The 56,244-nt window shown below is 63.4% G+C and carries 55 protein-coding genes and 1 tRNA gene (2 of these 56 running past the window's edge); 26 read left to right on the top strand and 30 right to left on the bottom strand.

All coding sequences use genetic code 11. The annotated features are described in order from the left end of the window. Both PSV33_RS13080 and PSV33_RS13075 read left to right on the top strand, forming a co-directional pair. A protein-coding gene (locus PSV33_RS13080; RefSeq protein ID WP_300562480.1) for a tellurite resistance/C4-dicarboxylate transporter family protein crosses the window boundary here: on the top strand, positions 1-926 show its 3' portion. 199 nt of this gene lie to the left of the window's left edge; the window shows 926 of its 1,125 coding nt (coding positions 200-1,125); the start codon falls outside the window, past its left edge; its stop codon occupies positions 924-926. Between the two features lie 16 nt (positions 927-942). Continuing rightward, complete coding sequence (locus PSV33_RS13075) at positions 943-2,121, top strand: PLP-dependent aspartate aminotransferase family protein (protein WP_300562478.1); 1,179 nt, start codon at positions 943-945, stop codon at positions 2,119-2,121. A 103-nt stretch (positions 2,122-2,224) separates the two neighbouring features. On the opposite strand, the gene PSV33_RS13070 is transcribed toward PSV33_RS13075, so the two are convergent. Beyond that, positions 2,225-2,659 (bottom strand): MarR family transcriptional regulator, encoded by a 435-nt coding sequence (locus PSV33_RS13070; RefSeq protein ID WP_300562476.1) that lies wholly within the window; start codon positions 2,657-2,659, stop codon positions 2,225-2,227. A 98-nt stretch (positions 2,660-2,757) separates the two neighbouring features. Further along, positions 2,758-3,318 carry a Yip1 family protein gene (locus PSV33_RS13065; protein ID WP_300562474.1) on the bottom strand — a complete coding sequence of 187 codons (561 nt, stop codon included), beginning with the start codon at positions 3,316-3,318 and terminating at the stop codon, positions 2,758-2,760. A 155-nt stretch (positions 3,319-3,473) separates the two neighbouring features. On the opposite strand from PSV33_RS13065, the gene PSV33_RS13060 reads away from it, so the two are divergent. Together PSV33_RS13060 and PSV33_RS13055 are read left to right on the top strand one after the other, a co-directional pair. Continuing rightward, positions 3,474-3,596 (top strand): hypothetical protein, encoded by a 123-nt coding sequence (locus tag PSV33_RS13060; RefSeq protein ID WP_300562472.1) that lies wholly within the window; start codon positions 3,474-3,476, stop codon positions 3,594-3,596. A 165-nt stretch (positions 3,597-3,761) separates the two neighbouring features. After that, positions 3,762-4,334 (top strand): LuxR C-terminal-related transcriptional regulator, encoded by a 573-nt coding sequence (locus PSV33_RS13055; RefSeq protein ID WP_300562471.1) that lies wholly within the window; start codon positions 3,762-3,764, stop codon positions 4,332-4,334. Between the two features lie 9 nt (positions 4,335-4,343). Here PSV33_RS13055 and PSV33_RS13050 read toward each other — a convergent pair whose 3' ends face one another. Further along, a complete protein-coding gene (locus tag PSV33_RS13050) occupies positions 4,344-5,486 on the bottom strand; it encodes an ABC transporter substrate-binding protein (RefSeq protein WP_300562469.1) in 1,143 nt (380 codons plus the stop codon). Positions 5,487-5,705: 219 nt separating this feature from the next. On the opposite strand from PSV33_RS13050, the gene PSV33_RS13045 reads away from it, so the two are divergent. After that, on the top strand, positions 5,706-7,217 hold the full coding sequence (locus tag PSV33_RS13045) for an AMP-binding protein (RefSeq protein WP_300562468.1): 1,512 nt from the start codon (positions 5,706-5,708) through the stop codon (positions 7,215-7,217). Further along, entirely contained in the window at positions 7,214-8,023 is an 810-nt protein-coding gene (locus PSV33_RS13040; RefSeq protein WP_300562466.1) for a 3-hydroxybutyrate dehydrogenase, read from the top strand. Before PSV33_RS13045 ends, PSV33_RS13040 begins: the two co-directional genes overlap by 4 nt. Positions 8,024-8,167: 144 nt before the next feature. On the opposite strand, the gene clpB is transcribed toward PSV33_RS13040, so the two are convergent. Then, the gene (gene clpB / locus PSV33_RS13035; protein WP_300562465.1) at positions 8,168-10,768 is read right to left on the bottom strand and encodes an ATP-dependent chaperone ClpB; all 2,601 of its coding nucleotides are present in this window, start codon (positions 10,766-10,768) and stop codon (positions 8,168-8,170) included. A gap of 184 nt (positions 10,769-10,952) precedes the next feature. Here clpB and PSV33_RS13030 point away from each other — a divergent pair, with 184 nt between their 5' ends. Beyond that, entirely contained in the window at positions 10,953-11,576 is a 624-nt protein-coding gene (locus PSV33_RS13030; RefSeq protein ID WP_300562463.1) for a hypothetical protein, read from the top strand. A 60-nt stretch (positions 11,577-11,636) separates the two neighbouring features. Here PSV33_RS13030 and PSV33_RS13025 read toward each other — a convergent pair whose 3' ends face one another. Further along, a complete protein-coding gene (locus tag PSV33_RS13025) occupies positions 11,637-12,875 on the bottom strand; it encodes a flavin-dependent oxidoreductase (protein ID WP_300562461.1) in 1,239 nt (412 codons plus the stop codon). 90 nt (positions 12,876-12,965) lie between these two features. Further along, positions 12,966-13,970: a tripartite tricarboxylate transporter substrate binding protein gene (locus PSV33_RS13020; RefSeq protein ID WP_300562459.1), complete on the bottom strand. Its 1,005-nt coding sequence runs from the start codon at positions 13,968-13,970 to the stop codon at positions 12,966-12,968. A gap of 106 nt (positions 13,971-14,076) precedes the next feature. Between PSV33_RS13020 and PSV33_RS13015 the strand changes: the two genes are divergently transcribed. After that, positions 14,077-14,571: a MarR family transcriptional regulator gene (locus PSV33_RS13015; RefSeq protein WP_300562457.1), complete on the top strand. Its 495-nt coding sequence runs from the start codon at positions 14,077-14,079 to the stop codon at positions 14,569-14,571. 98 nt (positions 14,572-14,669) lie between these two features. On the opposite strand, the gene PSV33_RS13010 is transcribed toward PSV33_RS13015, so the two are convergent. The 7 genes from PSV33_RS13010 to PSV33_RS12980 all read right to left on the bottom strand — a co-directional run bounded on the left by PSV33_RS13010 (position 14,670) and on the right by PSV33_RS12980 (position 21,704). Next, on the bottom strand, positions 14,670-15,230 hold the full coding sequence (locus PSV33_RS13010) for a molybdenum cofactor biosynthesis protein MoaE (protein WP_300562455.1): 561 nt from the start codon (positions 15,228-15,230) through the stop codon (positions 14,670-14,672). A gap of 1 nt (position 15,231) precedes the next feature. Further along, positions 15,232-15,483 carry a molybdopterin converting factor subunit 1 gene (gene moaD / locus PSV33_RS13005; protein ID WP_300562454.1) on the bottom strand — a complete coding sequence of 84 codons (252 nt, stop codon included), beginning with the start codon at positions 15,481-15,483 and terminating at the stop codon, positions 15,232-15,234. A 235-nt stretch (positions 15,484-15,718) separates the two neighbouring features. Then, positions 15,719-16,981, bottom strand: coding sequence for a gephyrin-like molybdotransferase Glp (glp, locus tag PSV33_RS13000; RefSeq protein ID WP_300562452.1), 1,263 nt, complete (start codon positions 16,979-16,981; stop codon positions 15,719-15,721). Beyond that, the gene (mobB, locus tag PSV33_RS12995; protein ID WP_300562450.1) at positions 16,978-17,511 is read right to left on the bottom strand and encodes a molybdopterin-guanine dinucleotide biosynthesis protein B; all 534 of its coding nucleotides are present in this window, start codon (positions 17,509-17,511) and stop codon (positions 16,978-16,980) included. The genes glp and mobB overlap by 4 nt, the downstream gene beginning before the upstream one ends. A gap of 78 nt (positions 17,512-17,589) precedes the next feature. Next, on the bottom strand, positions 17,590-19,017 hold the full coding sequence (gene thrC, locus PSV33_RS12990) for a threonine synthase (protein WP_300562448.1): 1,428 nt from the start codon (positions 19,015-19,017) through the stop codon (positions 17,590-17,592). Positions 19,018-19,096: 79 nt separating this feature from the next. Continuing rightward, positions 19,097-20,419 carry a homoserine dehydrogenase gene (locus tag PSV33_RS12985; protein WP_300562561.1) on the bottom strand — a complete coding sequence of 441 codons (1,323 nt, stop codon included), beginning with the start codon at positions 20,417-20,419 and terminating at the stop codon, positions 19,097-19,099. Positions 20,420-20,444: 25 nt separating this feature from the next. Next, positions 20,445-21,704 (bottom strand): pyridoxal phosphate-dependent aminotransferase, encoded by a 1,260-nt coding sequence (locus tag PSV33_RS12980; RefSeq protein WP_300562446.1) that lies wholly within the window; start codon positions 21,702-21,704, stop codon positions 20,445-20,447. Positions 21,705-21,853: 149 nt separating this feature from the next. Here PSV33_RS12980 and PSV33_RS12975 point away from each other — a divergent pair, with 149 nt between their 5' ends. From PSV33_RS12975 to PSV33_RS12965, 3 genes are all read left to right on the top strand, one after another. After that, the gene (locus PSV33_RS12975; RefSeq protein WP_300562444.1) at positions 21,854-22,255 is read left to right on the top strand and encodes an Mth938-like domain-containing protein; all 402 of its coding nucleotides are present in this window, start codon (positions 21,854-21,856) and stop codon (positions 22,253-22,255) included. 119 nt (positions 22,256-22,374) lie between these two features. Beyond that, positions 22,375-22,851 (top strand): peroxiredoxin, encoded by a 477-nt coding sequence (locus PSV33_RS12970; RefSeq protein WP_096668322.1) that lies wholly within the window; start codon positions 22,375-22,377, stop codon positions 22,849-22,851. Between the two features lie 310 nt (positions 22,852-23,161). Next, positions 23,162-24,850 (top strand): PhoH family protein, encoded by a 1,689-nt coding sequence (locus tag PSV33_RS12965; RefSeq protein ID WP_300562442.1) that lies wholly within the window; start codon positions 23,162-23,164, stop codon positions 24,848-24,850. A 38-nt stretch (positions 24,851-24,888) separates the two neighbouring features. Here the strand turns inward: PSV33_RS12965 and PSV33_RS12960 are convergent, their stop codons facing one another. The 5 genes from PSV33_RS12960 to phaC all read right to left on the bottom strand — a co-directional run bounded on the left by PSV33_RS12960 (position 24,889) and on the right by phaC (position 31,128). Then, positions 24,889-25,332 carry a ribonuclease HI family protein gene (locus tag PSV33_RS12960; protein WP_300562440.1) on the bottom strand — a complete coding sequence of 148 codons (444 nt, stop codon included), beginning with the start codon at positions 25,330-25,332 and terminating at the stop codon, positions 24,889-24,891. Next, positions 25,329-27,029, bottom strand: coding sequence for a YbaL family putative K(+) efflux transporter (gene ybaL, locus PSV33_RS12955; RefSeq protein ID WP_300562439.1), 1,701 nt, complete (start codon positions 27,027-27,029; stop codon positions 25,329-25,331). Before ybaL ends, PSV33_RS12960 begins: the two co-directional genes overlap by 4 nt. A 179-nt stretch (positions 27,030-27,208) precedes the next feature. Further along, positions 27,209-27,946, bottom strand: a complete 738-nt coding sequence (phbB, locus tag PSV33_RS12950) for an acetoacetyl-CoA reductase (RefSeq protein WP_300512573.1) — start codon at positions 27,944-27,946, stop codon at positions 27,209-27,211. A 137-nt stretch (positions 27,947-28,083) separates the two neighbouring features. After that, positions 28,084-29,262, bottom strand: coding sequence for an acetyl-CoA C-acetyltransferase (locus tag PSV33_RS12945; protein WP_300562438.1), 1,179 nt, complete (start codon positions 29,260-29,262; stop codon positions 28,084-28,086). 123 nt (positions 29,263-29,385) lie between these two features. Then, positions 29,386-31,128: a class I poly(R)-hydroxyalkanoic acid synthase gene (gene phaC / locus PSV33_RS12940; RefSeq protein WP_300562437.1), complete on the bottom strand. Its 1,743-nt coding sequence runs from the start codon at positions 31,126-31,128 to the stop codon at positions 29,386-29,388. A 125-nt stretch (positions 31,129-31,253) separates the two neighbouring features. Here phaC and PSV33_RS12935 point away from each other — a divergent pair, with 125 nt between their 5' ends. Next, positions 31,254-31,577: a hypothetical protein gene (locus PSV33_RS12935; protein WP_300562435.1), complete on the top strand. Its 324-nt coding sequence runs from the start codon at positions 31,254-31,256 to the stop codon at positions 31,575-31,577. Here PSV33_RS12935 and pgeF read toward each other — a convergent pair. Further along, the gene (pgeF, locus tag PSV33_RS12930) at positions 31,485-32,288 is read right to left on the bottom strand and encodes a peptidoglycan editing factor PgeF (RefSeq protein ID WP_300562433.1); all 804 of its coding nucleotides are present in this window, start codon (positions 32,286-32,288) and stop codon (positions 31,485-31,487) included. The genes PSV33_RS12935 and pgeF overlap by 93 nt on opposite strands. Before the next feature lie 107 nt (positions 32,289-32,395). After that, entirely contained in the window at positions 32,396-33,034 is a 639-nt protein-coding gene (maiA, locus tag PSV33_RS12925) for a maleylacetoacetate isomerase (RefSeq protein WP_300562431.1), read from the bottom strand. A 272-nt stretch (positions 33,035-33,306) separates the two neighbouring features. Between maiA and PSV33_RS12920 the strand changes: the two genes are divergently transcribed. After that, a complete protein-coding gene (locus PSV33_RS12920; RefSeq protein WP_300562429.1) occupies positions 33,307-34,341 on the top strand; it encodes an NADP-dependent oxidoreductase in 1,035 nt (344 codons plus the stop codon). A gap of 6 nt (positions 34,342-34,347) precedes the next feature. Here the strand turns inward: PSV33_RS12920 and PSV33_RS12915 are convergent, their stop codons facing one another. Genes PSV33_RS12915 through PSV33_RS12905 form a run of 3 tightly spaced genes read right to left on the bottom strand, consistent with a single transcriptional unit; the run spans position 34,348 to position 36,057 of the window. After that, complete coding sequence (locus PSV33_RS12915; protein ID WP_300562428.1) at positions 34,348-34,653, bottom strand: AzlD domain-containing protein; 306 nt, start codon at positions 34,651-34,653, stop codon at positions 34,348-34,350. Further along, positions 34,643-35,338 (bottom strand): AzlC family ABC transporter permease, encoded by a 696-nt coding sequence (locus PSV33_RS12910; RefSeq protein ID WP_300562426.1) that lies wholly within the window; start codon positions 35,336-35,338, stop codon positions 34,643-34,645. Before PSV33_RS12910 ends, PSV33_RS12915 begins: the two co-directional genes overlap by 11 nt. Next, positions 35,335-36,057 carry a GntR family transcriptional regulator gene (locus tag PSV33_RS12905; protein WP_300562424.1) on the bottom strand — a complete coding sequence of 241 codons (723 nt, stop codon included), beginning with the start codon at positions 36,055-36,057 and terminating at the stop codon, positions 35,335-35,337. The genes PSV33_RS12910 and PSV33_RS12905 overlap by 4 nt, the downstream gene beginning before the upstream one ends. A gap of 58 nt (positions 36,058-36,115) precedes the next feature. On the opposite strand from PSV33_RS12905, the gene PSV33_RS12900 reads away from it, so the two are divergent. The 4 genes from PSV33_RS12900 to PSV33_RS12885 are packed head-to-tail and all read left to right on the top strand — an operon-like array spanning position 36,116 to position 39,656. Further along, on the top strand, positions 36,116-37,501 hold the full coding sequence (locus tag PSV33_RS12900) for a Rieske 2Fe-2S domain-containing protein (RefSeq protein ID WP_300562423.1): 1,386 nt from the start codon (positions 36,116-36,118) through the stop codon (positions 37,499-37,501). Next, entirely contained in the window at positions 37,498-38,982 is a 1,485-nt protein-coding gene (locus PSV33_RS12895; RefSeq protein ID WP_300562421.1) for a glutamine synthetase family protein, read from the top strand. The genes PSV33_RS12900 and PSV33_RS12895 overlap by 4 nt, the downstream gene beginning before the upstream one ends. 15 nt (positions 38,983-38,997) lie before the next feature. Then, the gene (locus PSV33_RS12890) at positions 38,998-39,321 is read left to right on the top strand and encodes a 2Fe-2S iron-sulfur cluster-binding protein (RefSeq protein ID WP_300562419.1); all 324 of its coding nucleotides are present in this window, start codon (positions 38,998-39,000) and stop codon (positions 39,319-39,321) included. Positions 39,322-39,350: 29 nt separating this feature from the next. Continuing rightward, positions 39,351-39,656 (top strand): antibiotic biosynthesis monooxygenase, encoded by a 306-nt coding sequence (locus PSV33_RS12885; protein ID WP_300562417.1) that lies wholly within the window; start codon positions 39,351-39,353, stop codon positions 39,654-39,656. 16 nt (positions 39,657-39,672) lie between these two features. Here the strand turns inward: PSV33_RS12885 and PSV33_RS12880 are convergent, their stop codons facing one another. After that, positions 39,673-40,113, bottom strand: a complete 441-nt coding sequence (locus tag PSV33_RS12880; RefSeq protein WP_300562415.1) for a MarR family winged helix-turn-helix transcriptional regulator — start codon at positions 40,111-40,113, stop codon at positions 39,673-39,675. Between the two features lie 125 nt (positions 40,114-40,238). On the opposite strand from PSV33_RS12880, the gene PSV33_RS12875 reads away from it, so the two are divergent. From PSV33_RS12875 to PSV33_RS12835, 9 genes are all read left to right on the top strand, one after another. Continuing rightward, complete coding sequence (locus PSV33_RS12875; RefSeq protein WP_300562413.1) at positions 40,239-41,432, top strand: 3-hydroxybenzoate 6-monooxygenase; 1,194 nt, start codon at positions 40,239-40,241, stop codon at positions 41,430-41,432. A gap of 179 nt (positions 41,433-41,611) precedes the next feature. After that, the gene (locus PSV33_RS12870) at positions 41,612-42,967 is read left to right on the top strand and encodes an FAD-dependent oxidoreductase (RefSeq protein ID WP_300562411.1); all 1,356 of its coding nucleotides are present in this window, start codon (positions 41,612-41,614) and stop codon (positions 42,965-42,967) included. Between the two features lie 37 nt (positions 42,968-43,004). Next, positions 43,005-44,066 (top strand): gentisate 1,2-dioxygenase, encoded by a 1,062-nt coding sequence (gtdA, locus tag PSV33_RS12865; RefSeq protein ID WP_300562559.1) that lies wholly within the window; start codon positions 43,005-43,007, stop codon positions 44,064-44,066. Further along, positions 44,063-44,758, top strand: coding sequence for a fumarylacetoacetate hydrolase family protein (locus tag PSV33_RS12860; protein ID WP_300562409.1), 696 nt, complete (start codon positions 44,063-44,065; stop codon positions 44,756-44,758). The genes gtdA and PSV33_RS12860 overlap by 4 nt, the downstream gene beginning before the upstream one ends. A gap of 178 nt (positions 44,759-44,936) precedes the next feature. Next, complete coding sequence (locus PSV33_RS12855; protein WP_300562407.1) at positions 44,937-45,419, top strand: TRAP transporter small permease; 483 nt, start codon at positions 44,937-44,939, stop codon at positions 45,417-45,419. Beyond that, the gene (locus PSV33_RS12850; RefSeq protein WP_300562405.1) at positions 45,416-46,735 is read left to right on the top strand and encodes a TRAP transporter large permease; all 1,320 of its coding nucleotides are present in this window, start codon (positions 45,416-45,418) and stop codon (positions 46,733-46,735) included. Before PSV33_RS12855 ends, PSV33_RS12850 begins: the two co-directional genes overlap by 4 nt. A 79-nt stretch (positions 46,736-46,814) precedes the next feature. Next, positions 46,815-47,867 carry a TRAP transporter substrate-binding protein gene (locus tag PSV33_RS12845; protein ID WP_300562404.1) on the top strand — a complete coding sequence of 351 codons (1,053 nt, stop codon included), beginning with the start codon at positions 46,815-46,817 and terminating at the stop codon, positions 47,865-47,867. Positions 47,868-47,933: 66 nt separating this feature from the next. Further along, positions 47,934-48,479 (top strand): NUDIX hydrolase, encoded by a 546-nt coding sequence (locus PSV33_RS12840; RefSeq protein WP_300562402.1) that lies wholly within the window; start codon positions 47,934-47,936, stop codon positions 48,477-48,479. Positions 48,480-48,634: 155 nt separating this feature from the next. Beyond that, positions 48,635-49,627, top strand: a complete 993-nt coding sequence (locus tag PSV33_RS12835) for a recombination-associated protein RdgC (protein WP_300562401.1) — start codon at positions 48,635-48,637, stop codon at positions 49,625-49,627. 76 nt (positions 49,628-49,703) lie between these two features. Here PSV33_RS12835 and PSV33_RS12830 read toward each other — a convergent pair whose 3' ends face one another. The 6 genes from PSV33_RS12830 to pheS all read right to left on the bottom strand — a co-directional run. Further along, positions 49,704-51,935 (bottom strand): PAS domain S-box protein, encoded by a 2,232-nt coding sequence (locus tag PSV33_RS12830; protein WP_300562400.1) that lies wholly within the window; start codon positions 51,933-51,935, stop codon positions 49,704-49,706. A 402-nt stretch (positions 51,936-52,337) separates the two neighbouring features. After that, positions 52,338-52,414 (bottom strand) — tRNA-Pro (locus PSV33_RS12825). Between the two features lie 37 nt (positions 52,415-52,451). Beyond that, complete coding sequence (locus tag PSV33_RS12820; protein WP_300562398.1) at positions 52,452-52,931, bottom strand: MerR family transcriptional regulator; 480 nt, start codon at positions 52,929-52,931, stop codon at positions 52,452-52,454. Positions 52,932-53,153: 222 nt separating this feature from the next. Continuing rightward, entirely contained in the window at positions 53,154-53,480 is a 327-nt protein-coding gene (locus PSV33_RS12815) for an integration host factor subunit alpha (protein ID WP_300512613.1), read from the bottom strand. A gap of 40 nt (positions 53,481-53,520) precedes the next feature. After that, entirely contained in the window at positions 53,521-55,947 is a 2,427-nt protein-coding gene (gene pheT, locus PSV33_RS12810) for a phenylalanine--tRNA ligase subunit beta (protein WP_300562396.1), read from the bottom strand. Between the two features lie 19 nt (positions 55,948-55,966). Beyond that, positions 55,967-56,244 carry the 3' portion of a phenylalanine--tRNA ligase subunit alpha gene (gene pheS, locus PSV33_RS12805; RefSeq protein WP_300562394.1) on the bottom strand. Its footprint extends 775 nt past the window's final position, so only the last 278 of its 1,053 coding nucleotides appear in the window; the start codon falls outside the window, past its right edge; its stop codon occupies positions 55,967-55,969.

Raw genomic sequence — 56,244 nt, 5'->3', positions numbered from 1 at the left:
TGTATGTGGTCTTGTGGCTGTTGACGCTGGGACGCCTGCTGTGGTTTCCCCGGCGCTTTTTCAGTGACCTGATCGATCATTTGCGCGGCCCCGGATTTTTTACCATGGTGGCCGGTACCGGTGTCCTCGGAGCGCAGCATGTGTTGTTGCTTGCCGACTACCGCATCGGGCTGCTGCTGTGGATGGTGGCGCTGGTGTTGTGGCTGGGGCTGACCTATGCGATCTTTACGGCCCTCACCGTCAAGGAACACAAGCCGGCACTGGACAAAGGCATCAGCGGCGCCTGGCTGCTGGCGGTGGTGGCGACACAATCGGTTGCCGTGCTGGCTGCCATGCTGGCAGCGCATGTGGCTCAGCCCTATCGGCTGGAGATGAACTTTCTGGCGCTGTCGATGTGGCTGTGGGGCGGCATGCTGTACATCTGGATGATGTCGCTGATTTTCTATCGCTACACCTTCTTCCAGTTCGCACCGGGGGATCTGTCGCCGCCCTACTGGATCAACATGGGCGCCATGGCAATCTCGACGCTTGCCGGGTCGCTGCTGATCATCAATGCGCCCGATGCGCCCTTCCTGCTGTCCCTGCTGCCCTTTCTCAAAGGATTTACCGTGTTCTATTGGGCCACCGGCACCTGGTGGATTCCGATGCTGCTATTGCTGAGCATCTGGCGCCACGTTTACAAGCGGTTTCCGGTGCGCTACGACCCACTGTACTGGGGTGCGGTGTTCCCACTCGGCATGTACGCAACCGGCACCCACCAGATGTTGCACGCGATGGAATTTGAATTTCTGGAATTTTTACCCCCACTCTTTTTGGTCGTGGCGCTGGTGGCCTGGAGCCTTGCGTTCATGGGCCTGCTGCTCGATCTGCTGCGGCGTTTTGACTTGCTGCGTTCGCTTGCCCCTGTTGCCGAAGAACATTCATGAATCCAGGCACTAGCTGATGACCCACCTTCGCACTCGCGCCGTCCATGCCGGGCAGCACCCTGACCCGGGCAGCGGCGCCATTGCCACACCCATCAGCCAGACGACCGCATTTGGCTACCGCACGCTGGAGCGGGGCGCGGCCATCTTCGCGGGCGAGGCGCCGGGCTACCGTTACAGCCGCTTTGCCAACCCCACCGTGGCAGCGCTGGAAATCAAGATGGCCGACCTGGAAGGCGCGCAGGCGGCAGTGGCTTTTGCCAGCGGCACCGCGGCCACATCTTCAGTGGTGCTGGGACTGCTCAACCCGGGGGATGAAATAGCGTTCCTCGGGCCGCTGTATGGCGGCACTGAGGGGCTTTTTCGCTCGTTGGGCGAGCGCTTCGGCATCCGGGTTGTAGACGCCACGCAGCAAGGCCTGGCGGCCAGCCTGACTCCAGCCACGCGCATGGTGTGGGTGGAGACACTGACCAACCCCAGCCTGCACCTGCATGATCTGGCCGAAGTGGCCGCCATAGCCAGGGAGCGCGGCGTGCTCACGGTGGCCGACAACACTTTCTGCACGCCGTGCCTGGCGCGGCCCTTGGAGCACGGCATTGACCTGGTGATGCATTCCATGACCAAGTACCTGGGCGGGCATGGCGACGCGACCGGTGGCATCGTGGCGGGCCCGACGGCCTTGATCGCATCGGTGCGCCAGACCGGTCTGGGCCATGTGGGGGGCAACCTGTCGCCACAGGAGGCGTTTCTATTCCTGCGCGGCATCAAGACGCTGCCGTTGCGCATGGCGGCGCACTGCCAGGGCGCGGCGGCGGTGGCCCATTTCCTTGCGGGCCACCCCGCGGTGGGGGTGGTGCACTATCCGGGTCTTGCCAGTCACCCGCAGCATGCGCTGGCGCGGCGCCTGTTGCAGGGCGGCTTTGGCGGCATGGTGGCTTTCGAGCTGGTGCGCAACGAGCGCTCTGCGGCTGCGGCCGTATTGAACCGGCTGGCGCTATTCACCCAGGCGGTCTCGTTGGGTGACGTGGACAGTCTGGCCTGCCATCCAGCGAGCACCACGCACAGCTTTGTCACAGCCGAGGTGCGGGCGCAAAACGGTATTACCGAAGGACTGATCCGGCTCAGCGTGGGTATAGAGCATCCAGACGACCTGATTGCTGATCTGGAAAATGCATTGAAAGCAGGTGATGCTGGCTAAACGCCAACGGTGAAACGGCGTTGTGGGCCAGGTCGCATGCGGGCCAGGGTGGTCCGGTCGATGAGGATATTCCTGGTTTTTCTGTGGCTGGTTTCAGCGTGATTTATCCGCGGTCAAAAGCCCTTACGTCGGGTACGACGAAACGGCCACGCAAGGAAAGCAACTCGGCCCGGTGCAAACCCGCAAGCTTGTTGATCGCTTTTTCGCCTTCCCTCAGAAGATGAATTTCAATCCGTCGCCGGTCGTCAGAGGAACGACGGCGTTCGACAAAACCCAGCTTCTCGCAGCGTGAGATCAGCGCGACCACGCCGTGCTGTTGCGCCTGCAGGCGATCCGCCAGCTCACCGACGGTGGCCCAGTCGCGACCAGGATAACCTTTGACATGCAGCAACAGCAGATACTGCAAAGGCGTCAGGCCGTGCTGGCGGGTAACCTCCTCGCTGAAACGTTCAAACTTCCGAATCTCGTAACGAAAATCAGACAGTATTTGAAAATCATGTTTATCGAGCGGCGGTGTGTTGAGCTTCGGTTCGGCCATTTCCATCCTAAATCGCTATGAGCTGGCATTTTCCCATCCCCCACCCGATCGATGCGCCGCAGCAGGAATCGCGCGCGGTACTTCGCAGTGCCGGATCGTCAGCGGATCAGGACAATTTGCATCAGTATCAGCCACATGAACAGCCCGGCACCGGCAATCACCGTCGCCATCTGGAACGCTTTGACATCTTCGCGCATGGAGAACAATGCGAACACACCGCGATAGATCAACCCGACTGAACAGAGCAGACCCAGAGCCCCAACGACAACTCCGACCGCCAGACTCGGCACGAACAGGGTCAGCGAAGAGATCCACAGGGGAACAGGCGCAATCGCTGCCAGGGTGAAACATGCGTGGTAGTCGGTCGTCATATTGTTGGCTCTGGCAACCAGGTGAATCAACCACGCCATGATGGGAACAGTAAGCAACTCGGCAAGAAAGAATATCCCGGCCGCCACATGCCATTGTTCAGGTGTCACGCCCCGAACAAAAACCTCGCCGTAGCTCCCTCCGGCGTAATAGATCATCGCTGGGGGCAACAAGGACAGAGGCAAAACGACCAACGCGAACAGGCGCGCAATGGATGGATGAAACCGGATCAGATCATCCCAACCCTCGGAGAAGGAAAAAATCATCCTGGGTATCTGCAGGACATTCATGGCGAGCTCCCTTGCCGGGTAGGGGTCCCGACCTTGTCGACGGATTAATAAACAAGCCGCTGAGATGGATTGGCAATCAGCTCCACAAATATATCATGTTGTGATGTATTTGCAAGAGTGACCCCATCAAGCCGGCCCTCCTGTGAAACGGATTTTTGGACGCGCACAAGCTGACCGGCGTGTCGCTGCCGGTCGATGGCGGCTGGACAGCGGCAGTAGCGGCGCCGCCGGGCACACAGGGCCTGGACGGACTTGCGCATCTGCCAAAAATGAAATGAAAAACCTCTGTAGCCCAACAAGGGCGGGCGCAGGCAGCTACTTATCCGATAGCAGCTGAAGGCGGCGTCCGGGTTCACCGAGGCAGGCGGACTCATCTGCGGCAGGGCCTCACTACACGTATTCGCTAATGGCTGGCGTCGAACCTTCCTCCACAATCGGTCCGCATGAGCAGCCCCGACGATCATCTGGAAACATTGCACACGCTGCAGCTGGCCTTCAACCTGGCCCCGGTCGGTATGTGCGTTTCGCGCCAGCGGATCGTGGAGCTCTGCAACGAGACCTTCGCGCGCCAGTTCGGCTACGAGGTCGAGGAGCTGCTGGGAAAACCACTGGCGCTGCTGTACCCGTCGATGGACGAGTTCACGCATGTCGGCAACCTGGGGCTGCCCGTCATGCGGGAAAAAGGCACTTACAACGACGAGCGCATCATGCGGCGCCGCGACGGATCGCTGTTCTGGTGCCATGTGGCCGGCCGCGCGCTGGACCGCTCGGACCCCTTCGCCTGCGCGGTGTGGATGTTTGAGGATATTTCGGAGCGCCGCCCGGTGACCACCAGCCTGACCCTGCGCGAACGTGAGATCGCCCAGCACCTGGTGACCGGCTCGACCAGCAAGCAGATCGCGCGGGTGCTGGGCATCAGCCCGCGCACGATTGAAGCCCATCGCGGCCGGTTGATGAAGAAATACGAAGCGGCCACCCATGGCGAACTGGTGGCACGCCTGGTCGGTGGCGCCTGAGAGGCTGCCCTATTTCAGCAGCTTGCCGCTGCTGCCGATCACGGTGACCTCCACATAACGCGAGCCCACCCGGTTGTCTGCGGAGTAAGCGACCGAGGTGCCTCCCAGGTCGAAGTTGTTCATGCTTTCGAGCGCCTTCACCACTTTCGCGCGGGTCGGTTTCGGGCCGGCGCGCCGCAGGCCTTCCACCAGCACCTTGGCGCCCAGGAACTGCTCGAAGCTGGTGTAGTTGACCAGTTCATTCGGCGCATACTTCTTGAGCAGGGCCTGGTATTCGCGAACCACCGGCAGGCTGGGCATGAAGGGATAAGGCACCACCTGGCTGACACCGAGTCCGTGCGCGTTCTTCAGCCCGGCCAGCCTGACGATTTCAGCCGGGTCCACCACCGAGATGTTGTAAAGCTGGGCACCACCGCCCGCTTCCCGGTAACGCTTGACGAAGGCCGATGTGGGCCGGTTCACCGAAATCATGATCACCGCCTGGGCATCCGAGGCCTTCACCTGCCTCACGGCCTCGTCCACCTTGTCGGTGTTGCGTTCATAAGGCGCGGCAACCGACAGCGTGAGCTTGCGTTTGGCCAGCGCCTTCTGCACCCCCTCGAGCCCGGCCTTGCCAAAACCGTCGTCCTGGTACATGACGGCAATACGCGTCATGCCCAGGGTGGTGACCTGCTGCACCATGTGTTCGGTCTCGTCGGCATAACCGGCACGCACATGGAAAATCCAGGGGTTGAACGGACTGCGCAGCGGCTCACCGCCGGTGTATGGCGCCACCAGGGCTGCACCACCCTGCTCGAGCACGCCGTCGGCCAGCAGCTTGCCGACATTCGATGTCCCGGCAAAACCATAAAGCGCCACCACCTCGGGGTTGGCCAGTGCCTCCCGGGTCAGGCGCACGGTTTCCTCCACCTTGTAGCCGTCATCGGCGACGAGTACCCGGATTTTCTGGCCGTGCACGCCGCCGGTGGCGTTGATGTGGCTGAAGTAGATCTGGCCACCCAGCACCATCTGCTTGCCGGTGCTGGCCAGCACTCCGGTCAGCGGCGCCAGCTGGCTGATGACGATGTCGGCCGCCATGGCCGCGGTTTGCAGCAGCGCCAGTGCCAGCGCGCAGGCCGTTCGGCCAAGGGCCTGTGTCAATGCCTTGTTCATGCTTGTCTCCATTGTTTTCGTCCGATATCCAGGAGGGCAAGCGTAGGGCTGAGGTACCCCGTGCGCCAGACGTAGTGTTACTCCATGGGGCATACCATGAGGTGTTTCTACGCTATGGCCGCCGCCCACGGCACGGCCTATCCTTGCGGCTTTGCACAGAATTCCGGAGCAGTTTTTGCCACACCTCACCCTCACCGGCTGGCGCCGCCAGTTGCTGTCATGAACCTCGCCCTCACCCTGCGGCGCATCGCCGTGGCCGATCCGCAGCGCCCCGCCCTGTTCGAAGGCAGCCGTCAAGTGCGCACCTACGGCGGCCTGGCCGACCGGGCGGCCCGCCTGGCCTCGGCCTTCGCCGCCGCCGGGCTGGCACCGGGCGAGCGTATTGCGCTCTTCATGCACAACCACCCCGCCTACCTGGAGGTGCTCTACGGTGCGTGGTGGGCCGGCCTGGTGGTGGTGCCCATGAATGCGAAGCTGCACCTGCGCGAGGCGCAGTGGATCGTTGAGCACGCCCAGGCCAGCTGGGCCTTCATCACACCCGACGTGGGCGCCGGTCTGCAGGCGCCTGGCCGCACCGTGGACGTCACCGCTGCCGACTACGAAGACCTCTTCGCCGGGCCACCTTCGCCCGTGACAGAGCGCACTGCCGCAGACCTGGCCTGGCTGTTCTACACCAGCGGCACCACCGGCAAACCCAAGGGCGTGATGCTGACCCACCGCAACCTGCTGACCATGGGCATGGCCTATTTTGTCGATGTGGACCCGATCGACCCGCGGGACGCGATTGTGTATGCCGCGCCCATGTCGCACGGCGCCGGGATCTACGCCATCCCTCATGTGATCGCCGGCGCGCGCCATGTGGTGCCGGCCTCCGGCAGCTTCGATCCGGCCGAGATTTTCGGACTGGCGGATTCGGTCGGCCGCCTGTCCCTGTTCGCGGCGCCCACCATTGTCAAGCGGCTGGTGGACCATGCCAGCGCCACCGGCGCCGACAGCAGCGGCTTCAAGACCATCGTCTATGGCGGCGCGCCCATGTACGCGGCCGACATCGAACGTGCCATCAGGATCATGGGACCACGCTTTGTCCAGATCTACGGCCAGGGCGAAAGCCCGATGGTGATCACCGCCCTCTCACGCGCCCAGCTGGCAGACACCGGGCATCCCCGGCACACGCAGCGCCTGGCCTCGGTCGGCATGGCGCAGACGCCGGTCGAGGTGCGCGTGGCCGATCCGTCCGGCCAGACCCTGCCGCTCGGTGAAGTGGGCGAGGTGCTGGTACGCGGAGACACTGTCATGAGCGGCTACTGGCGTGATACCGACGCCACCGCCGCCGCCCTGCAGGACGGCTGGCTTTTCACCGGTGACATGGGGGCCATGGACGCAGACGGTTTTCTGACACTCAAGGATCGCAGCAAGGATGTGCTCATCAGCGGCGGCTCCAACATCTACCCGCGCGAAGTCGAAGAGGTGCTGCTGCTGGCACCCGGCGTGGCCGAAGTCGCAGTGGTCGGCGCACCGGATCCGGAATGGGGCGAGGTGGTGGTGGCCTTTGTCGTGCCCCAGCCTGGCGTCAGGATCAACACAGAAGCGCTGGACGCCGTGTGCCTGACGCACATCGCCCGCTTCAAGCGCCCCAAACGTTATGAAATCGTCAGCAGCCTGCCCAAAAACAACTACGGCAAGGTTCTGAAAACAGCGCTGCGCGAGCAGCTGAAGGAGAAAACCGCGTGAGTGAGAAAAACCTGACGGGCCGCCGCGCCCTGGTCACCGGCTCGCTCCAGGGCATCGGTCTGGCCATCGCCCGTGAGTTGGCCCGTCAGGGCTGCACGCTGGTGATACATGGCCTGGCCACCGACACGCTGGAGCGCGAGGCACGCGCTGCCGTGCTGGAAGCAGGCGCACCCGCAGTGGAGGTGCTGACACACAACCTGCGCGACGCGAGCCAGGTGCAGCTGATGATGGAGACCGTGCTGGCCTCGGGCCCGCTCGACATCCTGGTCAACAACGCCGGCATCCAGCACACGGCCCCTCTGGCCGACATGCCGCGCGCCACCTGGGACGACATCATCGCCATCAACCTGTCGGCCGCGTTCGACACCATGCGTCTGGCGCTGCCGCAGATGGCCAGCCGCGGCTACGGCCGGGTGATCAACATCGCCTCGGTGCACGGCCTGGTGGCGTCCGTCCACAAGGCGCCCTATGTGGCTGCCAAGTTCGGCATGGTCGGCATGAGCCGTGTGGCTGCGCTGGAATACGCCAGCGCCGGCAGCCGCGAAAGCGGCGGCGTCACGGTCAACTGCATCTGTCCCGGCTGGACCGAAACCGCCATCATCCAGCCGCAAATCGACGCTCGGGCCGGGCAACTGGGTACCGGCCGCGAAGCCGCCATCCGCGACCTACTCAAGGAAAAACAGCCCAGCCAGCGCACCTCGCTGCCGGACGAGATTGCGCGGGTCGTCAGCTGGCTGTGCGAACCCGCCGCGCACAACCTGACGGGCGTGTCACTGCCTGTCGATGGCGGCTGGACGGCGCAGTAGGGTCGTTGTCAGGCACACGGGGCCCGGTCGGCCTGCGTCTCTACCGGAAAATTGAATGAAAAGTGCCTGTAGCCCTAGAGGGACGGGCGCAAGCAGCTACTGATTCAATAGCAACCTGCGCCACCTCCAGGGCTCATCGATGGCTCAACCCGTGGCGCGGTCGAACTTGAACACGCCGGGCTCGCGCACCGGGTCCACATCGACCGGAATCGTGCTCTTGGGCAGGAAACGCCCTTCGAGCAGCAACTTCGACAGCGGGTTTTCAATCCGCTGCTGGATCGCACGCTTGAGCGGCCGGGCGCCGAACACCGGGTCGAAGCCGACCTTGGCAAGTTCGGCAATCGCCGCTTCCGACACCTCCATCGTGAGGTCCATCTTCTGCAGGCGCTCCATGAGCACCTTGAGCTGGATGCGCGCGATGGACTCGATGTTTTTCGCGTCCAGCGAATGGAACACCACGGTCTCGTCGATGCGGTTCAGGAACTCGGGGCGGAAGTAGTTCTTCAGCTCGCCCTCCACCGCTTCCTTGACGTCTTCATACGGCTGGCCGACCATGGACTGGATGATGGGTGAGCCGATGTTGCTGGTCATCACGATCACGGTGTTCTTGAAGTCCACGGTGCGGCCCTGGCCGTCGGTCAGGCGGCCGTCGTCCAGCACCTGCAACAGCACGTTGAAGACATCGGGGTGGGCTTTTTCGACCTCGTCGAGCAGCAGCACGCTGTAGGGCTTGCGGCGCACGGCTTCGGTCAGGTAACCGCCTTCCTCGTACCCCACATACCCCGGAGGCGCGCCGATCAGGCGGGCCACCGAGTGTTTTTCCATGAACTCGCTCATGTCGACGCGGATCAGGTGGTCTTCGCTGTCGAACAGAAAGCCGGCCAGCGCCTTGCACAGTTCGGTCTTGCCGACGCCGGTGGGGCCGAGGAACAGGAAAGAACCGGTCGGGCGGTTCGGGTCACTCAGGCCCGAGCGCGAGCGGCGGATCGCGTTGGCGACCGCACCAATGGCCTCGTCCTGGCCCACCACCCGCTCATGCAGTTTGCCTTCCATCATCAAGAGCTTGTCGCGTTCGCCCTGCATCAGTTTGCTGACCGGGATGCCGGTGGCGCGCGCCACGACCTCGGCAATCTCTTCGGCGCCGACCTGGGTACGCAGCAGTGTGGGCGCATTGGTTTTGCCTTTGCTGGCCTCGGCGTCCTGTGCTTCCTTCAGGCGTTTTTCCAGGGCCGGCAACTGGCCGTACTGCAGCTCGGCCACCTTGTTGAAGTCACCCTTGCGCGTGAACTCCTCGATCTGGAAACGGATGCGGTCGATCTCTTCCATGACGTCCTTGGAGCCGAGCGCCTGGGCTTTTTCGGCCTGCCAGATTTCGTCAAGGTCGGAGATTTCCTTTTGCAGCTTGGTAATTTCTTCCTCAATCAGGCCGAAGCGTTTCTGCGAGGACTCGTCTTTTTCGCGGCGCACGGCTTCGCGCTCGATCTGCAGCTGGATCAACCGGCGATCGAGTTTGTCCATGACCTCGGGCTTGGAGTCCATCTCGATCTTGATCTTGGCCGCCGCCTCGTCGATCAAGTCGATCGCCTTGTCGGGCAGGAAGCGGTCGGTGATGTAGCGGTGGCTCAGCTCGGCCGCGGCGACGATGGCCGGGTCGGTGATCTGCACGCCGTGGTGCACTTCGTACTTTTCCTGCAGGCCGCGCAGGATGGCAATGGTCGCTTCCACCGTCGGCTCACCGACCAGGATTTTCTGAAAGCGGCGCTCGAGGGCGGCGTCTTTTTCGATGTACTTGCGGTATTCGTCGAGCGTGGTGGCGCCCACACAATGCAGCTCGCCACGCGCCAGCGCGGGCTTGAGCATGTTGCCCGCATCCATCGCGCCTTCGGCCTTGCCGGCGCCGACCATGGTGTGCAGCTCGTCGATGAACACAATGGTCTGGCCTTCATCCTTGGCCAGTTCCTTGAGCACGGTTTTCAGGCGCTCCTCGAACTCGCCACGGAACTTGGCACCGGCCAGAAGCGCGGCCATGTCCAGGCTCAGCACACGTTTGCCCTTGAGGGAGTCGGGCACCTCCCCGGCCACGATGCGCTGGGCCAGGCCTTCAACGATGGCAGTCTTGCCGACGCCGGGCTCGCCGATCAGCACCGGGTTGTTCTTGGTGCGGCGCTGCAACACCTGAATGGCGCGGCGGATCTCGTCGTCGCGGCCGATCACCGGGTCGAGCTTGCCCATGCGGGCGCGCTCGGTCAGGTCCAGGGTGTATTTCTTGAGCGCTTCGCGCTGGCCTTCGCCTTCGGGGCTGTCCATCTTCTCGCCGCCGCGCACGGTATCAATCGCCGACTCCAGCGCCTTGCGGGTCAGGCCAGCCTCCTTGGCCAGCTTGCCGACTTCGGCCTTGCTGTCGGCCACCGCCAGCAAAAACAGTTCACCGGCAATGAACTGGTCACCGCGCTTGATGGATTCCTTTTCAGTGGCCTGCAGCAGCTTGCCAAGCTCGGGGCCGACCTGGATCTGCTCCTGGCCCGACACCGACGGCAGTTTTTTAACAGCGGCGTCCGTAGCGGCCTGCAAGGCCGACACGTTGACACCGGCGCGCTGCAGCAGCGCCTTCGGGCCGTCTTCCTGGCCCAGCATGGCGGCCAGCAGGTGCACCGGCTCGATATAGGCGTTGTCATTGCCCAGTGCGAGCGACTGTGCGTCACTGAGCGCTTCCTGGAATTTGGTGGTGAGTTTGTCCTGGCGCATGGCGTCCCTTGGTGAATTTGATTGTTGAAGATCTGGGGCTGAACCCGGGGCTTTTCAATAGCCCCTGCTCACAACCGGGTTGATGCATCCTGTGGAGGTCCTTCCCTTTATGCACAGCCCGGCCCGGGTGCGGCTTGACGGAGATCAAGCACCCCGACAACAGGCAGCGGACTAAAATAGCGTCATGAACATTCACCAGGTGTCGGTCAGTTACGTCCAGGAGCAGGACCGCCTGATGATCCGCATCAACGGCAAGGAAGGCGGCGAGTTGCGCGCCTGGCTCACCCGGCGCCTGGCGCTGGCCTTGCTGCCCGTGCTCGACAAAACCGCGGCCGACCAGACCCGCAAGGCGGCCACCCCCGAAGGGGCCGCCACCAGCCTGGACGAGCAGCGTGGCCAGCTGCTGACGAGCTTCCAGAAGGAAGCGGCCCTGCGCAGCGGAGACTTTGAAACCCCTTACTTCGACCAGCCCGGCCCGCCCGCCGACGTGGCGGTGGGCCCCGAGCCCTTGCTGCTGACCGAGGTCAAGGTCACCCCGGTGGGCAATGGCCAGCTGCGCCTGCAGCTGTTTGAAAAATTGCCCGGGCAAGCCACGGTGCGGGACTTCCAGGTGATGATGGATGCGCAACTGAGCAACGGCCTGCTGCACCTGCTGCACCAGGGCGTTAAGCGCTCGCAGTGGCTCGCGGTGCCGACAGCCGCAGCACCGCCGTCTGATGATGCCCTGGCACTGGTCCAGGACACCGCGCCGGACACCGAGCCCGCCGACCTGACGCCCGACCTGGCCCGGCCCAAGTACCTGAACTGAAAACCGGTGTTTTCGGAGGGAGGCCGGCGTTTGCGCCGGCCCGAACCTGTCCTGCCCGCCCTACTTCCTGCCCGCTTCCAGCGAGAAGCCGGCCACCTGCTTGTAGTGGTCCGATATCGCGCGCAGTTCCTGCTGGCTGATCAGCTCGTCGATGTTCGCAAACGGCTTGCCGCCGCTCAGCGCATCGACCTTGATGTTGATGAAGTCGGGCGGCACCGAGCGGTTCGTCAGCACGATGTTGGCGGTCGGGGGCAGCCGCAACTGCTCGTAAGCCTGCAGTGCGGCCCGTGCATCAGCACCGGCATGCAGCGCCAGCTGTTCGGCCAGTACGCGCGCGTCGATCAGGGCCTGGGCCGAGCCGTTGGAGCCGCGCGGGTACATCGGATGGGCCGCGTCGCCCAGCAAGGTCACACGGCCGAAGGTCCACTGCGGCACCGGGTCCTTGTCGACCATGGGGTACTCGAGGATCTGCTCGGCGTTGGCGATCAGCGCTGCCACATCCAGCCAGGGGAAACGCCAGTCCTTGAAGATGCCGAGGAAATCCTTCAAATCGCCCTTCTGGTTCCAGTCGTTCATGGCGGCGTTGTCCCGCTGGATTTCGGCAACCCAGTTGATCAGCTGGTGGCCCTCGTCGTCGAGCTTGTCGACGATGGGGTAAATCACCATCTTGCCGGTGTCGATGGAACCCACACGCATGTAGCTGCGGCCGGTGAGGATGGGTTTGTGCCGCGTCACGCCGCGCCAGGTGTTGATGCCCGCAAACGCAACTTTCTCGTCGGGATAGAACTGGCGCCGCAGCGTGGAGTTGACGCCGTCGCAGGCAATCACCACGTCGGCTTTCACCGGCGGCAGGCTCGTGCCGCTGGAGGTCTGCGTGAAATGCAGGGTGGCGCCGCTCTCGTCCTGCTCCACCTGCACGCAGCGGCGGTTGGTGTGGACGGCGTCGGGGCTCAGGCGCTCGAGCGCCGCCTCGTAGAGCAGCCGGTGCAGCTTGCCGCGCGGAAGGCCGATCTCGGGCAAGGCGTAGCCGGCGTGGCGGCCGCGCGGCTCCTTGTAGATGAACTGGCCGAAGCGGTTGAAAAACACGCTTTCCTCGTTTTCGATGCCGACGGCTTCGACCTGGCCCTGCAGGCCGAGCGCCGCCAGTTCGCGCATGGCGTGCGGCAGCAGCGTGATGCCGACGCCGAGTTCCCTGACTTCCGGCACGGTTTCAAAAACCTCGCTGCGGATGCCGCGCTGATGCAGCGCAAGCGCCAGGCTCAGCCCGCCTATGCCGCCGCCGACGATGGCAATCTTCATGGTGTTCCCGTGGGTTTCCCCGATGTATGGACAAAAATGGCTGCCAGCCCTTGCCGGGCGGGCGCCACCAGCTATGTATTCAGGAGCAGATCAGTTGGCGGTGATGCCCTGGGCCTGGATCAGGCCGGCCCAGCGCTTCGCATCCAGCTCGACCAGGCTTTTGAACTCGCCCGGCGTGCTTCCCGTCGGGTCCATGCCCTGGGTCTGGAAAGCCTTTTTGACCTCGTCGCTCAGCAGGATCTCGCGGATCTCGCGGTTGTACAGGGCAACCAGTTCGGGCGAGGTGCCCGGTGGCGCAAAAATGCCGTACCACATGTCCACGTTGACCTTGCCGGCTTTGGCCTCGACCAGCGTCGGCACTTCGGGCAGCAGCGCGTGGCGCTTGTCGCTGCCGATCCCCAGCGCCACCAGCCGGCCGGACTTCACATGCGGCAGCGCCACGTGGATGGGCAGGAACATGGTTTCGATCTGGCCGCCCAGCAGGTCGGTCAGTGCCGGCCCCGTGCCGCGGTAAGGGATGTGCGTGACAAACACACCCGCCGTGGTCTTGAACAGCTCCATCGCCAGGTGGTGCGGCGTGCCGACACCGGGCGAGCCGTAGTTGATGCGGCCCGGGGTTTTGCGGGCGGCCGCCACCAGGTCCGAAGCGCTTTTGAAACCGGTCTTGGGGTTGGCCACCAGCAGCAGCTGGCCCCAGCTGGTCAGCGTCACCGGGGTCAGGTCCTTCACCGGATCAAAAGTCAGCTGCGGGTAGAGGCTGGCGTTCATCACCAGCGTGTTGACCGTCACCAGCAAGGTCGAGCCGTTGGGCGCGGCGCGCACCACGGCCTCGGTGCCGATGTTGCCGGACGCGCCGGCACGGTTGTCCACCACCACCGGCCGCCCCAGGCGCTCGGACAGCCGCGGGCCCACGGTGCGGGCAATCAGGTCAATGCCGGTTCCCGGCGTGAAAGGCACGATCAGGCGAATCGGCGCCTGCGGCAGGACCGGCGCCTGGGCGCCCTGGGCCAGAACACCCGCGCTGGCGCCGGCAGCCGCCAGCAGGAGCCCCAGCTTGACTGCGAGCCTGCGACGTGGAGAAATACTGATCTGCATCAAACATCCTTTTAGGTTTGCATGCTAACCATTATTGGCTTGCAGCGACAAGGCACAATCCATGAATTCCCTTAGATCAACCTGCTGACGAGAACTTTTTACTGCCGTGCCCGCCTTCCATCACCTGACCCAACTTTACGCGCGCCCCGGCTTCCTGCTGCGCCGGGCGCATCAGATATCGACCGCGGTTTTCGAGGACGAATGCCGCAGCGTGGGGCTGACGCCGGCACAGTTCGGCGTGCTCAGTGTGCTGCGCGCAACCCCGGGGCTGGACCAGTCCACTTTGGCGCGCGCGCTGGGCTTCGACAAAGTGACGGTGCTGCGCGTGCTGCGCGGCCTCGAAACGCGGGGCCTGATAGAGCGAGCACCGGCGCCAGCGAGCCGGCGTAATCTGGCGGTGTCGCTGTCGGCCGAAGGGCTGGAGCTGCTCCAGCAGGCGCAGGAACCGGCCGACCGGGCCTACGACCGCCTGATGGCACCACTGAGCAAGGCCCAGCAGGCTCAGCTGGTGGAGCTGTTGCAGCTGCTGGCCAAAGGGCTGGAAAACGACGCTCGCGCCGCCTTTGTGCCGCCGGACCAGAAAGCCCGCACCGAAGCCTGAGCAAGCTGCTCGGTCAGATCCGTTCACCCTGAGCTTGTCGAAGGGCTGCAAGGCTTCGACAGGCTCAGCCCGAACGGGGTATGTGAACCCTGGGGCGTCTAAACGTTGGAGGCCTGGATGCCCCACCTGGCCAGCGCCGCGTCGTCGCTGACTCGCGCATCGACCCAGCGCGCCCCCTCCGGCGTCTGCTCTTTTTTCCAGAACGGTGCCTGGGTCTTGAGGTAGTCCATCAGGAACTCGCAGGCCTTGAAACTCTCGCCGCGGTGTGCCGAGGTCACCGCCACCATCACCACCTGGTCCAGCGGCTGCAGCAGACCGACCCGGTGGATGACGCGGGCGCCAAAAATATCGAAGCGCACCATGGCCTCGTCAATCATGGCTTCGATGGCTTTTTCCGTCATGCCGGGGTAGTGCTCAAGCTCCATGGAAAGCACTTCGGGCACAGCCGTCGAACGCAGCGACGGGCCGCCCCGAGCAAGTTCAGCCCCCTCGGGGGGCAGCGAAGTACGCGAAGCGACAAGCGTGGGGGCCATATTGCGGTCACGTACGGTGCCCGTGAAGGTGCACACGGCGCCGACGCGTTTATCGTTCGCGCGCAGCCGCTCGACTTCCTGCGCGAGATTGAAATCCGCCGTCTGGATGTGGACCCGCGGGCTCATGTCAGCCCCCGGTCACCGGCGGGAAAAACGCAACCTCGCAGCCGTCCGTCAGCGCCGCCGACTCGTCGCTCATGACCTGGTTGAGCGCCATGCGCACCGACTTGCCGCGCGCCAGCGCCTCGGCATAGGCCGGGCCGCGCGTCATCAGCTCGTCGCGCAAGGCAGCCAAACTGCCCGCCAGGGTGTCGATCTGCTCGCTGCCCTGCCCGATGGCTTCACGCACGGAAGCGAAATACCTGATGGTGATCTTCAACCTAGATTCCTCAGTTGACCGCTTGTAATCGCTGGGCAAGCCGCATAAACACTCACTTCCTCAGACACGAACACCGTCACCATTTGGGCGGTAGCGCTACGCACCCGATTGAGCCCTTGACGCCACGCCTGACTGCGTTGCTCCGCCTTGCAGGCAGTAGCCTGCCGCGTTGTCACGCCTTGCCAGACGCGCCACCAAGGACCCACTCGGGCGCGTTCAACTGAGGAATCTAGGTTCATGCCAGCCACTGTGAAAAAGCGATGAAACGCACGGTGTCGCCATGCGCGATGGTCTGGCCCGACGGGTTGTCCACCACGCCGTCACCCCAGACGGCCGAAGTCAGCACGCCCGAACTCTGGTTGGAAAACAGGTCCAGCCCGCCAGCGGTGTTGTGCCGCACGCGCAGGAATTCACGGCGTTTATCGGCCCGGGACCAGGTGAAATGGGCGGTAGCCGCTATCGACTTTGGAGCAACATCCGTCACCCCCTGGAGCCTGAGCAGGAAGGGCTGCACCAGCAGCAGAAAGGTCAGGAAGCTGGAAACCGGGTTGCCCGGCAGTCCCATGAAGTGCGCAGCACCGACGCGGCCATAGGCAAAGGGCTTGCCCGGCTTCATGGCAATCTGCCAGAGGTCGAGCGAGCCGAGCTGCTGCACGGCCGGCTTGATGTGGTCCTCTTCCCCAACGGACACGCCGCCACTGGTCAGGATCAGGTCATGCGCCTGGCTGGCGCTGCGCAACGCGTCCAGCGTGGCTTCACGCTTGTCCGGCACGATGCCCAGGTCGCTGACCTCGCAGCCCAGACGCAACAGCAGGGCACGCAGGAAGAACCGGTTGGAGTTGTAGATGGCGCCGGGCCGCATCTGCGCAGGCGCCACGTCGCCGGGCATCACGAGTTCGTCGCCGGTGGAAAACAGCGCCACCCGCGGGCGCCGCGCCACCTGCAGCCGATCCATGCCAATACTGGCCACCAGCCCAAGCGCCGCGGGCGTGAGACGCTCCCCTTTTGAGAGCACCGTGGCTCCGCGCGTGACGTCTTCGCCGGCGCGGCGAATCCATTGGCCGGGCCGCGGAAGCTGGCGGACACTGACATACCCTTCGCGGTCGGCGAGCGGCACGCAGTCTTCCTGCATCACCACCGCGTCGGCCCCGGCCGGAATCGGCGCGCCGGTAAAAATGCGGGCAACCGTGCCTGGCTCGAGCGCACTGCCGCTGCTGCCGGCTGCAATCCGCTGCGACACACGCAGCACCACGCCTTCGTCGGCCATCTCGGTACTGCGCACCGCGTAACCGTCCATGGCGCTGTTGTCGTCAGGCGGTACCTGCAGCGCCGAAACCACGTCTTCGGCCAGCACCCGTCCGTCGGCGTCGAAGGTGGACACCGTGTCGCTGCCGGCCAGTGGCACGGCGCGGCCGAGCAGTTCGGCCAGTGCCTCGTCGAGGGCCTTAAGCGGCGGGCGCGTCGCAGGTTTTTCGGAGGAGGCGGCGGAAGCGTTCATGCATACAACTCGGCGCAGTAGACAAATCGTTCCTGATTCTCGATCAACCAGCCCGCGACAGCATCGGGGTCGTTCAAATCCAGCACCGGCCTGAGGGTGGTTTCGGGCAGGCGGTCCGGCGAGTCGGTGGCAATCGCGACCACAAAATCGTCGTCCGGGTAACGCGCCGGTTTGCCGGAGTCGGCGCGCCAGACCTCCACCTTGAGCAGGTCGCTGCTCTTGAAACCCTCCACCAGCACCCAGTCCACGCCCTCGTACAGCTCGGCGATCAGGTGGTGCACCGAAAGTGCCCGCGGCTGCTCGAACTCGCGCATCAGCGCCAGCCGGTTGTCCGAGGCCACGACCACCTCAAAAGCGCCGGCCTGGCGGTGGCGGTACGTGTCCTTGCCCGGCTGGTCGATGTCGAAGCTGTGGTGGGCGTGTTTGACGACCGACACCCGCAAACCGCGCAGCCTGAGCGCGGGAATCAGGCTTTCCACCAGGGTGGTTTTTCCCGATCCGGAATAACCGGCAAATGCAACAACGTTCATAAACTGTCTTTGGCCAATCCTGATTTGCTATCAACAATATAGCTGCTCACGCCCATGGGAAAAGGGCTGCAGGCCAATTCAGTCCACATGGCTGGCGATGTAGGCCTGCACCACCGCCGCATCGGCCGGCATGAGCTGCACACGTTTGGGCAGGGCCTCGATGCCTTCAAAGCGGGCGGGCCGCGGCGGCAACTGGCCCAGCGCCTCCTCGATGGTGGCGGCAAACTTGATCGGCAAGGCGGTCTCCAGCACGATCATGGGCACGCCGGCCGAGAGGTGTTCGCGCGCGACTTTCAGGCCGTCCGCCGTGTGGGTGTCGATCATGGTGCCGAAACGCGCGTAGGTGTCGCGAATTGTCTGCAGCCGGTCGGCGTGGGTGCTTTTGCCGCTGGCAAAGCCGTAGTGCCGGGCGGCCGACTGAAAGGTCGTGTCGCCGCTCAGATCGAATCGGCCCTGCGTGGACAGCTGCGCACCGAACAGGTCGGCCAAGCGTGTGGCGTCGCGGCCCAGCAGGTCGAACACAAAACGCTCGAAGTTCGAGGCCTTGGAAATGTCCATCGACGGGCTGGAGGTTTCATGCGTGTCGGCGCTGGCGCGCACACGGTACACGCCGGTGCGGAAGAACTCGTCGAGCACGTCGTTCTCGTTGGTGGCGACCACCAGCTTTTCAATCGGCAGTCCCATCATGCGCGCCACATGGCCGGCACAGACGTTGCCGAAGTTGCCCGAGGGCACGGTGAAGCTGACCCGCTGATCACTTGTTGTGGTCGCCTGGAAATAGCCTGCGAAGTAGTAGACGACCTGCGCCAACAGCCTGGCCCAGTTGATCGAGTTGACCGTGCCGATCTTGTACTTGCGCTTGAAATCCAGGTCGTTGGACACGGCCTTGACGATGTCCTGGCAGTCGTCGAACACGCCTTCGATCGCGATGTTGTGGATGTTGGCGTCCTGCAGGCTGAACATCTGGGCCTGCTGGAAGGGGCTCATGCGGCCCTGCGGCGAGGTCATGAAGACGCGCACGCCTTTCTTGCCGCGCATCGCGTATTCGGCCGCGCTGCCGGTGTCGCCGCTGGTGGCGCCCAGGATGTTGAGCTCTTCGCCGCGGCGCGCCAGTTCGTACTCGAACAGGTTGCCCAGCAGCTGCATCGCCATGTCCTTGAAGGCCAGGGTCGGGCCGTTGGACAGGGCCTCCAGATACAGGCCGGGCTCGAGCTGGCGCAGCGGAACAATCTCCTGGGTGCCGAACACTTCCTCGGTGTAGGTCTTCTCGCAGATGGCCTTGAGGTCGGCGGCCGGGATGTCGTCGATGTAGAGCGACAGCACTTCAAAAGCCAGGTCGGCGTAACCCGAGTCGCGGTAGATGGCGCGCCACTTCTCCAGCATGGCGGCATCGACCTGCGGATAGGTCTCAGGCAGGTACAGGCCACCGTCGGGCGCCAGGCCCTCGAGCAGGATTTCGCAGAACTGCTTGCGATCCGCGTGGCCGCGGGTCGATAAATACTTCATTGCTCGCCCGGCCGCCCGTAGGGCAATGAGCGTCCCCTCGGGGGGCAGAGAACGTAGTGAACGTGGGGGCTGTACATATTCAGGCCAGTTCTTCCTTGCGGATGCGCGTGATGGGCGAGAGCACGGTCGGCAGCGCCTGCATCTGGGCCAGGGCTCCATTCATCTTCGCCTCGACACAGTCGTGCGTCAGGATGATCAGGTCGGTGTGGGTCGAGCCTTCGCCGCCAACCTCGTCGGCCTCGCGCTGCAGCATCGCGTCAATGCTGATGCCGGCCTCGGCCAGAATGCCGGTGACTTTGGCCAGCACGCCGGCCTCATCGGCCACATTCAGGCGCAGGTAATAACTGGTGACCACCTCGCTCATGGGCAGCACCGGCATGTCGCTCATGGACTGCGGCTGGAAGGCCAGGTGCGGCACGCGCTGCGCGGCCTCGGCGCCGTGCAGGCGCGCGATGTCCACCAGGTCGGCAATCACCGCGCTGGCGGTCGGCTCGCTGCCGGCGCCTTTGCCGTAATACAGGGTGGTGCCGACGGCATCGCCCTGCACCATCACGGCGTTCATGGCGCCCTCGACATTGGCGATCAGGCGCTTGGCCGGCACCAGGCTGGGGTGCACCCGCAGCTCGACGCCTCTGGCCGTGCGCTTGGTGATGCCCAGCAGCTTGATGCGGTAGCCGAGTTGCTCGGCATATTTGATGTCCTGCGCGCCCAGCCTGGTGATGCCTTCGACGTAAGCCTTGTCGAACTGCACCGGGATGCCAAAGGCAATCGCCGACATCAGGGTGGCCTTGTGCGCCGCGTCCACGCCTTCGATGTCGAAGGTTGGGTCGGCTTCGGCGTAACCCAGGCGCTGCGCTTCTTTCAGCACGACGTCGAAGTCCAGGCCCTTGTCGCGCATCTCACTGAGGATGAAATTGGTCGTGCCGTTGATGATCCCGGCAATCCATTCGATGCGGTTGGCCGTCAGGCCCTCGCGCAGCGCCTTGATGATGGGAATGCCACCGGCGACGGCAGCCTCGAACGCCACCATCACGCCGTGTTGGTGCGCGGCCGCAAAAATCTCGGTGCCGTGCACGGCCAGCAGGGCCTTGTTGGCCGTGACCACATGTTTGCCCGCGGCGATCGCTTCCAGCACCAGTTGCCGGGCAATGCCGTAGCCGCCGATCAGCTCGATGATGATGTCGATCTCAGGGTTGGCAATCACGGCCCGGGCATCGGCCACCACCGTCACGCCGGCACCGGCCGCCGCCTGCGCGCGTACGGTGTCGAGGTCGGCCACCATGGCGATCTCGATGCTGCGGCCGGCGCGGCGGAAAATTTCTTCCTGGTTGCGCTTCAAAACGGTGAACACACCGCTGCCCACGGTGCCCATGCCCAGCAGGCCTACCTTGATCGGTTTCAGATTCATTGATGTCATGTCGTTCGGGTCATTTCAGAAGGGATTCGGCGACCGGCGCGCTGGCCGGCTGCATGTTCTTCCTGCGGCTTTCGAGGAATTTGGCAATCCGGCCAATCGCCTCGCGCAGGTCTTCCTCATGCGGCAGGAAGACGATGCGGAAGTGGTCCGGCGCCGCCCAGTTGAAACCGGTGCCCTGCACCAGCATCACCTTGGTTTCCTTGAGCAGCTCGAGGAAAAACTGGCGGTCGTCGGTGATCGGGTAGACCTTGGGATCAAGCCGCGGAAACATGTAGAGCGCCGCACTCGGCTTGACGCAACTGACACCGGGAATCGCGGTGATGAGCTCGTAAGCCAGGTCGCGCTGGCGGCGCAGGCGGCCGCCCTCGCCGGTCAGGTCGTTGATGCTCTGGTAGCCGCCCAGCGCGGTCTGGATGGCCCACTGGCCCGGCACGTTGGAGCACAGCTTCATGTTGGCCAGCATGTTCAGGCCCTCGATGTAGTCCTGCGCCTGCTTTTTCGGACCGGACACCACCAGCCAACCGGCCCGGTAACCGCAGGAACGGTAACTCTTGGACAGGGAGTTGAAGGTCAGCGTCAGCACGTCGGTGGACAGGCTGGCGATCGCGGTGTGTTTGACACCGTCGTACAGCACCTTGTCGTAGACCTCGTCGGCCAGGATCACCAGGCCGTGTTCGCGCGCGATCTCGATGATGCCGCGCAGCAGTTCGTCGGAATACAGCACACCGGTCGGGTTGTTCGGGTTGATGACCACGATGCCCTTGGTCTTGGGCGTGATCTTGGCGCGGATATCGGCCAGATTCGGCATCCAGCCATTGTCCTCGTCGCACAGGTAGTGCACCGGCGTGCCGCCCGCCAGGCTGGTGGAAGCCGTCCACAGGGGGTAGTCGGGGGACGGCAGCAGCAGCTCGTCGCCGTTGTCCAGCAAGGCGTTGGTCGCCATGGAAATCAGCTCGCTCGCGCCGTTGCCGAGGTAGATGTCGTCCAGCGTCACGCCCTTGATGCCCTGGCGCTGCGTTTCGTGCATGACGGCTTTGCGCGCCGCAAAAATGCCCTTGCTGTCCGAATAACCCGCCGAGGCCGGCAGGTTGCGGATCATGTCCTGCTGGACTTCTTCAGGCGCGTCAAAACCGAACACCGCGAGATTGCCGAGGTTGAGCTTGATGAGTTTTTGCCCTTCCTCCTCCATCTGCTTGGCGGCATCCATGATGGGGCCCCGGATGTCGTAAAGCACATTGGCCAGTTTGGCCGATTTGGTGATCAATTTCATGGTCTGTGGTCGTTCTTCAGCAAACGTAAAGCCTGCAAAGGCGCAAGGGACGCAGGGATGAGCGGAAATTGGGACGGAATCTATAATTTGACCACATAAAACCGCAATTTCCCTGGCCGGCAGCCCCCACCACCCCTCCTGAACACCGCATGAAATTACAGCCCGACCGCCTCGACGTTCAATCCATTCTTGGCTACGGCCCCGGATGGATAGGCCTGGGCAACCAGGGGGTGGCCGAGAAAATCGAGCAGAGCATCGTCATCGGCTCACGCGGTGAGAAGTTCACCTGGGACTGCGCGCGTTTCGAAGACCTCACGCCAGCGCACTTCGAGCGCCTGGCCGAGATCCGGCCCGAGCTGGTGATTTTCGGCAGCGGCAGCCGCCTGCGTTTTGCGCCGCCTGCCTTTTTGCGCAGCCTGATGGCCGCGCGCATCGGCATGGAAACCATGGACACGCTGGCGGCCTGCCGCACTTACAACATCCTCGCAGGCGAAGGCCGGATCGTGCTGACCGCCCTGCTGATTGAGCCGCCGGATAGCGCCCAAGGCTAGGCCGCTGGCTTTCAGGGTAAAATCTAGGGTTGCATTTGGTGCAACGTCGGGGGTTTGGCTCAATTTTTGCAGTCAAAGCCAACGACCTATCACAATTACTTTTCAGGGGTCCACGCAGTATGGCAGTCGTCGTCAACAAACCACTCCCGGAATTTGAAGCCAACGCCACAAGCGGCGTCAAAGTCTCCAACCAAACCCATCTGGGTCACGTGGTGGTCCTGTATTTTTACCCCAAGGACAATACCCCAGGCTGCACCACAGAGGCGATGCAGTTCCGCGATCGCTACAAGGATTTCGTCAAGGCCGGCGCCACCGTGTTCGGCGTCTCGCGCGACAACATGAAATCGCACGACGAATTCAAGGCCAAGCTGGAGCTTCCCTTCGAGCTGATTGCCGACACCGAAGAAAAAATGTGCCACATGTTCGGCGTGGTCAAGAACAAGATCATGTACGGCAAGAAGGTCAAAGGCATCGAACGCAGCACCTTTCTTGTGGGCGCCGACGGCATGCTCAAGGAAGAGTGGCGCGGGCTGAAAGTACCCGGCCATGTGGACGACGTGCTCAAGGCCGTCAAGGCACTGAAAAAAGCGGCCTGAAAAGCCCCTTTCGCCGCGTCGTCAGAAGCCGTTCTTCATGTCACGCCAGTCGTGCATAATGACTTCATGCTGTTGACCTTAGCGACTGCGCCCACCGAAAAAGCCGCCCTGGCCTCCAGGCGGCTTTTTCGCTTTTTGAACCTTGGGAGGCCTCTTGAAATTCGATGGTCGGGATGCCAGGCGAGGCGCACGGAGCACAGGAACCGGAATGCACTTGGGTGCATGAGGATTCCGAGCACCGCGCAACGCCGCCATGCGCCCGAGAACCGGATTGACAGACGTCTCCTTAACACTGTGAGCTTCAAGCACCATGCCCTTGCCACCCGCCCCGACCAAACGTGCCGCCTTGCTCTCTGCCGACGCTCTGGAAACGCCGGTCCGCTCACACGCCAAGACAACGCGAAAAACGGAGCACGCCGGGCCGGCGCACAAAACGGCAGCACTGGACCTGTTTGACAGCCGCTCCGGCGGTGGCGAGGCCATGCACCCGGCCGCCAATCTGCCCAAGGAGCCCGCGCGCCAGGCGAAAGATACAGTCAGTTACCACAAGGAACCGCAGGCTGCCGTCCGTCCGGAACCTGTGGCCAAGGCGAAAAAACCACGGCACACGGGACCGTCCAAGCTGTTTGTGCTCGACACCAACGTGCTGATGCATGACCCGATGTGCCTGTTCCGCTTTGAGGAACACGACATCTTTTTGCCCATGATCGTGCTTGAAGAGCTCGACGGCCACAAAAAAGGAATGACCGAAGTCGCGCGCAATGCCCGCCAGACCAGCCGCACGCTCGACGCGCTGGCCGGCACCAGCGGCGCCGACATTGCCAAGGGCCTCAAGCTCGACACCACCGGGCACAAGGAGGCCGGTGGCTGCCTGTTTTTCCAGACCAAGCCGCTGGACTACTCCCTGCCCATGAGCCTGCCCCAGGGCAAGGCCGACAACCAGATTCTCGGCGTGGTCGAGGCGCTGCGCAAGGAATACGCGCCGCGCGAAGTGGTGCTGGTGTCCAAGGACATCAACATGCGCGTCAAGGCTCGCGCCCTGGGCCTGGCCACCGATGACTACCAGAACGACAAGACGCTGGAAGACGGCGACATGTTGTACGCCGGCTCGCTCGCCCTGCCGGCGGACTTCTGGACGCGCCAGAGCAAGACCATCGAAAGCTGGCAGCAAGGCAGCCACACCTTCTACCGCATCACCGGCCCCATCGTCGGCAGCCTGCTGATCAACCAGTTCGTGTTTTTCGAGGCGCCCGGCGAACCCCCCCTGTATGCGCGCGTGACCGAGATCCGCGCCAAGACCGCCGTGCTCAAGACACTGAAGGACTACACCCACCTCAAGAATTCGGTCTGGGGCATCACCACCCGCAACCGCGAACAGAACTTCGCGATGAACCTGCTGATGGACCCGGAAGTCGACTTCGTCACCCTGGCCGGCACGGCCGGCACCGGCAAGACCCTGATGGCCCTGGCCAGCGGCCTGACCCAGGTGCTGGACGACCGCCGCTACACCGAGATCATCATGACCCGCGCCACCGTCAGCGTCGGTGAAGACATCGGTTTCCTGCCCGGTACCGAAGAAGAAAAAATGGGCCCCTGGATGGGCGCGCTCGACGACAACCTGGAAGTGCTGGGCAAAAACGACAGCGGCTCCGGCGAATGGGGCCGCGCCGCCACCAACGAGCTGATCCGCTCACGCATCAAGGTCAAGAGCATGAACTTCATGCGCGGTCGCACCTTTTTGAACAAGTACGTGATCATCGACGAGGCGCAAAACCTGACGCCCAAGCAGATGAAGACCCTGATCACCCGTGCCGGCCCCGGCACCAAGATCATCTGCATGGGCAACCTCGCGCAGATCGACACGCCTTACCTGACAGAAGGTTCGTCCGGCATGACCTACGCCGTGGACCGCTTCAAGGGCTGGCCGCACGGCGGGCACATCACGCTGGCGCGCGGCGAACGTTCACGCCTGGCTGATTTTGCCAGCGAGGTGCTCTGACGCCGGCATGTGGGGTCGCCCGGCCTGGATGCCGGGCCCTAGCGCCGTTTTTTCTTCGATGACCTGACCGGCCTCTTTGGCAGGAGGCCCTGGGCAGCGCGGGCCAGCGCATCGGCCTCGCCATTGCGGTGCCGTGGTATCCAGTGCAGCGAAGTCTGGCCGAAGGTCGCCAGCAAGGCCCTCACCTCCTCGTACAGCGTCGCCAGCCGCACCACAGGAGGCACGTTCACAGCGCCCAGTTGCGCCACCAGCAAACTGCTGTCGCTGTAAATCTGCAACGCCGTTGCCCCGCGCGACTGTGCGTCGCGCAGCGCCACCATCAGCGCCCTCGCCTCTGCCTCGTTGTTGCAGCCCCGCGCATCCGTCGCCGTCGAAAGCACGTGCCGCGTACCGTCAGGCGCGACCAGCACGGCACCCAGACCCATGCGACCCGGGTTGGGCACCGCGCTGCCGTCGGAGTAAATCGTCCAGGGCGGCGTCACGTGGGTGGTTGCTCGATGGCGGAGCGCTCGAGCACATGGCGCGTCATGGAGTGCGCCAGTTCTTCCTCACCCAGGAATATCTTGCCGGCGTTTTCGCTCTCCAGCAGTCTGGCTTCGGCCTCGTTGTGGGTGCGCACCACAATTTCGATCGCCGGGTTGAGCGTGCGGGCGGTGTTGATCATCTGCCGCACGTTCAGGGTGTCGGGCGTGGCGATCACCAGCATGCGGGCATTGGCGATATGGGCCTGCACCAGCACCACGGGTTCCGCCGCGTCGCCCGACACCGCCATCAGCCCTTGTGACCGCAGTCTTTCGACGACTTCGCGGTTCTGTTCAACCACCACAAAGGGAAGCTGGTTCGCCATCAGCGCCTGCGCAATACGCTGCCCCACCCTGCCGTAGCCAACCAGCACCACCTGGCGCGACAGGTATTTTTCTTCGGTACTGGCGGGCAGTTCGGCCGTGGGATCATCACGTGCCTCGAGTTTGCGGGCCAGCGCTGATCGGGCCAGTATCCAGCGCTGCAGCGGCTCGACCGACTTGAACACCAGCTGGTTCAGCGCAATCGAGATCAGGGCGCCGGCCAGCACCAGGCTCTGGCCTTCGGGCGGCAGCAGGCCCAGCGAGGCGCCCATGGCCACCAGGATGAAGGAAAACTCGCCGATCTGCGCCAGGCTGGCCGATACCATGAGTGCCGTGTTCAATGGGTAGCGAAAGGCCATCACCAGCGCAGCAGCAGCCAGCGACTTGCCGATCACGATGATGGCGACGACCGCCAGCACCTGCAGCGGCCGCTCGACGATGACCCAGGGGTCGAACAACATGCCGACCGAGACAAAAAACAGCACGGCAAACGCGTCGCGCAGCGGCAGGGATTCTTCCGCGGCACGGTGGCTGAACTCCGACTCGCGCATGACCATGCCGGCAAAAAATGCACCGAGTGCAAACGACACACCAAACAGTGCCGTCGCGCCAAAGGCAATGCCGACAGCCGCAGACACCACACACAGGGTGAACAGCTCGCGCGAACCGGTGCGCTGCACCTGCCAGAGCACCCAGGGGAAAAAGCGCCGGCCCACCACCAGCATCAGCGCAACAAAGCCGCCGACCTGCAGCAGGGTGATGCCCAGCGTTTTCCACAAGGCGTTGGCATCTGCCTCACCCTGGCCGGACAGCCAGCCGCCCAGCGGCGGCAACAACACCAGCACCAACACCATGGCCAGGTCTTCCACCACCAGCCAGCCGACGGCGATGCGGCCGTTGGCCGAGTCCAGAATGCCACGGCTTTCCAGCGCACGCAGCAGCACCACCGTGCTGGCCACCGACAGCGACAGTCCGAACACCAGCGCCCCGCCCAGGTTCCAGCCCCACCAGTGCGCCAGGCCCATGCCCAGCGCGGTGGCGACCGTCATCTGCACCACGGCACCGGGCACGGCAATCTTGCGCACGGCCAGCAGGTCGTCGAGTGAAAAATGCAGACCCACACCAAACATCAGCAGCATCACGCCGATCTCGGCCAGCTGGCTGGCGATCGCGGCGTCCGCCACAAAGCCGGGTGTGAAGGGACCGATCAGCACACCCGCAAACAGATACCCCACCAGCGAGGGGAGCTTCATGCGCGCGGCGATAAAACCGAAGATCAGGGCCAGGCCCAGACCGGCGGCAATGGTGCTGATGAGAGAGACGCTGTGCGGCATGCGGGAGGGGTTCCTTCAGGAAGACGGTGGAGGGAACCTGCGTGAGCACTTGCCAAAACAGGCGCCTGCCGCAGAACGAATGAAGATTGAAGGCTTTCCAGCCCGGTTTCATTATAAAAACAGAAAGCAAAAAACCCGCCGAAGCGGGTTTTCCTTTGGAGGGGTACAGGCCGCGAGCCTCAACCCATGTGCAAACCACCATTGAGCGAGAAGTCCGCGCCGGTGGCGTAGCCCCCTTCGTCGGAGGCGATCCACGAAATGATGGAGGCGATTTCTTCCGGGGTGCCCAGGCGTTTGGCGGGCACGCCGGAGACGATTTTCTCGAGCACGTCGGGGCGGATAGCCTTGACCATGTCGGTGCCGATGTAGCCGGGGCTCACGGTGTTGACCGTTACACCCTTGCTGGCCACCTCTTGCGCCAGCGCCATGGTGAAGCCGTGCAGGCCGGCCTTGGCGGTGGAGTAGTTGACCTGGCCAAACTGGCCCTTCTGGCCGTTGACCGACGAGATGTTGATGATGCGCCCGTAGCCGCCTTCGATCATGCCTTCGATCACCTGCTTGGTGACGTTGAACATGCTGTCGAGGTTGGTGGAAATCACCGCGTCCCAGTCGGCCTTGCTCATCTTGCGGAATTGGCCGTCACGCGTGATGCCGGCGTTGTTGACCAGCACGCTGACCGGGCCGTGGTCGGCTTTGACCTTGTCGAAAGCCGCCACAGTGGAGTCCCAGTCGCCGACGTTGCCGACCGATGTGTAGAAGGTGTAGCCCAGCGCTTTCTGCTCGTCAATCCATTTGGTGAAGTCACGCGTCGGGCCACAACCGGCCACCACGGTGAAGCCGTCCTTGTGCAGGCGCTGGCAGATGGCGGTTCCGATGCCACCCATGCCACCTGTCACGTACGCAATTCGTTTTGCCATGTCTTGCTCCTTGATTTATTGGTTCTGAAAGCCGTTGAAAAGAAACCTTGATGACCTTGCGGCGGCAGCAACTTGCTATCAAATAAATAGCTGGTTGCGCTCACCCTGCAAGGGCTACAGGTTCTTTTACCTCATATTTACCGTTCCAGTGTGAGGGCAACCCCCATACCGCCGCCGATACACAGGCTGGCAATGCCTTTTTTGGCGTCACGGCGCACCATTTCGTGGATCAGCGTGACAAGGATGCGGCAACCGGATGCACCAATCGGGTGACCGATGGCAATCGCTCCGCCGTTGACATTGACCTTGCTGGTGTCCCAGCCCATCTCCTTGTTGACGGCGCAGGCCTGAGCGGCGAAGGCTTCGTTGATCTCCAGCAGGTCCAGGTCCTGCGCCTTCCAGCCGGCGCGCTGCAAGGCCTTGGTCGAGGCCGGCACCGGGCCCATGCCCATGAAAGCCGGATCGAGCCCGCTGGTGGCGTAGCTGGCGATGCGGGCCAGGGGCTTGAGGCCCAGCGCCGCGGCCTTTTTGGCCGTCATCACCATGACAGCGGCCGCGCCGTCGTTGATGCCCGAGGCATTGCCGGCCGTCACGCCGCCGGCCTTGTCGAAGGCGGGGCGCAAGCCGGCCAGGCCTTCGGCGCTGCTTTTGCGGTTGATGAACTCATCGGCCGCAAACACAAGGGCGTCGCCTTTTTTCTGCGGGATGGAAAACGGCACGATCTCGTCCTTGAACTTGCCGGCGTCCTGCGCGGCCATGGCCTTGGTCTGGCTGGCCAGGGCGAGTTCGTCCTGCATCTCGCGGCTGATGCTGTATTTCTTGGCGACGTTCTCGGCGGTGATGCCCATGTGGTACTGGTTGTAGACGTCCCACAGGCCATCGACGATCATGGAGTCGATCATTTTCCAGTCGCCCATGCGCTGGCCTTCGCGCGAGCCGTTGAGCACGTGCGGCGCGGCGCTCATGTTCTCCTGGCCGCCGGCAATCACGATCTCGCTGTCGCCCGTGGCGACGGACTGCGCCGCCAGCATGACAGCCTTCAGGCCGGAACCACAGACGGCGTTGATGGTCAGGCCGGGGATGGCATGCGGAAAACCCGCTTTCACCACACTTTGGCGCGCCGGGTTCTGGCCCACGCCGGCCGCCAGCACCTGGCCCATGATGACTTCACCGATGAGATCTGCCGACAGGCCGGCGCGCTCGGCCACCGCCTTGATGACGGCCGCGCCCATCTCGGTCGCGGGTATTTTGGCGAGGCTGCCGCCGAACTTGCCGACGGCGGTGCGGGCTGCTGAAACGATGACGATGTCTTCCATGATGTGTCTTTCCAATTGATCCCAGCGATCCATCATTGCGGGCTTGACCCGCAATCCATGCCGGTGTGCTGTTTCATCCGGTGCATGGATCCCGGGTCAAGCCCGGGATGACAAGGTTTCCATTCAGGCTTTCACTTTGACGTAACGGCCTGGCGCCGGCTCGATGGCCTTGTAGGTGCGGCTGCCATAAGTTTTGGGCGCGGCGATCTGCTTGCCGGCTTGGCCCTTGAGCCAGTCCGACCAGTCGGTCCACCAGCTGCCGGGGTGTTCCGTCGCGCCTTTGAGCCACTCGGCCTGCGTCGCCGGGAACTTGCCCTGGGGCAGTTTGTCATTCGTCCAATAGCTGCGTTTCTTCTTGGCGGGCGGGTTGATCACGCCAGCGATGTGGCCCGAGGCGCCCATCACAAACCGCTTCTTGCCGGGCAATACCTGGGTCGAGGCATAAGCGCCGCCTACCGGCACGATGTGGTCTTCACGCGAGCCGTAGATATAGGTCGGCATGTCGAGCGTGCCGAGGTTGACCTTCTGGCCGCACACCGTGAGCTTGCCGGGTTTGGTGAGGTTGTTCTCGAAGTAGGTGTTGCGCAGATACCAGGCGTAAAACGGGCCGGGCAGATTGGTCGAGTCGCTGTTCCAGTAGAGCAGGTCAAACGGCGGCGGGGTTTCCCCCTTGAGGTAGTTGCCCACCACGTAGTTCCACACCAGGTCGTTGGGCCGCAAAAAGCTGAAGGTCGAGGCCAGGTCCTGGCCCTTGAGCAGGCCACCCTGGCCCATCTGCATTTCGCGGTACTTGACGGACTGCTCGTCAATGAAGATGTCGAGGATGCCGGTGTCGCCGAAATCGAGCAGCGAGGTCAGAAAGGTGGCGCTGGCCACCGGCTTGTGGCCACGCGCGGCCAGCACGGCCAATGCGGTGCCGAGGATGGTGCCGCCCACACAGAAACCCAGGGCGTTGATGGTTTTGGCCCCGGTAATGTCCTGCACCACATCAATCGCCTTGATGGCGGCATTTTCGATGTAATCGTCCCAGGTCTTGTCGGCCATGGACTCGTCGGGATTGCGCCAGCTGACGACAAAGGTGCGGTGGCCTTGCGCCACGGCATAACGGATCAGGGAGTTCTCGGGCTGCAGGTCGAGGATGTAGAACTTGTTGATGCAGGGCGGCACCAGCAGGAAAGGCCGCTCGTAGACCTTCGCGGTCAGCGGCTTGTACTCGAGCAGCTGGAAAAATTCGTTTTCGAACACCACCGCCCCCTCGGTGGTGGCGACGTTTTTGCCGACTTCAAACACACTTTCGTCGGTCATGGACACATGCCCCTGCTGCATGTCATTCAACAGGTTCTGCAGCCCCTGGGCGATGCTGGCACCCTGCGTGTCGATGGCCTTCTTCTGCGCATCGGCATTGAGTGCCAGAAAGTTGCTGGGGGCCGATGCCGCCATCGCCTGCTCAACCGCAAAACGCACTCGGGCCCGGGTTTTTTCGTCGCCCTGCACCGCATCGGCCAGCCCCATCAGGGTACGGGCGTTGAGCAGGTAAGCGGACGCGGCAAACTGGGAGACGGGGTTCTGGTGCCAGGCCTCGGCCGCAAAACGCCGGTCTGTGCTTTCCGGCGTGCCGGCTTGCAGGCCGCTGTTCCAGAGCTTGCTGATGTCCTCGATGTAGGTCTTCTGGATCTCCAGCAGCTTGATCGGGTCGATCTGCAGCGGGGGCAGCGAAGCCTGCGGAGCAGCCATGCCGAGTTGCGAAAAACCGGGCGCCGTGCCCAGACCGGCGCCGGCCATGGCGCCCATGACCTGCTGCAGTCCCTGGGCAAAGGTCTCTTGCATCTGCTGGGCCGCTTGAGCGAGGTTTGCGTCAGAATTCATGCTTGTCTCACCGATCTGCCGACCGGTTCTTGTTATGCGCTCTTTACCGAGCTGTTGGGCCCACGGCGGGTCGTCTCTAGTATCGTGGAAAACCTTTCCCTGCTCATGACGCACCACAAAGTTTTATGTATTTAATCGTCATCGCCTGGATGTATGTGGTGCTCATGATGAGCGTCGCCGAAGCCACCCACTCCACCGGCACACTGCTGGGCGCCCTCGTCACCTTTGTACTCTACGGCCTGGGGCCGGTGGCATTGGTGGTTTACCTGATGCGCGCGCCGGCCAGGCGCAAGGCCATCAAGGCACGCGAAGCGGCTGAAGCCGTTGCGGTGGCGCCCGATTCGTGCGCGACGGACTCAGTCACGCCAGATGCAGGCAGCCATGCGGCCGGTGGTGCCGAAGCCGTTGCCGTGGACGCCGGCGTCGCGCCGATGCGAAAAGAACCTTGAGGCATTACCCACCGTGCACCACGGTGGTGTGCCGTCATTGCCGTAAACCTGCGTGACGCCCAGGGCCCGCAGGCGCAGGCGGGCCAGACCGGCGAGGTCGGCAAGGTATTTGCCCGATGACAAAGACGTGAAACAAGCGGCGGCCTGCGGATCACCTTCGACAAACGTCGCCCTCACCTCCGCCCCCACCTCGAACGCTGTCGGGCCAATGCAGGGGCCCAGCCACGCTATCGTATTTGTAGCTGCTTGCGCCCGTCCCATAAGGGCTGGAGCCCTAAAAGACTCAAAAGCTTGTTCAAGAATACCCCTTCCCTGCTGACCGGCCAGTCCGCGCCAGCCGGCATGCGCAGCCGCAACAACAGCGCCATCCGTGGTGCTGAGCAGCACCGGCAGGCAGTCAGCCACCATGATGGTGCATGCAAGCCCAGGCTGCGCGGTGACGGCGGCATCGGCCGGCTGGCCCTGCGGTGTTTCACCGTCCAGCAGAAGCACCGCTGTGCCATGCACCTGCTGCAGGAACACCGGCCTGGCCGCCATGGCCTGCGCCAGCCGCGCCCGGTTGGCGGCCACTTGCGCAGGGGCGTCGCCAACGTGGTCACCGAGGTTCATGCTGTCCCACGGCGCGACGGACACACCTCCTTGCCGGGTGGTAAAAACCGCGCGCACGCCGGACGGGGCGGGCCAGTCGGGAATCAGCCAGGCAGGGTTCACGACCGCACCGCAGGATGGTCAATTTTCCGACGGGCCGCCCCCAGGAAAATTAGCCCCCTCGGGGGGCAGCGAAACACACGAAGTGGTGAGCGCGGGGGCCGCATGCTTCAGGGCTCGTTGTCCGGACAGGCCGAAGGCTGCGCCTTCTGGAAGGCCGGCAGCGCCATGCAGGCGTCAAACGCCGCCATGGTGCGGCCCAGGCCTTCCAGGTTCACATTGAACCGTTTCGCGTTGAAGATCTGTGGCACCAGGCAGCAGTCGGCCAGGGTGGGCGTTTCGCCATAACAATAGGTCGAAGCCGGCAACTGGGCCAACTGGCGCTCGAAGGCTTCCAGCCCTTCGCGGCACCAGTGGCGGTACCAGGCGTTTTTGGCCTCTTCATCGACCTTGAGTTCACGCGTCAGGTACTTGAGCACACGCAGGTTGTTGATCGGGTGGATCTCGCAGGCAATCGACTGCGCCAGCGCACGCACCCTGGCGCGGCCCAGCGCATCGGCGGGCAGCAACGCAGGGGCCGGGTGCTTTTCGTCGAGGTATTCGATGATGGCCATGGACTGCGAGAGTTTTTCGCCATCCACTTCCAGCAGCGGCACCAGGGTGTCGGCCGACAGCGCGGCGTAAGCCTCTTTTTTGTGGTCGCCCCGGGCAATGTGGACGGGAATGTACTCGTAGCGCAAACCCTTGAGTTCAAGCGCAATACGCACGCGAAAGGACGCGGAAGAGCGGAAGTAGTTGTGAAGTTTCATGGCTGAAAGCATATCGGAAACGCCGAACAAGTCCCCTGCGGCGCGCGATCAGCAGGACTCGGGCGACCTGCTGCGTTGAATTTCTTGCCAATAGGCAGCTATTGACTGCGAAATCCGCCCTGCATCCCATCCCGACCCGGCCGCCGCGCATCCGCAAAGACCTGTTCAGCGTTTCCCGCCCCCACGGCGCGAATCGCCTGCGCGACTGACGCGCGGGCAGGCCGCTACTACCATTACCTTCTGCCTGCCCGCCACTTCCCCGGAGACATCTCATGAGCACCATCACCGCCCTGACCAACCACCAGGTCCGCCTGGCCAGCCGCCCCGTCGGCCTGCCCACCCGCGACAACTGGAGCTTCACCACCGAGCCGGTGGCCGAACCCGGCCCTGGCGGTGTACTGGTCAAGACCCTGTGCCTGTCGCTGGACCCCGCCATGCGTGGCTGGATGAACGGGGGCAAGAGCTACATCCCGCCGGTGGAAATCGGAGCGGTCATGCGCGCCGGCGGCGTCGGCCAGGTGATCGCCTCGAACAACCCGGCCTTTGCGGTTGGGGACTATGTCAATGCCGGGCTGGACGTGCAGGCGTATTGCCTGATTCCCGAGGACCAGATCAAGCGCAGCGGCATGTTCAAGATCGACCCCCGCATGGGCCTGACCTCTTGGCTCAATGTGCTGGGCATGCCCGGCATGACCGGCTACTTCGGCCTGATGGATGTGGGCCAGCCCAAGGCCGGCGACACCGTGGTGGTGTCCGGCGCGGCCGGTGCCGTCGGCCAGACCGTGGGCCAGATCGCCAAACTCAAGGGCTGCCGCGTGGTTGGCATTGCGGGCGGCAAGGCCAAGTGCGACTGGGTGGTCAAGGAGCTGGGGTTCGACGCCTGCATCGACTACAAGGCCGGCGACGTCAAGGCCGGGCTGAAGGAACATTGCCCGAAAGGCGTGGACATCTACTTCGACAATGTCGGCGGCGACATCCTGGACGCGGTGCTGACACGCATCACGCGCGGCGCCCGCATCATCATCTGCGGCGCGATCAGCCAGTACAACAACACCACACCCGTCAAAGGGCCGGCCAATTACCTGTCGCTGCTGGTCAACCGCGCGCGCATGGAAGGCATCGTGGTGTTCGACTACGCCGATCGTTACCCACTGGCGATTGCCGAAATGGCAGGCTACCTGAAAGACGGAAAAATGAAGAGCAAGGAAGACGTGGTGGACGGGCTGGAGAATTTCCCCGAAACCCTGCTCAAGCTGTTCAATGGTGAAAACTTCGGCAAGCTGGTGCTGCGGGTGGCGAAAGAGTAAGCGCGATCAGCCCACGGCCCAGCGCAGGGCAGCCACCGTTGCCGCGCCGGCCACGGCGGCCGCCAGGTCGTTGCGCACCAGTTTCATCACCAGCCCCACCGCCAGCAAAGCCAGCAGTTCCGGCAGCTTGCCCGAGGTGGCGGCCGGCGTCACGATGCCGACCATCACCGACAGCGGAATCGCCTTGAGTGCAGCTTCGACGCGCGGCGTGATGCGCACATAACCCATCAGCAGGAAGCCGCTGATGCGGCAGGCGAAGGATGCGAGCGCCATGCCCACCAGCGCCAGCAGAAAGGTCGACTCAACGGCCATGACGCCATGCTCCCATCAGGCCACCCGCGACACCTGCACCGACGATGTACCAGGCGCCCGGCAGCAGCCGGTGTAGCACCAGCGCCACCAGCCCGGCCGCGGCCACCATCCACAGGTCGGACTTGCCGCGCCAGAGCACCATGCCAATCGCTGCGGCAAAAGCCACAAGCATGAAGTCCAGCCCGAAGGCCGCCGGATTCGGCACATTGCCGGCCAGCAGATGGCCCACCAGCGTGCCGCCCAGCCAAGGCACAAACATCGCCACGCCGGAGCCAAACACATACCCCGCGTCGCGGTAGCCGGTTTCGTACTCGCGCATGGCCATGGCCCAGCTGCCGTCGCCGAGGAAGAACAGCGAGCCCCAGCTCTGGTGGCGCGGCAGGCCGGCCAGCCAGGGCTGGATGGCCGCACCGTAGAGCACATACCGCGCATTCATGACGAGGATGGTGACGATGACCGGCGTGACTGCCGCCGTCGCCGTCCAGCCTTGCAGCGCGGCCAGCTGCGCGCTGCCCGAATAGACGGCGGCGCTCATCAGCATGGCCTGCAGCCAGGACATGCCGCGCTCGCTGGCCAGCACGCCGAAGACCATGGCATACAGCGTCACGCCGGGCGCCAGCACCTGGGCGGCAAAGAAACCGCGGCGCACGCCGGCGGCCGTGAAGCTGACAGTTCCCCGGTTCAACGCCCCACCACCAGGCGCATGGCCGGCAGCACCTGCTCGGTCTCGGCCCGGCGCTCCAGCGCCATGCGCATGTTCATCTGCGCGACTTCGGTGTGTTCAATCGCCAGCGCCTGCGCGCGTGCGCCCTCGCCGGCCTTGAGCGCAGCGAACAGCATGTGGTGCTGGCGATGCGCGTAGAGCATCCAGTCGCGGTCCAGCGTGACCGTGCCCTGCATGGGCAGCATCGCCGAGGCCGGCGCAAACGGCAACTTGTCGTTGAGTGCCACCGCGCGCTGCAGCGCCCGGTTGCCGCTGGCCTCCAGAATCAGCGCGTGGAAGCGGTCGTTCATGGCTGCGTAATCGGCATAACTCTCGTAGGTCAAGGGATTGGCCGCCAGCGCCCGGTCCCCGTCGTCCAGGCAGGCCTGCAGGTCGAGCTGAAGCTGGCGCGAGACCCCGTGTTCGGCGACCAGGCGCGCCGCCATGCCCTCCAGATGCCCGCGCACGGCAATCGCGTCGGCCACCTCGCGCGGCGTGAACTGGCGCACCAGGAACTTGCCGGTCTCATTGGCCTCGACCAGGCCCTCCTGCTCCAGCGTCACCAGCGCGGCGCGCACGGGCGTACGCGAAGCGCCCAGGCGTTCGGCCAGCTGCTGCTCGGCCAGACGCTGGCCGGGTTCGAATTCGCCGCGCAGGATCAGGTCACGCAGCTGGATCAACACCGTCTCTTGCAAGTTCATGAACTGGAATGTACACTGAAATCAAATTTCGGTATACCGTTTCAGGCAAAGGCTAACCATGAACGCAGAACAGAACGATTTGATCACCCGTGTCGGCCCCGGCACGCCTTGCGGCGCCCTGTTGCGCAGTTACTGGCAGCCGGCGGCGCTGGTCGATGAATTCAACCCTGCGCTGGACCCGCGCATGGACAAACGCCCGGTCAAGGCGGTGCGCCTGATGGGCCAGGACCTGGTGCTGTTCCGGGACGACCAGGGCAACTACGGCCTGCTGGACCGGGACTGCCCGCATCGCGGCGCCGACCTGTCGTTTGGCCGGGCCGAGGGCGATGGCCTGCGTTGCCCCTTCCACGGCTGGAAGTTCAACGTGACGGGGCAGTGCCTGGACACCCCGGCTGAACCCGCCGGCAGCAAGCTGTGCGACCGCGTGAAACAGCGCAGCTACCCGGTGCGCGAACAAAGCGGTGTGCTGTTTGCCTGGATGGGACCGGAAGGCTCGACCCCGCCACCGCTTCCTGCCTTCGACTGTTTCACCGCGCCCGCCACCCACAGCTTTGCCTTCAAGGGCCTGTGGAATGCCAACTGGCTGCAGGCTTTTGAAGTCGGCATCGACCCCGCCCACCCGTCCTTTCTGCACCGCTTCCTGCAGGACGAGGCGCTGGAGGACATCGGCCAGAATGCGGCGGGCAAACAGTTTCGCAGCGCCAGTGCCGGCGCCATCGACGGCGAACAATGGCCGATGACACGCATCATGCGCGAGTTTGCGCAGCCCGAGATCAGCGTGGAGAACAAGCCCTGGGGCATGCAACTGACGGCCTTGCGGCCCATGAACGACAAGCTCACCCATGTGCGCGTGACCAATGCGGTTTTCCCGGCCACCTTCGTGATTCCGCTGTCGGAAACCATGACCATCACGCAGATGCATGTGCCGGTGGACGACACCCACACCTACTGGTACTCCTTCTTCACCAGCTTCGCGGGCCCGCTCGACAAGGAGAGCATGCGCGCCCAGCGCCAGCAGTTCATCGCGCTGCCTGACTACATCCCGAACGCCGGGCGCCACAACAACTGGGGCTTCAATGCCGAAGAACAACGCACCCAGACCTACCTGGGCATGGGCGAGGAAGACATCAATGTGCACGACCAGTGGGCTGTCGAAAGCATGGGCCCCATCCAGGACCGCACCCGCGAGCACCTGGGCACCTCCGACAAGGTCATCATGGCCAACCGCCGCGTGTTGATCAAGGCGATTGCGACCGTGCAGGAAGGCGGCGTCGCGCCAGGCATCGCCGATGCCAGCCAGGCCGAACTGATGCGCGGGCCGGACACGGTGGACGGCATTGCACCGGCCGGCGCCTGGCCGACCTGGTGGCAGGAACAGGCCCGGGCCAAGCAGGCCAACGCGCCCTGGAAAGAAAAAGACACCCGACAGGCTGTCAACGCATGAACAGCTTCGCCGAACACTGCGGCATCCACGATGTCGCGCGGCAAAGCGCGCTGGCGCACACCGCGCAGCTGATTGACGCCAGCGGTATCGAACTCGTACGTTTTGCCTGGTGCGACCTGCACGGCATGCTGCGTGGCAAGACCCTGGTGGCCCGCGCCGCCGCCGCGGCCATGCACGATGGCGTGGGCATGGTCAGCACCCTGCTGCTCAAGGACAGCTCGGACCGCACCGCCTTCAAGGTCTTCGAGGCCGACGGCACGGCCGGGCTGCCGGGCTTCGAGTTCGCCAGCAATCTGCTGCTGCTGGCCGACCCGGCCAGCTTCAGACAACTGCCGTGGGCAACTGCCACCGGCTGGGTCCAGGCTCAGCCCTGGATGCAGGACGGCACGGCCGTCGAGCTGGACACGCGGCGCATTTTGCAGTGCGCGCTGGCGCAGCTGGCCGAAGCCGGTTACGGCATGAAATGCGGGCTGGAAATCGAGTTTCACATCTACCGCATCACCGAGGACGGGGCCAGCGACCAACTGGACCCCGAACAGGCGGCCTGGCCCGGCCTGCCGCCCCGGGTGGCGATGATCCACCCCGGCTACAACCTGCTGGCCGAGAACTGCGTGGACATGGCGGACGAGCCGCTGCGTATCGTGCAGCACACGGCGCAGGCGCTGGGCCTGCCCCTGCAGTCGCTGGAAATCGAGCTGGGCCCCAGCCAGGTCGAAGCGGTGTTCGAGGCTACTGATGCCTTGACCGCCGCGGACAACATGGTGCTGTTTCGCAGCGCGGTCAAGCAGGCGCTGCGCCGCGCCGGTTACCACGCCACCTTCATGTGCCGCCCGCCGTTTCCGAACATCATGTCCAGCGGCTGGCATTTGCACCAGTCGCTGGTGGACCTGCAGACCAGTGCCAACCTGTTCCAGCGCGAGACACCCGCCGAGGGCACGCAACCGACCGACGCGCAGTACACGCTTTCAAAGCTTGGGGAGCACTACCTGGCCGGCCTGCTGGAGCATGCACGCGGCATGACGGTGTTCTGCACGCCGACCATCAACGGTTTTGGCCGCTTCAGGCCGAATGCGCTGGCGCCGCAGTCGGTGCTGTGGGGCCGCGACAACCGCGGCGCCATGCTGCGCGTGGTGGGCCAGTGCCAGGACAAGGCCACACGCATCGAAAACCGCATCGGCGAGCCGGCCGCCAACCCCTATCTCTATTTGGCGTCGCAGATTCACGCCGGGCTGGACGGTATCCGGCGCGAACTCAGGGCGCCGGTGGCCACCAATGCGCCGTATGGCGACGCCGGCACCCGCATCCCGACCAGCCTGGGCGAGGCCCTGGACGCCCTGCAGGCCGATCCGCTGCTGGTGCAGGCCTTTGGCGAGAGCTTCATCCACTATTTCACACGCATCAAGCGGTCGGAAATCGCGCGCCATGAACAGGCCCAGGACAAAGACGACTGGCAGCGGCGCGAATATTTCAGCCGCATCTGATGTTTGGAAACACCCATGATTACTATTAATTTCATAGCTGCCGGCGCAAACCCCATAAGGGCTGAAGGCAAGATTGGCCAAAGCCTGATGGAGGCGGCGGTGGCCGCAGGCGTAAGCGGCATCGCGGCCGATTGCGGCGGCCTGCTGACCTGCGCCACCTGCCACGTGATGGTGACCGAGCCGTTTGCGGCACGCCTGCCGGCCGCCGGCGGCGAGGAGCGCGCCATGCTGGCCTTCACCGCCACACCCGCCACGCCCGCCAGCCGGCTGAGCTGCCAGATCATCCTGAACGCAGACCTTGACGGTTTGACGGTAGAGTTGCCTGCCAGCCAGTACTGATCCACACACAGCTCTACACAGGACCCGCCATGATTCTCGAACTCGCCGACATCCGCATCCAGCCCGGCCAGCAGGCCGCTTTTGACGAAGCCATCCAGCGCGGTCTGAGCACCGTGATTGCTGGCGCCAGAGGTTTTCAGGGTTTCAAGGTCAACAAGGGGATTGAAAGTCCGGAGCGTTACGTGCTGCAGATTTTCTGGGACACGCTGGAAGACCACACCATCGGTTTTCGGGAATCCCCGGCTTTCGCGGAGTGGCGCGCCATCGTCGGGCCGTTTTTTGCCGGCCCGCCAGTGGTCGAACACTTCACGCTGCTGGCCAAATCAGGGGACTGAAGGCGCCGGGTCAGGTTCAGGCCATGTCCTCGTGGCCAGCGATCAGCTTGCCAAGCAGCGCGCCGAACTGCTTGCGCTCGGCTGCACTCAGGGGCCCCAGCAGGCGCGACTGAACCCGGCTGACGGCCCGCTTCATCTGCAGCGCGACTTTTTCCCCTTCCGGCGTGACCCAGAGCAGCTTGCGCCGCCTGTCGGCCGGATCGGCCTCGCGCCGCACCCAGCCCTTGGCCTCAAGCCGGCCTATCACTGAGCCGGAGGTGGCGGCATCAAAAGCCACCCGCCCCGCCAGCGTGACCTGGTCTTCGCCGGGGTCGTCCATCAGGGCATTGAGAATCGCGAACTGCACCGGCGTCACGTCAAAACCGGCTGTTTCGTCCATGAAAAGGGCGATCGACAGCTGGTGGGCGCGTCGGATCTGGTGCCCCGGGGCTTCGCCGAAGTTAAAGCTTTTTGACATGACGCGAGTTTAAGGGAGTGATCAGGGTAATCACCGTACAGATTGATAGTAAGTATACTTATCATCTACTCACCCCCTCGATTCACCCCTTTGCGACAGCCTCCCCTCAAGACACTGGACTGCCCGTGACATCTCCCCACCCCATCCTCATCGCCGGCGGCGGCATAGGCGGCCTGGCGACAGCCCTGGTCCTGGCGCGCGACGGCCACGCCGTGACGGTTCTGGAACAGGCCTCCAGCTTCGGCGAAATCGGGGCCGGCATCCAGCTCGGTCCGAATATTTTCAAGATGTTTGCCTGGCTTGGCCTGACCGATGTGGTCAGCAAGGTGTCGTTTTTTCCGCCCGGCCTGGGCATGAACGACGTACGCACCGGGGAGAAAGTGGTGCGTGTGCCTCTGGGGGACGTATCCCGCGCCACCTACGGTTTTCCCTATGGTGTGATTTACCGCGCCGACCTGCACCAGGTGTTTCTCGACGCCTGCCGGGAGCTGCCCAACATCACGCTGCGCACCGACGCCAGGCTCGAGTCCTTTGAGCAGACCGCGGACAGCGTGCGCGTGCGCCTCGCCAACGGCGAAACCCTGCCGGGCGTGGCGCTGATCGGGGCTGACGGCCTGTGGAGCAAGGTGCGGGAGGCGGTGGTCGGCGACGGCAAGCCCCGGGTGTCCGGACACATCGCCTACCGTGCGGTGCTCAAGCGCGAGGACGTCCCCACCCATCTGTGGAGCGACGACGTGTTGCTCTGGGGCGGGGAGAAAACCCATCTGGTGCACTACCCGCTGCGCCGCGGCGAACTGTTCAACCTGGTCGCGGTGTTCCACAGCAGCAAGTACGACGAAGGCTGGAACACCTTCGGCGACACGGCGGAGCTGACGGAGCGTTTCCGCGACGCCTGTCCGCAGGTCCGGGAGCTGCTCGGCAAGATCGACACCTGGAAAATGTGGGTGCTGTGCGACCGGGAGCCGGTGAAGAACTGGACCGACCGGCGGGTGACGCTGCTGGGCGATGCGGCCCACCCGATGCTGCAGTACCTGGCCCAGGGCGCTGGGCAGGCGATTGAGGACGCGGTGGTGCTGCGCGAAGCCCTGCGCGTGGCGCGTGGCGACGTACCGCTGGCCTTCCAGAAATACCAGCAGGCCCGTTACCTGCGTACTGGAAGGGTGCAGTTGACCGCGCGTTTTTACGGCGATATTTACCATGCTGCCGGCGTGCAACGCGAGCTGCGCAACCAGCTGTTCCAGAGCGGCCAGGAAAGCGCGGGATTTGCTGGACTGAAATGGATGTATGACGGCATCGAGCCATCAAAACTGTTCCAATAGAACGTGCCAGAACCTGTCAGAGCCTGTCAGAACCTGCGCGACACTGTGCAAACCCCCTCCAATTGCTCTCTTTTTGATAGCTGACGCCGCACTGTCCATGCCGACCATCGCCTCAAAACACCTTCATTCCTGCAACCGAGTCGGCGGTACGGCCGGCGTCGGCGCGGGATAAGGTGGCCATGCCCACCACCTCCTTTGTGACCGAACCGGCCCGCACCCTGCCGGTGTATGGCGAGTTCGATGTGGTCGTCGTCGGCGGCGGGCCGGCCGGCCTGGCGGCCAGCGTCAGTGCCGCCAGACATGGCGCGCGCACCCTGCTGGTCGAGCGTTATGGCTTTCTGGGCGGCATGGGCACGGCCGGCGGTGTCACCAATTTTGCGGGGCTCTATGGCCGCAAGAACGGCGAGATGCAGCAACTCGTGCATGGCGTGGTGGACGATCTGCTGGCACGCATGGATGCGCTGGGCGGCCTGAACCAGCCGCAGGACGGCATGGCCGGCCGAATTCGCGTGCGCTCCTACGATGTGTCGGCCTACAAGTGCGCGGCTGACCAGATGCTGGTGGCCAGCGGCGTACATCTCCTGTTTCATGCATGGGCGGCTGCGGTCCTGATGGACGGCAAGGCCATCACGGCCCTGGTGGTCGAAACCAAATCCGGACGCCAGGCGATCCGGGCGCGCCGCTTCATCGACTGCTCCGGCGACGCCGACGTGGCGCATTTTGCCGGCGTGCCTTTCGAGCTCGGCGACGGTCACGGCAGCGCCCTGTTTCCCTCCACCATGTTTCGTGTCGGGCATGTGGATGCCGGGCCGGCGCTGGCGGCCGTGGGTGAGTTCAAGGCCATCAACGAGCTGATGGAGGAAAGCGAAACCCGCCAGCCGGGGCGCTACCGGTTCCCGCGCAAGGGCGCCATCCTGCGTCCGCAGAAAAACCCCGCCGAGTGGCGCGCCAATGTCACGCAGATCCGCAACGCGGCCGGCAACGCGATGGATGCCACCGACGCACGCCAGCTCAGCGAGGGTGAACTCGAAGGGCGACGCCAGATCACAGAATATTTCCGTTTTCTCAGGAACGAGGTGCCCGGGTTTGCGGACTCGGCCATCATCGACATCGCGCCCCAGGTCGGCATCCGCGAGTCGCGCCGCATCTGCGGGGCTTACATGCTCACCGGCGAGGACATCCTGTCCTCGGCCCGTTTTGCCGACGTGATCGGCATCAACGCCTGGCCCATGGAAATGCATGTGGACGGCGCCATCAGCTGGCGCTTTCCGCGCGATGAAAACCGGGCCTACAACGACCTGCCCTGGCGCATGCTGGTCACGCACGAGGTGGACAACCTGCTGGTCGCCGGCCGCTGCGCCTCCATGGCCCACGAAGGCCAGTCGGCCGCGCGCGCCAGCGGCGGCTGCTTTGTAATGGGCCAGGCTGCCGGCACCGCCGCCGCACGGCTGGACGATGGCATGGCCTTTGCCGCCACCGATGTCGCCCGCCTGCAGCAGGTGCTGCGGGACGACGGCGTCTATTTCGACCTCTGAAAATGCAGAAACTGCGAAACGGGAACAGACCATGGACATGACGCCCCCGGCCGGCACTACACGCCAGGCCTTTTATGAAGCGATCCGCGCGCAGCAGATGACGCCCTTGTGGGAGGTACTGCATGCGCTGGTGCCCCAGCAGCCGGCCACCCCCTGCGTGCCGGCCTTCTGGGCCTGGAACAAGGTCCGTCCTTACCTGATGCAGTCCGGCGAACTGATCACTGCCGAAGAAGCCGTGCGCCGCGTGCTGATCCTGGAAAACCCCGCGCTGCCGGGGCAGTCATGCATCACGCAGTCGCTGTATGCCGGCCTGCAGCTGATACTGCCCGGCGAAATCGCGCCCAGCCACCGCCACACCCAGAGCGCGTTGCGTTTTGTCGTCGAAGGCAGCGGCGCCTACACCGCGGTTGACGGCGAACGCACCACCATGGCACCCGGTGACTTCATCATCACGCCCAGCTGGACCTGGCATGACCACGGCAACCAGACTGCGCTGGAAGGCGGCGAGCCGGTGGTCTGGCTCGACGGCCTGGACATCCCCATGCTGCGTTTTTTCGACGCCGGTTTTGCCGAGAACCACACCGAGCGCGCGCAGGCCGTGACCCGGGCTGAAGGCACCAGCTATCAGCGTTACGGCGCCAACATGCTGCCGGTGCACTACGACGCCCCGTTCGGCCAGACCTCGCCGATCTTCAGCTATCCTTATGAACGTACGCGTGAGGCCCTGCACACCCTGGAACAACAGGCACCGGTCGACGCCTGGGACGGGGTGAAGCTGCGTTACGTGAATCCGGCGACCGGCGGCTCGCCGATGCCGACCATGGGCACCTTCATGCAGCGCCTGCCCGCCGGTTTTTCCGGCCTGCCCTGGCGGCAAACCGACGGCGCGGTGTTCAGCGTCGTCGAAGGCCACGGCTCGGTCCTGATCGGCCCGGCCGGCCAGGAACAGGCCTTCGAGTTCGGTCCGCGCGACCATTTTGTGATCCCGTCGTGGCACACCGCCCGGCTGCGCTCGGCGCAGGGCTGTGTGTTGTTCAGTTTTTCAGACCGTCCGGTGCATCAGGCACTGGGCATACACAGAGAAGAGAGGTTGTCATGAGCTTTGTTTTTACCCCGCCACCCGTCGTATCTGTCCCCGTCGTCGGCACCACCGAGCGTTTTCCTGTACACCGCATCTATTGCGTCGGCCGCAACTACGAAGAGCACGCCAAGGAGATGGGTTTTACGGGCCGCGAGCCGCCGTTTTTCTTCATGAAGCCTGCCGACGCGGTGGTGGTGGTGGAAGCCGGCCAGACCGGCACCATCCCCTACCCCAGCCTCACCAACAACCTGCACCATGAAATCGAACTCGTGGTGGCCATTGGCACAGGCGGCAAGAACATCAAGGCGGCCGATGCGCACAAACACATCTTCGGCTATGCCGTGGGTCTGGACATGACACGCCGCGATCTGCAGGGCGAAATGAAGAAACAGGGGCGCCCCTGGTGTATCGGCAAGGCCTATGACCATTCCGCACCGATCGGCCCGATCACGCCGGCCGCCAAGGCTGGCGACGTCGCCAATGCCGAGCTGTACGTGCAGGTGGGCGGCAAGGACCGCCAGCGCAGCAATGTGTCCAAGCTCATCTGGAACGTTGCCGAAACCATTGAACACCTGTCCGCGGCCTGGGAGCTTCAACCCGGTGACCTCATCTACACGGGAACCCCCGAGGGTGTGGCGGCCGTGGTGTCGGGCGACACCATGGTCGGCGAAGTCAGGGGACTGGGCACATTGACCGTCAAGGTGGCCTGACGCCCTTCCGGGCGCTTGCGCGCCTTTCGCGCAAGCGCTCCGATGATCGCGCAAATACCCGGCGCCTTGCGGGTATCCCGCCTGACCCGTCCGACCGCGGCCCCGGATAATCCTCACCATTGAGGAGCCGGGCCTTCCGCGCGCCCTCCGTCCCCCTGCCCCATCCCTGGAGACCTCGTTGAAAATCCTGCAGAACCTAGCAAAGCTTTGCGCCATCCTGGCGGGCCTGCTGCTGACCGGCATCACCCTGATGACCTGCATCAGCCTGATAGGCCGCAACACCACCGGCGCAACCCTGGTCGGCGATTTTGAACTCACCGGTATTGCCACCGGTGCGGCGATCGCGCTGTTCATGCCCTACTGCCAGATCCAGCGTGGCAACATCATTGTGGATTTCTTCTCCTCAAGGTTCAGCCCCCAGGTCAATAACGGCCTGGACCGCCTGGGCGCCCTGTTGCTGGCGGTTCTCTTTGCGATCCTTGCCTGGCGCACGTCGCTGGGAGGACTCAATTCCTGGTCTACCCATTCCGAAACGCAAATCCTCGGCTTTCCCGAGTGGACGACCTACGCGGCCATGGTGCCACCCTTTGTGCTGACAGCGATGATCGGCATCTACCAGAGCCTGTTCGGCTTTCGCGAAGACACAGAGGCGCACGCATGAGCTCCATCACCGAAACCCTGCTGATCTTCGGCATCATGCTTGGCCTGATGGCCGTCCGTGTGCCCATCGCGGTGGCCATGTTTACTGCCGGCGCAATCGGCTACGTGTTCCAGACGGGCTGGTCTCCTTTTTCCAGCTTCCTCAATACCCAGGCCTTCGCCCGCTTTGCCAGCTATGACCTGTCCGTGATTCCGCTGTTCATCCTGATGGGCCATTTCGCGACCCAGGGGGGGATCAGCAAGGCGCTCTTCCAGTTTGCCGCCAGCATCATGCGTCACTTCAGGGGGGGTCTGGCGATGGCATCCGTGCTGGCCAGCGCGGCCTTTGGCGCCATATGCGGATCATCGGTCGCGACCGCGGCCACGATCACCAGCGTGGCATTGCCTGAAATGAAACGTCACGGGTATTCGGGACGACTGTCCACGGCGACACTGGCTGCCGGTGGGACACTGGGCATCCTCATTCCTCCGTCGGTCCCGCTGGTGATCTACGCCATTCTGACGGAGCAGAATATTGCCAAGCTGTTTGCAGCGGCCATGGTCCCCGGCCTGATTGCGATGCTGGGCTACATGGTGGCGATCGCCATCTATGTGCGCCTCGTCCCGGGCCACGCACCCGAGGTGGATACCGACAGCGAGGGCGTCACCCTGCGCTCGGTGTTCGCTGTCATGCCCATCGTGCTCATCTTCCTGCTGGTCTTCGGCGGCATTTATGGCGGCTACTTCACGCCGACAGAAGGAGCGGCTGTCGGAGCTGCGGCGACCTTTGTCGCCGCATTGTTCAAACGGGAACTGACCTGGGCGAAATTCATCCGCTGTTTTTATGCAACGGCGGAAAGTTCGGCCATGATCTTCCTGATTTTTATTGGCGCCGACCTGATGAACTCGGCGCTGGCTCTCACACAGGTGCCCAACCAGCTCGCTGCAGTCGTTGGCGGATGGGGGCTGTCTCCGCTGATGGTGGTGACGGCCATCCTGCTGTTTTATGTGATGCTCGGTGCGGTCATGGACGAGCTGTCCATGCTGCTGCTGACCATCCCCATCTTTTTTCCCATGGTCATGGCGCTCGATTTCGGCATGCCCCGCGAGTCTGTGGCCATCTGGTTTGGCATCATGGTGCTGATGACCGTTGGTTTTGGCCTGCTGGCCCCCCCGGTGGGCCTGAACGTGTACATCGTCAACAGTATGGCCAAGGATGTGCCCATCAGCGAGAGCTATCGCGGCGTGCTGCCCTTCCTGATCAGCGACACCCTGCGTACCACACTGCTGCTGTTCTTCCCCGGCATCTCGCTGTGGCTTGTAAAGTTCATCAACTAGCGGCCCCATCAGGGCAATCACGGGTTCACAAACTGTTTTTCCTGCATTAATTTACAACCACCCTTACCGGAGACAACACATGATTCAGCGACGTACTCTTCTCAAAACCGGCGCAGCGGCTGCGCTGGGAGCGCCCGCCCTGTCGGGCCTGGCCCAGCAGGCGGTCACCCTGAAATTTCACACCTTCATGTCGCCAGCGTCCAACGTCTGGCTGGGCATGCACAAGCCCTGGATGGAGAAAGTCGAGAAGGAGTCCGGCGGCCGCATCAAGTTCGAGGCCTACCCTGCCATGCAGCTGGGCGGTACGCCCGTGCAGCTGTATGACCAGGCCAAGGATGGTGTCGTGGATGTGGTCTGGACCTTGCCTGGAAATACGGCTGGGCGCTTCCCGCGCGTCGAGGTGTTTGAGCTGCCCTTCATGATGTCCAACGCTGAAGCAACTTCCAAGGCCTACTGGGAATACGTGCAGACCATGGCACCGGACGAGTTCAAGGACACGCAGGTCATCGCGCTTCAGGTGCATGGTCCCGGCGTGATCCATACCGTCGACAAACCCGTCCGGTCCATCGCCGACATGCGTGGACTCAAAATGCGCGCACCCACCCGCCAGGTCACCAAGCTGATGGGCATTCTGGGCGCCATTCCGGTCGGCATGCCGCTGCCGGCCATCACCGATGCGCTGAGCAAGGGCACCATCAATGGCTGCGTGATTCCCTGGGAAGTGGTGCCATCGGTCAAGGTCAACGAGCTCACCAAGTTCCATGCCGAGTTCGATCCGGCCGGCGGCAGCCTGTACACCACCACCTTCGTGATGGCCATGAACAAGGCCAAGTACAACTCGCTGGCCCCTGACCTGAAAAAGGTCATCGACAACAACTCCGGCATGGCCACCTCGGCCTGGCTGGGCAAGGTGCAGCAGGGCAACGACGTTCCGGGCCGCAAGACCGCCAGCGACCGCGGCAACACGATCTACACCGTCAGCCCGGCAGAAGCCCAGGAGTTCCGCCGCAAGTCACGCACGGTGGAGGTCGAGTGGGTCGAGGACATGAACAAGCGCGGGTTCGACGGCAAGAAATTGCTGGACACGGCCCGCAGCCTGATCGAGAAGCACACCAAAACCACCAAAGCCTGAGCGCAGACGCCTGGCAAAAAGGGCTCCCTCGGGAGCCCTTTTTGGTTTCAAACTAAACTGGCTTCCATGTACCGTAGTCCCATCAAACATTGCAGAAACTGCGGCGCCGCGGTGACTTACCGCGTACCGGATGACGGAGACACCCGGGAGCGGGCTGTCTGCCCGGCCTGCGGCACCATCCATTACGAAAACCCGCTCAATGTTGTCGGCACTGTGCCGCATTGGGGCGACAAGGTGCTGCTTTGCAAACGCAACATCGAACCGCGCTGGGGCAAATGGACCCTGCCTGCGGGCTTCATGGAACTCAACGAAACCACGGCGCAGGGCGCTGCACGCGAAACCGACGAGGAAGCCGGCGCGCAGTTTGAAATGGAAGACCTGTTCAGTGTGATGAATGTGGAGCGTGTTGGCCAGGTCCATCTCTACTACCGTGCACGACTGCTCAGTGAGCAGTTCCATCCCGGCCACGAGACGATTGAAGCGCGGCTGTTCACCGAAGCCGAAATCCCCTGGGACGACCTGGCTTTCAGGACCGTGAAAGAAACACTGGCCTGCTATTTTTCAGACCGGCGCCAGGGCGCGTACGGCATCCATGTGATCGATATCGCATGAGTTTGCGTTCGCGATGCGGCGGTTCACGCCTTCAAGGTAAGCAAGTGCCTCATTCGTCCTGAGTGTCACTTAGAATTTCGACAGCCTCGCGCACTCCGCCGCACTTTCCGACCGGCCTGCTGGCCGCTCCCCCTGACACCCCACACCGGAATTTCATGTTCAAAGCCGCTTCCTTTTTCCGCATTGCCGACGACTTCACCCTGCCGCCCCTTGAAGCCCTGGAAGAAGTGCTTCAGGCGACCCGATTCATACCCTGCGGCGCGACGCAGGCGGAGTCCAGCGGCTGGGTTCCCCCGCGCGGCAACAAGAGCACGGTGCTGGCTGAAAGTGTCGGTCCGCAGCTCATCCTGCGCCTGTGCACCGAACGCCGGCCTGTGCCCGCCTCTGCCATCAAGGACGCTGTCGATCAACGGATTGAAAAATACAAACAGGAAACCGGCCATGAGCGCGTGGGCGCCAGGATCAAGAAGGAGTTCAAGGAAGAAGTCATTCTCGACCTGCTGCCGCGCGCCTTCACCAAACGCTCTACCACCACCTTGTGGGTGGATCCGGTCCACAAGTTGCTGGTCGTGGACTCGGGCAGCCTCACCGGTGCTGACAAGGTGGTGAGCCAGTTGCTGGAAGCGCTCAGCGGGGTACCGGGATCGGGCGCAGGCCTCATGGCACGACCTGTGCAGACCACCATGTCGGCCGCGATCGCCATGGCGCACTGGCTTGCCAGCCGGGAGGCTCCCGTCGGCTTCACCGTAGACCGGGACTGCGAACTCAAGATGCCCGACGACCAGAAATCAACGGTCCGTTATTCGCGCCACACGCTGGAGATCGACGAGGTTGCAGAACACATCGCCGCGGGCAAGGTGCCGACACAGCTGGCCATGACCTGGAACGACCGCGTGTCCTTCGTGCTGACAGACTTGGCCCAGATCAGAAAACTCAAGCTGCTTGACGTGGTGCTGGACGGAGTCCAGGACAAGGGCAAAGACGATGACGGCTTCGATGCCGATGCAGCCATCGTGACGGGTGAGCTGTCAGCCCTGATTCCGGACCTGCTGGAAGCACTGGGCGGCGAGCTGGCGCACGATGCTGCCGCCACGCCCCCGGGCGCTGCGCAGGCGCCGCAGATGGTACCCGATCCCGCCATCGCCTGAAGGAAAACCGCCAACCGGACAGGTGCCACCAAACCAGGCCGTCCTGCAGGCGGGAGAAGATCAGTTCGTCAGTTCGTCAGTTCGAACGCCCCAGCGTGAAAAAGAAGGTGGCGCCGCCATTCGGTTTGCCTTCTGCCCATACGCGGCCACCGTGACGCTCAATGACCCGCTTCACCGTGGCCAGTCCGATGCCGGTGCCGGGAAAGTCCCCGGGCGAATGAAGGCGTTCGAAGGTGCCGAACAGCTTGTGGGTGAAAGCCATGTCAAACCCCGCACCGTTGTCCTTCACAAAAAAGACGGTACCGCCTTCGGCTCCCCGCTCGCTGCCAACTTCAATGCACGCCAGCGGCTCCTTGGCGCTGAATTTCCAGGCATTGGCCAGCAGATTCTGCAGCACGGATGACAGCAACCGGGGGTCGCCATGCGCGATCAGTCCATCGTGGATGTTCACCTGAACCTGGCGCTCGGGCTCCCTCTCCCGGCAGTCGTTTTCGATCCGCCGCGCCAGGGCCGACAGGTCGACACGTTCCGACTTCAGCTGCTCGCGGGACAGATGGGCAAGGGTCAGCAGGCCCTCGATCAACTCGCCCATCTGCATGACACCGACGCCTATCCGGTTCAGGTAGTGTTTGCCTTTTTCGCTGATGTGTTCCGCGTCTATTTTTGCCAGCAACTGGCTGAACCCGTGGATGGTATTGAGTGGTGAGCGCAGGTCATGGGACACAGAATAGGCAAAGGACTCCAGCTCCTTGTTCGCCGTTGCCAGCTGGGCCGTGCGCAGCAGGACGCGGTCCTCCAGGTCGATGTTGAGACTGAGAATTTCCTGCTGCTGCCGCCTGCGCTCGGAGACGTCGCGCTCCACGGCCACCCAATGGGTGTGCTTGCCGGCCTCGTCGGTGATGGGCGTGATATCGATTTCCAGCCAGAGCTCCCTGCCTGCCTTGGTGTAGACGACGATCTCCGAACGCACGCGCTCCCACTTTTGCATGGCGGTGCGAATACGGTCAAGCTCGGCATGCTGGGTCTTGGGTCCCCACAGGAGCCTGGAGGTATTTCCGATCACTTCGTGGCGGCTGTAGCCGGTGTGGCGCTCAAAGGCGTCGTTGACAAAAACAATACGCGGCCCCGCATCGTCGAAAGCCTCTGCCTCCGTGATGACCACCATGTCGTTCAGGCGGGACACCGCCGTTTCAAGCAACCGCAATTGCGCATGTTCCCGGCGTCTCTGCGTGATGTCCTGAAAGTAGACAGCGATGCCCGTTTCCGTGGGATAGACGTGGATATCGAACCAGGCTTCAAGCGGTTCGTAAAAAGTTTCAAAGCGGGTCGTGCGCCGGTGTTCAACGGCCTGTCGGGCTTCACGCTCTATCGTCCCGCCCATGGCCTTGGGGAACTCCTCCCAGAGGAGTTTGCCCAACAAATCGCCCGGGCCGCGCTGAAGCATTCGCTCGGCCGGACCATTGAGAAAGGTGAACTTCCAGTCCTTGTTGATCAGGCAAAAACCGTCCGTGATGCTTTCGAGTGTGGTGGCAAGCTGTGTTTCCAGCTCGCGTGTATGGGCCTGTGCAGCCATCTGCTCCGAGATGTCCTGGAACGCCCCTTGAATGCGGACAATTTTTCCGGAAGCATCCCTCACCGCCTCGCCAAGTGAGCGCACCCAGATGCGCCTGCCCTTGGCGGTCATCTTGGGAAGTACAAATTCATAGGGCGTGCCGTGCTGCGCGCAAGCCTCCACATGCTGGATGACGATGTGCCGGTGCTCTGGAAGAAAGTAGCCAATCCCCTCTTCCAGTGTCGGCGTGTAACCCGGTGGTACGTCGTGGATCAGGCAGTTTTCGACCGACCAGGTCAACACGCGCTCCGGCAGGTCGATCGTCCATCCGCCCAGGCGCGCGACCCGACCGGCGATACGGGTCATGAAGATATCCTTCTCCAGGAGTTCCGCTGCCTGTTTCAGCGTATCGATGTCAGTCAGGGTGCCGAGCCATTGAGTCGTCTGCCCCGCGGCGTCGCTCTGCGGGAGTGCGCGGCACAACATCCAGCGGTAAACACCGTCTGCGCGGCGCAGCCGGTATTCGATCTCACAGGGGGCGCCGCTCGCGAGCGCCTGCTCCAGAAGCCGGGAGGCACGCAGGTCGTCATCGGGATGAATCAGGCCGGTCAAGCCGCGATCAAGGCTCTCTTCCAGGGACAAACCGGAGTAGTCCAGCCAGCGTTGATTGAACCAGGTGTAAGCGCCATCGGCCCGCATCACCCAGACAATCTGGGACATCGCGTCAGTCAACAGGCGAAATTGTGTTTCGCTCACGAGCTGAAACTCATCCGGACACTTGCCCGGCGATGTCCCACGGCAAGCGGCCTGCCTCGGCCGTCATCCATGGTGGCCCCGGATTGCGCACGGGAAATATTCTGATCGACCACCGTCATATGTCAGCTCTTTCATGGGTCGCCTTCTGAATTGCGGAGAGCACCTTCATGCACGCCGGACACTGCGCCAACAAGGTCGGGCACCCGGGTATCGCGCAGTGCTTTCAGTCAGTTTAGCGCGTGACGCACCAATGCCCCACGTTTTAGGGAGCCTTGTCCCGATTTTTGTGCCCGGGCCTGATTGCCGCTTCCAGACTGGGTGCTCCTGTCCAGCGCAAGCGATGGATTCGCCCATGAAAAAAGCCTCCTAACATCACTGTTAGGAGGCTTTTGACATTACTTATGGTCGGTGTGAAAGGATTCGAACCTTCGACCCCTTGCACCCCATGCAAGTGCGCTACCAGGCTGCGCCACACACCGTCAAGCTTCAAATTATAGCGTGCTTGTTCGGGCTGTTTCAGTAAGTGGCACTGAGCAGATCGCGAATTTCGAACAATTCCCGGCGTAGCAGTTGCAGCCTTTGCTGGGCCGCACTGCCATCAGGCAAGGGCGCCATATCGGACGCACTGTCCTCAAAATCCACCGAGTCGCCAAAGTCATCAAGAATCGAGTCGCCCGCTTCAACGACATCCACGCCTTCGAGCATGACTTCACCGTTGCGGCGTTTGTCACGTTCGGTCTGCACGATCTCCTGCAGTTTGTTGCGCGCACCGCTGATGGTGAACCCCTGGTCGTAGAGCAGGTCGCGAATGCGCCGGATCATCAGCACCTCGTGGTGCTGGTAGTAGCGGCGGTTGCCTCGCCTTTTCATCGGGCGCAACTGCGTGAACTCTTGCTCCCAATAACGGAGCACATGAGGTTTGACACCGCATAGATCGCTGACTTCACCGATCGTGAAGTAACGTTTGGCGGGAATGGGGGGGAGAGCTTTCTCCAATTAAATCAATACGCTATGAGATGAAGCTACAAATTTACTCTAACAAGAACCTTAGTGCAAATAGTTACAAACAACAAAATTCGATGTGTTGTTTAAGCCACAAGCGGTACGGCACTTGCTCCAGCCAAAAAGTGATGTTTCCACACACAAAAGCTTTCTGAAAGGGCGGTTGCGTGGGCCTGACAGGGGCAGGACTGACCTTGGCTGGCGGGCGGGTGCCTTTCAACCGGGTCCAGTCTGGCTCTGGATCTGCTCTTTGAGTTTGTGACTGGCGTGAAAAGTCACCACCCGACGCGCCTGAATGGGAATGGATTCGCCGGTACGCGGGTTGCGCCCCGGGCGTGGCGCCTTGGTGCGGATCTGGAAATTGCCGAAGCCGGAAATCTTCACATCGTTGCCGTCGACCAGGCTGTCGGAGATCAGGTCGAAAAACGCGTCGATCATATCCTTGGATTCGCGCTTGTTCAGGCCGATTTGTTCAAACAGCAACTCTGCGAGATGAGCTTTGGTCAGCGCCGGGCTCTCAAGACTTTCAACGGAAAATTCCACGACGCGCTCCTCGCTGTTCACTGTTCTTGTGTTCCCTGGCCTATGCACGCAAACGTGCCTGCAGGCTGCTGCCGAGATTGTCGAGCACGGCCTTGATCGCCGCGTCAATCTGCTCGTCGGTCAGTGTAGCGTCGTCGCTGCCAAGCACCAAGCGCACCGCCAGGCTTTTTTCGCCGAGTTGCAGCGCAGCATTGGCCTGTTGCGGCCGGTAGATGTCAAACAGCGTCGCCGACTTGAGCAGACCTCGCGTGTCTGCACCGTGGATGGCCGCCAGCAGCGCCGAATGGGTCACTGCTTCGGCAACAATCACCGCAATGTCCCGCTCGACCGGCTGGAGCTTGCTCACCGGCTGGAAGGCGGGCACGGGACGCTGCAGCACGGCATCGAGCGCCAGTTCAAAAACAATCGGCGCCTGGGCCAGCTCGTAGCCCTGGCGCCACTGCGGATGCAACTCGCCGACAAAACCCGCCGCCACGCCGTCGATGACAACGCTGGCGCAGCGGCCCGGATGCATCGCGGGGTGGGCCGCTGGGGCAAACACCGCCTGCAACGGCGCCAGCAGGGCCTGCACGTCGCCCTTGACGTCGAAGAAATCCACGCCCTTGTCGGACCGGCCCCATTGGAGGGTGTCGCGCGGCCCGTAGGCCAAACCGGCGACCCGCATCGGCTGGTCAAAACCGGCAACGGTGGTGTCTGTGTTCTGGCTGCGCGGGTCGCGCAGAAAGACTCGCCCCAGCTCAAACACGTTGACGCGACTGGCTTTACGGTCGAGATTGAACTTGAGTACCTGCAACAGGGAGCCGATCAGCGACGACCGCATCACGCTCATCTGGCTGGCAATCGGGTTGAGCAGCTTGATGGGATGGGGGTTGCCGGCAAGCTCATGCTCCCAGCGTTCTTCGACAAAACTGAAGTTGATGGTTTCCTGGTAGCCCAGGGCCGCCAGCGCGCGGCGCACGGCAAAGGCACTGCGCCGTGCCTCTGGACGGATACGTGCGGTAATGGGCGCCAGCGGAGGCGTGGCTGGCAGTTGCTGGTAACCCACCATGCGCACCACTTCCTCGATCAGGTCTTCCTCGATCTGCAGGTCGAAGCGGTAGCTGGGCGGCGTGACAGTCAGCGTGCCCTCCCCTTCAGCCACAGGCAGCCCCAGGCGTCGCAGCGCGTCAGCGCACTGAGTCTGCGTGAGGGGCATGCCGATGACCTTGATGGCCCGAGCGACCCGCAAGGTGACGGGAGCCGCCTCCGGCATATTGACCCGGGCATCGTCGATCGGGCCGCACACGGTGTCCGGCGTGCCGCAAATATCAAGGATCAGTTGAGTGATACGTTCAATATGCTCGACCGTCTGGCCGGGATCGACACCACGCTCGAAACGGTGGCCCGCATCGGTGGAGAAGTTGTAGCGGCGCGACCGCCCGGCAATCGCCTTGGGCCACCAGAAGGCAGCCTCGACGTATATGTTTTCTGTCTCGTCGGACACCGCAGTGGCATCGCCGCCCATGATGCCGGCCAGCGACTCGACCTGGCTGTCGTCGGCAATCACGCCGACTTTGTCGTCCACCGTCACGGTGCTGCCGTTGAGCAGCTTGAGCGTCTCGCCGGCCTGGCCCCAACGCACGTCGAGTCCGCCATGGATCTTGTCGAGGTCGAAAATATGCGAAGGCCGTCCCAGCTCGAACATCACATAGTTCGAAATGTCCACCAGCGCGGTGACGCTTCGCTGGCCGCAGCGCGCGAGCCGGTCCACCATCCACGGTGGGGTGATCGCTTTTGTATTGACCTTGCGCACGATGCGACCGGAAAAACGGCCGCACAGATCGGGGGCACTGATCCGGACCGGCAGCTTGTCCACGCCGGCCACCGCGACCGTCGGAAAGGTCGGGCTCACCAACGGCGCGCCGGTCAGCGCAGCCACTTCACGGGCAATCCCATAGACGCTCAGGCAATGCGCCAGATTGGGCGTGAGCTTGAGGGTGAACAGCGTGTCATCGAGTTTGAGGTGCTCGCGAATGTCCTGACCCGCGGCCGCGTCCGGCGCCAGCTCAAGCAGTCCGCCATGGTCGTCGGACAGCTTGAGTTCCCGGGCCGAGCAAAGCATGCCCTGGCTTTCCACGCCGCGCAGCTTGCCGACCTTGATCAGGAAAGGTTTGCCATCGTCGCCGGGCGGCAGTTCGGCACCGACCAGCGCGCAGGGCACCTTGATGCCGACACGGGCATTGGGAGCGCCGCAGACGATGTTGAGCAGGGAGCCCTGACCCACATCGACCTGGCAGACACGCAGGCGGTCGGCATCAGGATGCTGCACCGCTTCCCTGATTTCGCCTACGACGATCTTGCTGAAAGGAGGTGCGACCGGCTTGAGGTCTTCCACTTCCAGACCAGCCATGGTCAGGGTCTCGGCCAGTTGCTCGGTACTCAGGGGCGGATTGCAGAACTCGCGCAACCAGGATTCGGGGAATTGCATTTTTATAAAGCCTGATGGGTTACTGGAATTGCGACAGGAAACGCAGGTCACCGTCGAAGAACAGCCGCAAGTCATTGACGCCGTAACGCAGCATGGTCAGCCGGTCTGGCCCCATGCCGAAGGCAAAACCGATGTAATGTTCGGGGTCCAGCCCCATGTTGCGCACCACCGTTGGGTGCACCTGGCCGGAGCCGGCCACTTCCAGCCAGCGGCCCGCCAGCGGACCGGTCTGGAACTGGATGTCGATCTCGGCGCTGGGCTCGGTGAAGGGGAAAAAGCTCGGGCGAAAGCGCAACA

The organism is Polaromonas sp. (assembly GCF_029945895.1).
Taxonomy (GTDB): Bacteria; Pseudomonadota; Gammaproteobacteria; order Burkholderiales; family Burkholderiaceae_C; genus Polaromonas.
This window is presented reverse-complemented; position numbering and strand designations above follow the sequence as displayed.

Coding starts and splice junctions, on each gene's coding strand:
- PSV33_RS13065 (WP_300562474.1), bottom strand. CDS start 3,318: ATGAATGTCCTGCAGATACCCAGGATGATTTTTTCCTTCTCCGAGGGT.
- PSV33_RS12885 (WP_300562417.1), top strand. CDS start 39,351: ATGATTCTCGAACTCGCCGACATCCGCATCCAGCCCGGCCAGCAGGCC.
- gtdA (WP_300562559.1), top strand. CDS start 43,005: ATGACGCCCCCGGCCGGCACTACACGCCAGGCCTTTTATGAAGCGATC.
- PSV33_RS13025 (WP_300562461.1), bottom strand. CDS start 12,875: ATGAAGATTGCCATCGTCGGCGGCGGCATAGGCGGGCTGAGCCTGGCG.
- PSV33_RS13070 (WP_300562476.1), bottom strand. CDS start 2,659: ATGGCCGAACCGAAGCTCAACACACCGCCGCTCGATAAACATGATTTT.
- ybaL (WP_300562439.1), bottom strand. CDS start 27,029: ATGCCGCACAGCGTCTCTCTCATCAGCACCATTGCCGCCGGTCTGGGC.
- PSV33_RS12920 (WP_300562429.1), top strand. CDS start 33,307: ATGAGCACCATCACCGCCCTGACCAACCACCAGGTCCGCCTGGCCAGC.
- PSV33_RS12980 (WP_300562446.1), bottom strand. CDS start 21,704: ATGAAATTGATCACCAAATCGGCCAAACTGGCCAATGTGCTTTACGAC.
- pheT (WP_300562396.1), bottom strand. CDS start 55,947: ATGCAATTCCCCGAATCCTGGTTGCGCGAGTTCTGCAATCCGCCCCTG.
- PSV33_RS13055 (WP_300562471.1), top strand. CDS start 3,762: ATGAGCAGCCCCGACGATCATCTGGAAACATTGCACACGCTGCAGCTG.
- PSV33_RS13030 (WP_300562463.1), top strand. CDS start 10,953: ATGAACATTCACCAGGTGTCGGTCAGTTACGTCCAGGAGCAGGACCGC.
- PSV33_RS12895 (WP_300562421.1), top strand. CDS start 37,498: ATGAACAGCTTCGCCGAACACTGCGGCATCCACGATGTCGCGCGGCAA.
- PSV33_RS12860 (WP_300562409.1), top strand. CDS start 44,063: ATGAGCTTTGTTTTTACCCCGCCACCCGTCGTATCTGTCCCCGTCGTC.
- PSV33_RS13075 (WP_300562478.1), top strand. CDS start 943: ATGACCCACCTTCGCACTCGCGCCGTCCATGCCGGGCAGCACCCTGAC.
- glp (WP_300562452.1), bottom strand. CDS start 16,981: ATGAACGCTTCCGCCGCCTCCTCCGAAAAACCTGCGACGCGCCCGCCG.
- clpB (WP_300562465.1), bottom strand. CDS start 10,768: ATGCGCCAGGACAAACTCACCACCAAATTCCAGGAAGCGCTCAGTGAC.
- PSV33_RS12850 (WP_300562405.1), top strand. CDS start 45,416: ATGAGCTCCATCACCGAAACCCTGCTGATCTTCGGCATCATGCTTGGC.
- phaC (WP_300562437.1), bottom strand. CDS start 31,128: ATGAATTCTGACGCAAACCTCGCTCAAGCGGCCCAGCAGATGCAAGAG.
- phbB (WP_300512573.1), bottom strand. CDS start 27,946: ATGGCAAAACGAATTGCGTACGTGACAGGTGGCATGGGTGGCATCGGA.
- PSV33_RS12840 (WP_300562402.1), top strand. CDS start 47,934: ATGTACCGTAGTCCCATCAAACATTGCAGAAACTGCGGCGCCGCGGTG.
- maiA (WP_300562431.1), bottom strand. CDS start 33,034: ATGAAACTTCACAACTACTTCCGCTCTTCCGCGTCCTTTCGCGTGCGT.
- PSV33_RS12945 (WP_300562438.1), bottom strand. CDS start 29,262: ATGGAAGACATCGTCATCGTTTCAGCAGCCCGCACCGCCGTCGGCAAG.
- PSV33_RS12975 (WP_300562444.1), top strand. CDS start 21,854: ATGAAATTACAGCCCGACCGCCTCGACGTTCAATCCATTCTTGGCTAC.
- PSV33_RS12890 (WP_300562419.1), top strand. CDS start 38,998: ATGATTACTATTAATTTCATAGCTGCCGGCGCAAACCCCATAAGGGCT.
- PSV33_RS12970 (WP_096668322.1), top strand. CDS start 22,375: ATGGCAGTCGTCGTCAACAAACCACTCCCGGAATTTGAAGCCAACGCC.
- PSV33_RS12905 (WP_300562424.1), bottom strand. CDS start 36,057: ATGAACTTGCAAGAGACGGTGTTGATCCAGCTGCGTGACCTGATCCTG.
- PSV33_RS12835 (WP_300562401.1), top strand. CDS start 48,635: ATGTTCAAAGCCGCTTCCTTTTTCCGCATTGCCGACGACTTCACCCTG.
- PSV33_RS12915 (WP_300562428.1), bottom strand. CDS start 34,653: ATGGCCGTTGAGTCGACCTTTCTGCTGGCGCTGGTGGGCATGGCGCTC.
- thrC (WP_300562448.1), bottom strand. CDS start 19,017: ATGAAGTATTTATCGACCCGCGGCCACGCGGATCGCAAGCAGTTCTGC.
- PSV33_RS12845 (WP_300562404.1), top strand. CDS start 46,815: ATGATTCAGCGACGTACTCTTCTCAAAACCGGCGCAGCGGCTGCGCTG.
- PSV33_RS12965 (WP_300562442.1), top strand. CDS start 23,162: ATGCCCTTGCCACCCGCCCCGACCAAACGTGCCGCCTTGCTCTCTGCC.
- PSV33_RS12900 (WP_300562423.1), top strand. CDS start 36,116: ATGAACGCAGAACAGAACGATTTGATCACCCGTGTCGGCCCCGGCACG.
- PSV33_RS13050 (WP_300562469.1), bottom strand. CDS start 5,486: ATGAACAAGGCATTGACACAGGCCCTTGGCCGAACGGCCTGCGCGCTG.
- PSV33_RS12935 (WP_300562435.1), top strand. CDS start 31,254: ATGTATTTAATCGTCATCGCCTGGATGTATGTGGTGCTCATGATGAGC.
- PSV33_RS13020 (WP_300562459.1), bottom strand. CDS start 13,970: ATGCAGATCAGTATTTCTCCACGTCGCAGGCTCGCAGTCAAGCTGGGG.
- PSV33_RS12880 (WP_300562415.1), bottom strand. CDS start 40,113: ATGTCAAAAAGCTTTAACTTCGGCGAAGCCCCGGGGCACCAGATCCGA.
- mobB (WP_300562450.1), bottom strand. CDS start 17,511: ATGAACGTTGTTGCATTTGCCGGTTATTCCGGATCGGGAAAAACCACC.
- PSV33_RS13045 (WP_300562468.1), top strand. CDS start 5,706: ATGAACCTCGCCCTCACCCTGCGGCGCATCGCCGTGGCCGATCCGCAG.
- PSV33_RS12870 (WP_300562411.1), top strand. CDS start 41,612: ATGCCCACCACCTCCTTTGTGACCGAACCGGCCCGCACCCTGCCGGTG.
- PSV33_RS13010 (WP_300562455.1), bottom strand. CDS start 15,230: ATGAGCCCGCGGGTCCACATCCAGACGGCGGATTTCAATCTCGCGCAG.